Source organism: Pseudogulbenkiania sp. FW507-F1 (assembly GCF_058781125.1).
In genome coordinates, this window is sequence record NZ_JBYSWM010000016.1 from 17,545 (window position 1) to 71,049 (window position 53,505).

Consider the following 53,505-nt stretch of genomic DNA (forward strand, 5'->3'; position numbering starts at 1 on the left):
CTGGAAGGTTTCGGCGCTGTCCACATCGTGCGCCACCAGCGTGCCGCCGGTGGTCTGCGCCGCATCGGTCTCGGTCAGGCTCTTGGTGTCATCGCCGCTGAAGGTGGCCGCGTCGTTGGTGCCCGCGATGTTCACCGTCAGCGTGTGCTCGGTGCCGTCGGCGCTCTTCACCACCAGCGTGTCGCTGTAGGTGGTGCCGGCCGCGAACTCGTTGTGCGCCGAGTCCATGGTGTAGCTCCACGTCCCGTCGCTGCCGATGGTGAAGTAGCCGTAGCCGTTGCTGCCGGCGACATTGGTCTGCGCCTGGAAGGTTTCGGCGCTGTCCACATCGTGCGCCACCAGCGTGCCGCCGGTGGTCTGCGCCGCATCGGTCTCGGTCAGGCTCTTGGTGTCGTCGCCGCTGAAGGTGGCGGCGTCGTTCACCCCGGCAAACTGCACAGTCGCCGTCGCCCAACTAAGCGTCCCGTTGCCAAGCCTGATCGCATAAGTGAAGGTATCTGTCTGATATTCTCCAGCCCCAAGAGCATTCAATGTCGCTTTGAAATCAGCACTCAGAGTGCTCGCGTCGTACCCCACCCGGCCATCCGTCGTGATCCAAATACGCGCTCCATGGGCACTGACATCAGTGCTATAGGCTGTATCCTTGGTCAGCAAATCGGTCGAGCTGGTGATGCCTGCACTATTCGTCCCATCGTCCACGGAATAAAGCGTTTTGGCCGCACCGCCAAGATCGTTGGCCATCACGTTCAGGTAGACGATGCTGGACGAGTCTTCAGTCAACCCGGTGGAGCTGCTGGTAAAAAGATCATCACCCGCCTGCGGCGTGTTGGAAAATGAAGTGATGATGCCGCTGGTAGTGGTGCTGGCCATGATGATTTCCCGATGAGTTAAGCCCAATGCCGTTTCTGATAAGACTCGTAAAAATTCATAATAACTAACTATTTTGGATAATAGTTTTAAACGGGCAGGAAGCTATTGTCCTTCGGTACACCCTGAGTTGTTCGGCAAAACAGATGGTGATGTACTAGACTTTGTGCCCCCATTCGCCTTCGCGAACCACGACACTCAGGGTGGGTTCCGGAAGGGGTCGAAGGCAGCAACGGCAGGCGGCGGGCGCCCCGGCACGGCCCAAAGCACAAAGGTTGGCCGAAGCCCCTTTTTCGAGAGGCTTCGGCCAACCTTTGTACGATCAGCCGGACGGATCGCCGGCGTGTGTCAGCCCTCTAGCTAACGGGTTTCCAGCGGCAGATGGGTCGCCATAGCATTGAGTTCCTTGATAGCGCGGCGGAAGCGGGCGTGGGCGCGTGAAACGGTCGACTCGCTGATGTCGAGCTGCTTGGCCGCGGCGTAGCCGGTCATGCCGTCGATCTCCATCAGCCAGACGGCTTCGCGCGATTGTTTCTTCAGGCCGATCAGGTCGGCGACATGGTTGAACTGTTCGAGTTTCATGTGTCTGTCCTCCTGCGTTGTCGCAAAGCCCCTTGGGTATGGTCACCCACAGGCACATCGTGAAACCAGTATTGCCTTGCCTTCCTTCAGCATAGTTGCTTGCAAAAAAAATGCAGGTAGAAAATGCATGCGGGACCGAGCGTTTCCCCTGTTGACCAGCTCGCCACCAGCCAGCGGCGCACGGCCCGTTGCCCCACGGCCCCCACGGCGGCGGCGCAGGAACTCTCGCGGGACCGGCGCGGTCTATACCGATGTCACATACAGCTCAGCGGACCAAAGACGTCCGTTAGCGCCACACGAGGTTTCACATGAACAAAACCCTGACTCGTTCCATGCTCATCCTGCTCGCCATCGCCACCCTGAGCGGGTGTGCCGGCATGACGCAACGCCAGAAGAACGCCGCCGTCGGCGCCGCCGTCGGTGGCGTGGCCGGTTCGGTGCTGACCGGTGGCGACACCTTCGGTACGCTGGGCGGGGCGGCGGTCGGCGGCATCATCGGCAACGGTGGCCTGAAGTAAACCGCCGCCGGCACCGTCCCCCGACCGGGCCGGACGGTGCCGGATCGTCCCCGCAGGACGTAAAAAAAGGAGGGCCTGAGCCCTCCCGAATGCCTTGAAGTAAAAAAATCGCTTACTTCCAGTTTGCCGGCAGCTTGTAGCCGGCGTACTTCTGCTTGGCCCAGGCCTTGAACTCGTTGGAGTTGTAGGCGGCCACCACATCCTTCACCCAGGCCTTTTTCACGTCGGCGGCGCGCACCACGCCCCAGTTCACGTAGGCGTAGCTCTTTTCCTGATAGACGGCTTCGGTCAGCTTGATGCCCGAGCTGGTGGCGTAGTTGCCGTTGATCACGGCGAAGTCCACGTCGTTGCGCGAGCGCGGCAGCTGGGCAGCCTCCAGCGGCACGATCTTGATGTTCTTCAAGTTCTGGGCGATGTCGTGTTCGGAAGCGGTGAGCGGGTCGATGCCCGGCTTCAGCTTGATCCAGCCCAGGTCGCTCAGCATCACCAGCGCGCGGGCGAAGTTGCTCGGGTCGTTCGGCGCGGCCACGGTGGAGCCCGCCTTGATGTCCTTCAGCGACTTCAGCTTGCCCGGGTAGATGCCCAGCGGCGCCGTCGGTACCTGGAACACTTCCTTCAGCGACAGCTTGTGCTCCTTGGCGAAGTTGTCGAGGTAGGGCTTGTGCTGGAACACGTTGACGTCGAGCGAGCCTTCCTGCAGCGCCAGGTTCGGGCGCACGTAGTCGGTGAACTCGACCAGCTTGACGCTGTAGCCCTGCTTTTCCAGGATCGGCTTGACCGACTGCTTGACCATGTCGCCGAAATCGCCAACGGTGGTTCCGATGACGATTTCCTTCTTGGACGGGTCGGCGGCCAGGGCGGAACCCGCTACGGCCAGACCCAGTACGGAGACGGCCAGTGCCTTGAGAACGAATCTACGCATGATGAACTCCTTGTCGTTTTATTCAGTAAGGGATGGGGTGGATTAACGCTTGTCCAGCCGTGCCGCCAGACGGTTGCCGACGAACTGGATGATCTGCACGATGAGCACCAGGAGCAGCACCATGGCGATCATCACCTCGGTCTGGAAGCGGTAGTAGCCGTAGCGGATGGCTAGGTCGCCGATGCCGCCGCCGCCCACCACGCCGGCCACCGCCGAGTAGGACAGGAAACTGATGGTAAGGATGGTGACGCCGGAGATCAGGCCGGAGCGTGCCTCCACCAGCAACACCTTGGTGATGATCTGCAGCGGGCTGGCGCCCATCGCCTCGGCCGCCTCCACCACGCCGCGCGGCACCTCGCGCAGCGTCTGCTCGACCAGCCGCGCGAAGTACGGGATCGCCGCGAACGACAACGGCACCGCCGCCGCGACCGGGCCGATGGTCGACCCGACCAGGATCCGGGTCAGCGGCACCAGCGACACCATCAGGATGATGAAGGGGAACGAACGCACCAGGTTGACCAGCCAGCCCAGCACGCCGTTGACGATGCGATGGGCGAAGATCTGCCCCGGCTGGGTCAGGTAGAGCAGGAAGCCCAGCGGGCCGCCAAAGCAGAACGCGGCGGCCAGCCCGATGACCAGCATCAGCGCGGTTTCCTTGCACGCCTGCCAGATTTCCGGGGCCATCATGCTCAGGTTGGCGAGCGCATCGGCAAAAGTCAGGGCTTCCATTACGCGGCCTCCAGCAGCGAACGGGCGAGTTCGGACTCCGCCTCGATCCGCCCATCGACGATATCCAGTACCTCGACCACCCGGCCGGCGTCCAGCACCGCGGCGCGCTGGCAGATCGAGCGCACCACGTTCATCTCGTGCGTCACCACCACCACCGTCACGCCGAAGCGGCGGTTGATGTCCTGCAGGCAATCGAGAATGCTCTGGGTGGTCTTGGGGTCGAGCGCCGAGGTGGCCTCGTCGGCCAGGATCACCTTGGGGTTGGGCGCCAGGGCGCGGGCGATGCCGACGCGCTGCTTCTGGCCGCCAGACAGTTGCGCCGGGTAGTGGCCGGCACGGTCGGTCAGGCCCACCACCTCCAGGCACTCGGCGACGCGTTTCTCAATATCGCCCTTGGACCAGCCGGCGATCTCCAGCGGAAACGCCACGTTGCCGGCTACAGTGCGGTTGGCCAGCAGATTGAACTGCTGGAACACCATGCCGATGTTCTGACGGGCGCGGCGCAATTCGCGCGCGGACAGGCCGGTGAGATCCTGGGTGTCGACGATGACGCTGCCCTCGTCCGGGCGCTCGAGCAGGTTGATCAGGCGCATCAGGGTGGATTTGCCGGCACCGGAGTAGCCGATCAGGCCGAAGATTTCGCCGGCACCGATCGACAGCGAGGTCGACGCCACCGCCTCGAACCAGCCACCGTCGGGGCGACGGTAGCGTTTGCGCACATTCTGCAAATGAATCATGGTGAAGCTCCAATGACAAAGCCCGCCGTGGACACGGCGGGCTTTGTGCATGGAAATCTTCGGGATCGAAGATCGTTACAACCCTGTGGGCTGTCCACGCTTTAGCTATTTTACGCCCGCAAGCTGTGTTCAAATCGGCGATAGTTTTCTGTATTGAACATGTTTTTTCCTTTACGGTCAAGACCGAAAGTGCGATTTTCACTACTTACGCGCCAGCCACCAGTCAAAGCCACTAGACCACACCACACTCCAGGGTATTCTCCCTTCACACCGGCAGCAATTCCGCCGACAACGGCAGGTGATCGGACAGCCCGTTCCACGGCGCGCCGTGATGGGCCTTGGCATTGACCGGGCGCAGGCCACGCACGTAGATGCGGTCCAGGGTCAAGAGCGGCAGGCGCGACGGAAAGCTGCGCGCATGTTGGCCGAACAGGTGCTGGAACACCTCGTGCAGGCCGTTCTCGGCCAGCAGCCGGTCGGTCGCCTCGCCGCGCCAGTCGTTGAAGTCGCCGGCCAGGATCAGTGGATAGTGCGGCGGGACGTTGTCGCGGATGTAGCGCGCCAACGTGGCGTACTGCTTGCGCCGGTCGCCGGCGCGCAGGTTGAGATGGGCGCACAGCGCGATCACCGGCGTGCTCCAGCCGGGCGGCTCCAGCACGCAGTGCAGCACGCCGCGGCTCTCGAAACGGTTGACCGAGATATCGAGATTGCACCAGGAGGCGATCGGAAAGCGGGTCAGCACCGCATTGCCATGGTGGCCATGGCCGTAGCTGGCGTTGAGGCCGTAGGCGGCCTTGCGCCCGAGCTGACGCGCTAGGTACTGGTGCTGGGGGATGCGCGGCCACTCGTGGTGGCTCAGCGTGCGCAGCAGGTTCTTACCCTGTACTTCTTGCAGGAACATCACGTCGGACGACAGCGAATCCAGCGCCTTGGCCATGTCTTCCACCCTGACATGGCGGTTGAGCACCGACATGCCCTTGTGGATGTTGTAGGTCGAAACCTTGATTGATTCCATATATTAATCAATTGGTTACGTCGGTTTTTGACGTGAAACGACGATACAAAAAAGCATTTTTCGATCATTCAAAATCAACGACTTACAATACAATTTCGGAACAGGCAAATTGATAGCTGCTAAGTTATTTATAACCCCCCGCCATCATTAGGTAACCCCAGTAGCGACGCTATCGCCTTCATCTATAGGTTGCTGGACGCATAACTCTCTTTGACAAATTATTCCCCCTTCCCATTCGCCCCGTTCTGGCGTATTTTGAATTTGTACATATTCAAAACGCACCACGATGAACACGCCTCCCATCCCCGACGCTGAACCGTTCTGCGACCCCAGCCACTCCATTGAGGCGCTGGTGCGCCAATTCCCCGACCGTATCCTCCGGCTGTCGCTGGAGCCGTCGACTGTCCGCCTTCCCCTGCTCTCACGGCCGGTGCACGCTGGCTTTCCCTCGCCAGCTGCTGACTACGAACAGACTCCGCTCAATTTTCACCATTACCTGGTACAGGACGAGCCCGCCACGTTCCCGATGCGCGTTACCAACGACGCCATGATCGACGCCGGCATCCTCCCCGGTGACGTGCTAGCCGTCGATCGTGGCCGGACGCCGCATCACGGCAATATCGTTGTGGCCGAGCTCGACGGCGGCTTCGTGGTGCGGGAGTTCCGCCAAAGCAAGGATGGCGAACGCATGGCCCTGGTGGCGCGCAACCGCGCACAACGCTACCCGGCCGTGATTTTCGAGGACGGCCAGGAGCTGATTGTGTTCGGCGTGGTGACTGGACTGGCGCGACGTCTAGTGGGGCAGCCATGACAGAGCGCACATTGGCCCTGGTGGACGGCAATTCGTTCTACGCCAGCTGCGAGCGAGTGTTCCGGCCGGATCTGCGCGGGCGCCCTATCGTCGTGCTTTCCAACAACGATGGCTGCGTGGTGGCACGCTCGGCCGAGGCCAAGGCGCTGGGCATTCCAGCTTTCGAGCCCTTCTTCCGTATCAAGCACCTGTGCCGGCGCCACAAGGTGGCGGTGTTCTCCAGCAACTACACACTGTACGGCGACATGTCCCGGCGCATGATGACGGTGCTGGCCGACCACGCGCCGGGACAGGAGGTCTATAGCATCGACGAGTGCTTCCTGGACATGACCGGCGTGCCGGATCTCGACACCCGCGCCCACCGTATGCGACTGGACGTACTTCGCCGGGTGGGCATCCCTACGTGCGTCGGTGTCGGCCCCAGCAAGACCCTGGCCAAGCTCGCCAACCACGTGGCCAAGAAGCGCGCCGAATGGAATGGAGTGTTCGATTGGACCTGGCTCAACGAGCGCGAACGGGAGACGTTGCTGTCGCAACTGGAGGTGGGCGACGTGTGGGGCGTCGGCCGGCGGCTCACGGAGCGGCTCATGCTGATGGGCATCCGCACCGCCCTCGACTTGCAGCGCGCCGACCCTCGCCACATCAAGCGCAAATTCAACGTCACCGTCGAGCGCACCGTTGCCGAGATCAACGGCGTGAGCTGCCTCGAGCTGGAAGACATTACCCCGGCCAAGCAGCAGATCATCAACAGCCGCTCGTTCGGTGGCCTAGTGCGCGACTACGACACCCTCGCCGCCTCGATCGCCCACCACGCCGCCCTTGCTGCCGAGAAATTGCGACTTCAGCACAGCACCACCCGCCTGGTGGGCGTGATGATCCGCACCAACCCGTTCCGCGACCAGGACGCACAATACAGCCGCTCGGTATGCGTGCCGCTGGTTCACGGCAGCGACGACACCCTCGCCATCACCCGCGCCGCGCTGGCCGGTCTGCGCGCGCTGTACCAGCCGGGTTACCTATACAAAAAGGCCGGCGTGTGCCTGATGGAGATTGGCGACCGCGGCGTACAACAGACTGACCTGTTCGCTCCCCTACCCGACCCACGACGCCGGAGACTGATGCAGGCGATCGACGCGATCAACGGAGAATACGGCAGCGGCACGGTGAAACTCGGGGCGGAAGGACTAACGCGGGACTGGGCGATGCGCCAGGATCTGCGATCGCCAAGGTGGACGACTGCGTGGGGGGAATTGCTGAAAGTCGGATAGCAGTTGAAGCCGCCACCCTCTATTGATAAGTTGGCATGCATTAATCAGTATATGCACTTGTCAACACACAATGGAGCAATAAAGCATGGGCGAGTACGAAGACAACAAACTTGAAGCCGCAAAAATCTCATGCCAGCGTGCAATGGCATCACTGGAACGACTGATTCCAACCAGAGAAAATCTTGCCGGACCAGGTCTTCGCCAAGAGTCGCTAGAACAAATGCTGAAAGCCTACACTAACGCGAAGCAAGCGATAGAATTTGCGGTGCTGGATGCAGCAAAGTCCATCTGGTGGCGTGACGGTGGGATTGACGAACTGGGAGCCTTCGAGGATTGGGTGTTAGCGAAGTCATTTGATAAGCAGTGCCCGGAAATCCTAAGGCACCTTGGGATGAAATAACAAAAGGTCTCAACCCTCGGCCAAGGCCGAGGGACTTTTCAAGATACCGCAATCATGCCGGAACCGTAGTTACCATACAACGCAAAGCAAGCCCCACTCAACGTCCGCTTCCTATTTCCGACTCGATCAACACCCACGACGCTACCGTGCCATGCCTGCAAATATGGCGGCCAATATCTCACCAACCACACCACGCTTGACCCTCGTCATCAGTCAATCACCAAGCCCCGTCCGACTGGCCAGCACTCCACCAATGCTGCCACCCGATCACCTGGTCGCGCCAGCGCTGACACTGGACGTAGTTGTCGGCGACGGCTGAGAGCGCTTCACCGGCTGTAACCGGCCCGGCCTCTCCAGCAGGAACGGGCTCGGCCCCGGCCTCGGCTGGCACTGCTGCGGCGAGGTCGTGCCCGCGCACCCAGTCAGCACCCAGCCACACCACAGCGCCACCAGCAGCCGCTTGGGCTTTCTCTCTTTCCACATACCTCACCACCTCCCTTGTTACGGTTTTCGTCTGCGCCTCGCGCGCGACGGCACGGATCTGCTCGCCCTTGGCCAGCACCTGACCGAGCGACGCCGCGCGGCGCTCGATCTGCAGCGCCTCGGCGACGGCCGCGTTCTGGCGCTTTAACTGATCTGCCTCGATCACCAGCCGGGCGTGCTGGCCGCCCAGCCAATACGCCCAGGCCAGCGCCAGGATGAACAGCACCGCCAGCGCGAGACGGCCGTAGTGTTTCACTAGATCCATCAGCTCACCTCCAACACAGCGAGCGCCCGGAACCAATACTCCCGCCGCGCCTCTCGCCCGTTCTGCCCGCCGTTGATGCGTGAGGTGATGACGTCGAACGCCCCCTTGTCAGCCAGCGCATTGAGGCACTTGCTGCTCCAGAACCACGCCGCTGAGCGGCAGGCGTTGACCGGGTTTTCCAGCAGTTCTGGGCGATCCAACAGCGGCAGGCCGAGAGCGACGCCACAGCGGGTGTAGTTGTCGTGGCCGGTGATCTGGATTAGGCCGCGCCCTTTGTAGCGCTGGCCGTCGCCGTCCTTCGCCGGCGTGTTGCCCAGCCGTTTGGCTAAGCTTCCGGTGTCGTAGGCTTCGCCACTGGCAAGCTCGCGCACATAGCGAAACTCACCGGACTCATGGGCGATCTGCGCCAGAAACATCGCAACGCGCTGGGCGCTGTCGGCAATGCCGAATTCCTTCATCGCCAGATTGAGAGGCCCAAGGAAAACGCCCGCTTTGTCGCGGGCGTTGGGCATGATGCGGTTTAACTGTTCGAGTGTCAGCGGCATGGCGCCTCCAAATGAGAACAGCCCGCGCGCAACAGCGCAGGCAATCGAACTGTTCGGGAATTCCGAATAGTTAGGCACAGGCGAACCATCCGGAATTTCCGGATAGTTGATGGCGTCACGCCGCCGCCGGCCAACTTACCCAGTCAGCCGCCTGCGATGCGCCGGTCTGGCCGCCATCGACGTTGACCGGCATCGAGAACGTGATGCCGTGCTCGGGATGGGTGATCCACAGCGCCTGCCGTGCGCGCTCGTAGCCGAAGCCGCAGCGCCAGGCGAATTCGTCGTAGCCCTTCAGCGAGCCGTTGACGATCAGGCGTTGCAGCTGGATGAGCTGGTGGAAATGGCCGACCAGCAGCACGTCATAGCCCTGATCGATCTGGCCGGAGCGGCTGCGCTTGCGGTGGTCGCCGCGCACGATGGGGCCGAGGGCGCCGATCATGCCGTCACCGCCGCGGAACTCGTCGCCGTGGGTGAGCATGTAACGCGTGCCGTAGACCTTCCAGTAGGCGTCTGGTCCGTCAGGGATGAGGAACGTCACGCGAGGGTCATCGGCAAACTGCTGCGCCAGCATCACGTAGACCAGCCAATCGAAGCTGGTGAAATTTCTGCCCTTGGCCCGAATCTTCTTGGTGTTGCGACCGTGGTTGCCGGACACGCACGGCACGAACACCCGACCGAACTCGTCGGCCAGAGTCTGGATGCACCAGCGCAGCACGCCGATCAGGTCGACCACCGTCGGCATGATTTCCAGCTCGTTGGTGGCCTGCAGCTCCTCATGGATATCGCCGCTGACCATGTCGCCGCCGAGCACAAACACGATGCCGGGGTATTTCGCCCCAACGAAGCACTTGCGCAACAGGTGGATGGTTCGCTCGACCATCTTGCGGGCACGCTGATGGGCGATTTCCAGGTTGTACTCGTTCACCCCATTGATCTGGCGCGGGTCGACCACCTCGGCCCAGTGCCAGTCCGAAGCGAACAACGTCGGCACACCCAGCTCGCCCGGGCGAGACGGCGGGCGGATAGTCCACTGCGGAACCTCGATCGTGGACTTGGTGAGCCCGATGATTTTGCGTTTGACGAACTCGGCATCGAGCTGGTCGCGCTGCGCGGCGGCAAGCTGGGCGCGCAAGGCGCGCAGCTCGGCGTCTGGCGGCGGCACCTCGGCCACCACTTCGGACGTATTGGCTTTTCCGCCAATAGACGCCCCAGCAGCGAGTGTGATACCGCGTTTGGATTCGATGTTGCGGCGGCGGCCTAGCACCGCCCTCTCACTGATGCCCAGGTGGCGGGCAAGCGCTGCGGCTCCGCCGTAACGGCGCCACAGGTCGATAAACTGGTCTTCACTGACCGTCGGCTTGGTCATGGGAACCCCTGAAAAGAAAAACCCGCCACGAGGGCGGGCTGAGGATTGTTCGGATTGGTCGCGGGTCTGGTCACTTCAGAGGGGTCAGTTGCCGGTCGATTCGTCTACAACCCCCGTCACGCGCCGAAACAACAGCCGCTTGATCCAGGCGACATCCTTCAGCAGCGCCAGCACGGCCTCGAGCAAGGGCACTATCAAGCAGGCGCACACCGTACCGGCCACCCCCACCCCGCCGGCGCCGAGCTTCGGCCAGACCTCCACCGCCAACTGGCCACCGTAGTAAGCGGCAAGGAACGCCCCCAGCACCAGCACCACCTTGTCCACCAGCGGCCGGCCGCGCAGTTGCACCCACAGCAACAGGCTGCCCGCAAACGCGCCGATGAAGGCCGGGAAGTGCACCCCTGCCGCCTTGCCACCAGCCGCACCCGCCGAGGATGCGAAGGCGCTGGCGCTGAGGCCGGACAGCAGTGCCGCGATCGCCACGCCAGCCAGATTGCGGAATGCAATGAATGCCAGCGCACTGGCCGCCAGCGCCCCCAGGAACAGCCATGCCTTGCGTTTAACGGTTACTGCCATACCACCCCCAAAAGAAAAGCCCCGGCGCGCGGCCGGGGCAGGTTTGCCCTCATCGGGCTCGATTGATTTTTCGCAGTGGCCGGGATCGATCCAGTCCAGCAGACGGCACAGAATGCACCAGTGCCAGCGCCCCGCCATCGCACCCTTGGCCGCGCGGCTGCTGATGGTTTCATCCTCGCTACCACCAATGGCAGCGTTGGCCGCCTGATCCAGCGCCACCGCCACCCGCGCCACCCGCCGGCTGCCCGCCAGGACAGCCAACACGCCCCAGCCAACAGCAAAAAGGCCGGCAACAGCGCCGGCCAGCAGAAGAAACAGCAATTTCAGGCGCGGCGACAGCACGCCCCACGACCACTTGAGCAGCATCATGCCGGCCATTGGATCGCCTCCAACTGCTCGGCCGCATCCGGCGCCGCCAGATCAATCGCCATAAGTTTGGCTTGCAACTCGGCTTTCTTCTGGATCGCCGCGACAATCGCCGCCTTGCCGGCGATGCCGACCTGCTGGATCTGCGTGACGGTGTGTGGACGCATATCCCACACTCCGGCGTCATCCGCGCACCAGAACGGGGTAGTCCAGTCGGCCGGCAGCCCGGGCATGAGCGAATCCAGCACGGACGCTGCCAGATTGGTCTGATCCTTGTCCCCGGCTGGATAGGCATGGAGCGAGCCCAGCGCGGTGCTGGTGAAGCCCGCATAGATGGTCGCCCGGCAGGCGGCGTTCAGCTCGGCCAGTTTGGCCGTCCTGGTATCCCCAAGGAGTTTGGTCGCCACTTCCTCGGCGGTCGCCTCACGGTCGCCCACCTGCATGTCGCCCGCGTAGAATAGGCCGTGCCCATCGACATAAAATTTCATCTCACCTATTCCTCATTAGAAAGCGCGTTCTGCGAGAACTTTCACGTTACCCGTTGTTATCCATGCGCTATTGGCGTCGTTGGTCATCGGGTTGTTGGAGGTGAAAACCCGATTGGTGTTACGCGAGGTGGTGCCGTTCACCTGAATGCCGTAACCGACAGAGGAGATCGCATGGTAGGGCATGCACTGCCGCCATGGCTGATTTGCCCCTTCCCGCACCATTACATTCGTGCGAACCATGTCAGTGCTTACCCCGAGATTGTGGTTGAAGGCGTAGGTCGTTTGGCCAACGACGGGTGTCTCCTGACTGACGTACTTGCCCAGGTACGCGTAGCCGATAGCACTCGTTACCGAGGCAGCCCCAGCGGTCGCCTCACCGACATAGAGCTTGTTGGCGGTGGCAAATGCCGGATTGTTGCCAGCGCCAGTGCTGGCCGCCGACGGCGATTTCATGGTGAACGTCGACAGGTCGAACCAGTCGGAGGCATAGCCTGCGGTGGCGATCGACTTGGCCGCCGTAGGCACAGCGTAGGTGGTGCCGGCCGGGTGATCGCAGTAGGGAAGGAACTCGAACTCGTCGATGTAGCCGTTGAAGTAGTACCCATTCGCCTTGGCACCAATCGACAACAGCGTGAAGGCACAGATTTTGGATGCACTGGAGACAGACGCCTCTTGTACGCCGTTTACGTATAAGCGATATACCCCTGCCACAGCATCGTAAGTTAGTTCAATGTAATACGCCGTACCGACTACAGGCGTCGTAGTGCCAACGAGGTTGGCGGCTAAGTCCCAAGAGGAGCCGGTTGACGAAAGGCTGACAGAGAACTTAGGTGTTCCAGAGTTGCCAAAAATACCCAAGTCTACGCCGTAGTAAGTAGCATTATTGCCCGACACTACCGACATGAAGTTACTGCCAGTCGGGAGCGAGCTTGGCTGCACCTTCGCCCTAAGCGCCCAACCTGCAGTACCAAACGACGTGAAACTCGTAGATTTGATGTAATCCGTCGTACCGTTCAGAGCGTTATTAGTACCACCACCACCTAGCGCCGTACCGCCGAACTGCGCCCAGTTGCTTTGCAGCTTGGCGCCACCCTGCGCCGTCCAAGTGTTGCCGAAGTCATCCAGGAACGAAGTCGAGCCAGCCGCGCCATCGAAATGCAGCAGCGCCTGGGCCGCCTTGTTGTAGGCATAGCCATACTGCACCGGCGCCAGCGTCGAGCCGGCCGACAGGTTGCCGGCGCTGTTTCGGGTGAGGGTCAGGTAGCTCAGGTTGTTGGCGGGGAGTCCCGACCAGTAACCGGCCGCATCCACGGTGATCCGTTCGACGTAATCCACCTGCCCGGCCGGGCCGAACCCCGCCGCGAAGGCCAGCACCAGCGCCACCGCCGTGGCCGACAGGTTGCAGGACAGACCGGCGCCGGCACTGATGAAGTTGGCGCGGCCGTTGGTGTCGGCCACCCCAGACAGCACGGTTTGGCGAACCGGGACTGACATACCCAGAGCCGGCGGCAGCGGATCGAGAATCACGAAGTCCACTCCGTCGTATGTCAAATCCGCGAGCTGGCCCGCCACAATCACGGGCGCAACCTTATTACCTACGCTGTCGTACTGCTTGATGCTCTTCGCCCCGAGCGTCGACACGTTCAGCGTATCCGCCCCTGTTCCGGCCGCGTGGAATTTGACGTGGAAGCGCGGGTTGCCGGCGTAGGTCGTCAACGCCGGTACCGGCGTCAGCGCGTAGCTCGGCGCGGTTCCGGTCGAGTCGAAGGCTGTGGCCGTCTGGTTTTGCAGGGCCGAAGCAGTGCGGCCGACAGTATGAAATTCCATGCCGCTGCAGAAAATCTTGCACGCCTCACCTGGCGCCAACTGGACAGTCGACGCGCCGTCGATAGTCTCGCCGGAGATGGGATCAAGCGTGATCACTCCCGTGCCGTTGTTGCGATATTCGACATACCAACCATCGCCCAGCGTCACCGCAGCATCGAGGCTTTGTGTCCAAGAGCCGGTGGCGATAATGCAGCGGCCATAGTCACCGACCATCAGAGCGGTGTCGGCGACCCGCGGCACTACCATGGTCTCGGCCAGAGATGCGCGCACGATCCATCCAGTATTACCCGCGTCGCGCTGTCTGAGCACACCACTGCCAGTGTCCGCCCACCACATTCCCGGATACGTCACCCCGGGCGCGGCATTGCCGCCATTGTTCGAGGCCAGCGCTTGCAGCGCGGCGGAAACGTCAGCCCTGACGGCCGCACCGTTGGCATTGCTGATCGCCATACTATGCTGCGTCATATCCATACCCCTTTGCGATCACATCGGCAGTGCGCTGCACGCCTTGGCCGGATGCGTTTTTAATGGCAACAAAAAAGCCCGCTTTGGTGCGGGCTGTGATTTCTACGTATTCACCAGGTTGCAATCCCTGTGCGGTAACGCCTACTGCAGGGATCGACCTGAATGGCGGAATGAAATTGACCTGCAGTCCCTCCACAGGAACGACAAGATCGGCGTATTCGACGATACGATCTGGCATATCCACCGTGACGGACAGGGCAAGCACATCCCCCGTAGCCAGAGGGTCGAACGACTCTTGCACCACGCGGAAACGGAATGCGCGCGCCCTGTAATCGCCGATGCGCAGCATCGACCAGGCCGACCAATCACCGAGCGCCGGATCACCGTCTGTGGTCGAGATTTCGATGATGGCTGCCGTGAGCCCGGATGGAGACCCATCCCAACTCTGACGGGAATCGGCATCACCCCAGCTGTCCATGACATCCGTGACGAGGTAACTCTCCGTCTCGATGGCTGCCGTGATGCGGCAGGTATCGATCGACCCCAGATCCACGAGGCGATCAAACACATACTCGCCACGCGGAATGACTCCGCCTGCCGTATCCCAGCTTGGCAGCGAATCCACGTCCGGCCAGTCATCCATGGATAGGACTCCAACCAATTTGAGACGCCCATCGATTCCAATGCAACCACTCCCCTGTCCAGCAAAAACCGGATGCTGAACCAATGCCTCAACAGCGTTGAATTGCATGATGGCGGGGGCGTTGGTCGATACGGATACGGCATCGCCAGACTCACGCCCACCGCTATCTACCGGCTTGGCCAGATAGGTACCCGACAGCAACGGCAACGTCGCCTGCGTCGCCGAGCCCGGAATCGACGGGCCGATGTCCGTCGCGCTATCCCACAAGGCGCCGGACAACAGTGGCGAGTGCCGGATACGGATGACGCCCCCGACCCGCACATCGATGTCGGGTGACTGCGGCCACGACAACAGTGCAAATCCATTGAACGGTGCCATATCCAACCCGGTCAGCGATTCGGGCGATTTCGTCAGCCCAAACAGCTTGGCACTGGCCATCGTCATCACACGGCGACTCAGCACGTCGACGCAGGTAATCCGAACTTCTAAATCACCGGCCCCTGGCCTCAAAATTTCAAACGAGGGCGAATACACAGTGCCCGTCGCCCAGTTGCCACCGTTCACCCTCCAGGCAACCTCGAATCGCGCCGCTGCGCCAGGCATCTGCCACGACACATCCGCCACGTTGATGACGGCCTTGTCGACCTCGCGCAATGACTCGCTGATCAGAACCCCTCGCACCCCCTCCGGCTCGCCAGAGATCAGCGAGGACGGCGGCGGCGCCACGCGAATACCCTGATCGATGCGCTGCCACTTGTTCGGGTCATGCTGCACGCCGCTGATTTCGCGCTCGCCGGGATTGTCCTTGGACTCGGCATTGCGCACGCAGCGCCACAGCGTGGGCTGCACGTTGGTAGCCACCAGCAGCCAGGTGGTTCCCTCGACCGGGGTATCCGGGAACGGCGCGACCAGCACCAGGCTGGACGTCATACTGGCCACATTGGTCACACCGCGCCGCACCAGCGTGCCGTCCGGCATTGGCACCTCCAGGCTGTAGCTCACGCCGACGGACAGCAACACCGGAGCATCGAGCAGGACAGCCACACCATCCACTCCAAGCAGCCGACCGCCGAAACGTCCGCCCGCCACTGTCGGGTCGGCCACGTAAAACAGCTCACCCGGCATCAGATCCATGCCGTAGGTGCCGGTGCCGAACGACACCATCTCGGTCTCGCTCTGCGCGGTCTCCAGGATGTAGCGCCCCAGCTGCTGCGCCTGGGCGCGGTTGGTGCAGCCGACGGCGGCCACTTCGGCCGGCTGGTAGCCGTACAGCGCCAGCCCCTCGGTATGTTCCACGTACTCCGTCGCGCGCTTGTCGCTATCGTCCGGGTCGACAAACGACACCACGGCCACCGTTTGACGATCAGCCATCTCGGTACTGCTGTAGGTGAAACGCCCCTCTTTGGCGTTGGCCGGCATGAAATGCTTGGCCGGCACGTCGCCGGGAATATCGGCCGTCACCCGCACCCCGCCAGCAAACGGTAACACCCTGCCACAGAACACCGAGGCGATGTCCTGCAGCACTTTCCACGCGTCGACGCTCTCGGACTGGATGAAGTTGCAGGTAAAGCGCGGCCGGGTACCGCCCTGGCCATCGCTGACCAGCTGATCGCACCACTGCGCGATACGGTACAAATCCCACTTCCAGGCGCCGGGCGGAATGTTGACGTTGTAGCGGCTGTCTGTGGCGTAGGTCCACAGCCACCAGGCAGGGTTATCGCTCCATGCCGGTTTGAACGTGCCGTCCCACGGCCCGCTGTAGGAGCGCGTCGCTGGATCGTAGTTGCTCGGCACCTGCAGGACGGCGAGCTTCCAGCGCACCTCGATTTTCGGGAAGCTGGAAAACGCCTTGGCGTCGAAGCGCAGTCCAAGCAGCGCGTAGTTCGGATACCGCAGAGGCGCGTCGTTGATGACGGTGTAGCTGTCCCACGTCGTGATGTTCTGCCGGTTTTGCGTGGAGCTGTCCGCCGTGATGCGGCGCACACGCACCTGCCACGGCCCGGCGCCGTCCAGCGGAATGCGCACCGAGCGCTGGTATTTGCTGCGTGTTTTGCCGCTGATGGCGATGCGCTTGGCCTCGACCCAGGCGCCGACAGCCGGTTTCAAGTCGACGGCGAGCTCGACGGATGTCGGGTAGGTATCGCCGTTGCTGGAATTGACCTCCAGCAGCGCCGGAACCGACACAGTAACGCGAACCGCGTCGGCATCCAGATCATCGATCTGGCGCGTTGCCGGCGCGGTCGTTTTGACCTCGACGCCGACGCCGTACTCGGTCTCGATCTCGCTGAATCCGTCAATGCGGTCCTGATCCTGAGTGCCAATCCGCCACTCGACATAACCCCGTTCAAAATTCAACGATCCGTCAGAGTTTGCAGCAGGAACGCCATCGAGAAGAATGGACTGCAGCCCATTCTCAGGACCAACCGTTTGCCCCAACCCCATCAGCATCAGGACTCTCGCGGTCGCCATAGATTGCAGGGTATCCGGCGCCTCGACAGGCGTGTGCGCAGAGCCACGACCCCCTTTGCCGCCGCCGCCGCCGCCAGCACCAAAAATAGGCTCTTTCATCACACATCCTCAACGCTGATGCCGGCACTGACAATGATGCCCGTGTAGCGCCGCACCCCGCAGCCCACCGGGACCGGCACGCCTTGGGCGCCAGGATTCTGCGCGCCCCCAAACAGGTATGACGATTTGCTGTTGCCGCTGTCGGCACTACCCGCGTCGACAGTCGGGATAGGGGTCATCATTCCGACGACACCTCCCATCACCATGCCGACCCCGATAGAGACCATCCAGCCCTGGCTAAAGTAGGCGCCGACCACAATCAACACGGCACCCACCACGGTCTGCACCACACTGCTGGCACCGGCAATCACCGGCATGATCAGGATGTCGCCGGTGGAGACCAGGGTCAGCTCGTTCTCCGACACATCCCGATCGGCCACAGTGACGCGAAACACCATGCCCCGCTCATCCAGAGCGCGGATCGCGTTATTGAAACCCGGGTACAGCGCATTCAGCGCCACCACCGCTTCGCCGACGTGATCGACAGCCAGACGGTGCTCGGCACCAAACTGCTCAGCGAGCGCGCCGCCGAGGCGGATGGTTCTGATCGTCATGGTTGATGCCTCAATCGATGGGTGGTGATGCGCTGCCAGTGGCCGCCGTAGATCGAGTAGTCGGAAGGCCGGTTGCGCAGCTGATGCAGAATGCGGCCGTTGCCGACATACACGGCCGAGTGATCGGGGCCGACGGACGCCGGATCACAGCGCATGAACAGGATGTCGCCCGGCTGCAGATCGCTGGCCACCGGCACCAGGCCGGCAGACGCGATGCACTCCGCCGACCAGTCGTGTTTCGCCCACCAGCCATCGGAGGTGCCCGGCTTGCGCCACAGCTCCACGCCGCGCTCGCGCCGATGCCAGTCACGGACGATTTCCCAGCAGTCGAACAGCCCGTAGCAGTACGGACGGCCGTCGTAGGGCGCCAGCCAGCCGCACGGCTCGATCAGGCGGTAGTCGCCATCCGGCGCGCTGACGATGTGCCAGGGCAGCTTCGTGCGCTCGCACATGGCGCGGTCGATCATCGACGGCTCGGCGCCGCCGTGCGGGTGGCTGTGCCAGATCCCGGCGACCCGCCCGAGGCGTTCGGCCGCGGCGTAGTCCACCGGATCGATCTCGAACTGATCGGCAGGCCGGGCAGCGATGTTGCGGCACGACCAGAGCCGTCCAGAATCCAGCACCACGCCGCAAATCTCGGCATGCGGCGAGGCTTCGGCCAACGCCAGCAGCTGGCCGATCTGTGAAGGGGTGGCGCGCATAGAAGCTCCAGAAACGACGAAGCCCCGCACGAAGGCGGGGCTTGCACAATGAAACGAGGGGATCAGCTATACCGGCGCATGCCGGGGAACCCGGCAAAATGCTCGGAATTGCCCCGGCACTGACACCCGGATAGCCGCTTGCTGCAAATGTCCTTGAGCGGGTCGCCGGTAGGCTGGTCGTTGCTGTCGAACATCGCCGCGCCCATATAGCCGCAGTCGGCACCACGGTAGATCACGTGCGCCGGACAATAACGGGTTGCCAGCACACCCGGGGCGCGACGTCCTGCCATGTCCAGCGCCGAACGCAGCTCGAACTCGATTACCTCGCCGTTGTCGCCGGCGCGGCGGTTGATCAGCCAGATTTCCTCGGGGTGCATCTCCGGCGCGCCGGCCAGCGCCCCGCCCTCGAGGAACTTGGCATAGGTCAGCCGGCGGATCACCGTCCAGCCGACCAGACCCTGGTACTGCATCACCATCGCAGTGAACAGCCCGCGCACCGTCTGGCCGGCGTCGGTGGTGGCGATGTTGCTGACCGACAAGGTCGGCCGCGGCGCCGAGCCCTTGCTGCTGGACTCGAACCCGCTCGCCTTGATCGCCCACGGCTGATAGGTGATGCCCTGGAACGTCAGCGGCTCGCCGTTGCCGCTGGCGGTGAGGCGTAGCGGCTCGACGGCGATGCTGGCCGGCGGGCGGATTTCGTAGAGCTCAACCTGGGCGTCAGGGTTGAGCAGCTGGATTTCAGCGTCGATGATGGCCATGATTAGGTTCCGGGGTTGTAAACACGCTCAAGCGTCAGCGCAAGAGAGGCGGACGTGGTGCTGGTATGCACAGGACGCCAGCTCTTGCACTTGACCTTGACGGGTTCCGACTCCAACGGAGGGCGCCACCAGAACCAGCGCACGCCGGCATGGCGCCGCAGAAAATCGCGCGCGGTAATGATGCGAGCGTGATCACCACTGACCGTGATTCCCCACGATACCTGCAGCGTATTGATGCCGTCCTCGATGCTCTGCTGGTAACCATCCCCAAAGCTGACCTGGCGCGTGCGCGGCGCTTCTTCGCCCCCTGCACCCAGCTCAAATGGAAAATCAAACGTTTCAGCCACTCAGAACACCTCCCGGCCTTAAGTCGGCGGCTTGGCGGCGGCTGTAGACCGAATCCGCCACGCGCTCCATGGTAATAATCAGCTGCGCCGCGCCGTCTTTGTCCACTCCCTGCTGCACGTCCACCTGCGCGCCGGCGTTGTTGTTGATGACCACGTTCAGCTTGGCTCCACCACTCTGCGTCCCCTGATTCTGCCGCGCCAGGTAGCGTTTCAGGTCCTCATTGGTGCGGCTGTCCACCACCCGCTCGCCACGGTCCAGCAACCAGGTGCCTTCACGCGGGATGTTGTCGATACCGTCGTGGGCCATGCCCTGAATTGCCTGCGCAGCCATCACGCCAACCGAGGCATAGCCAAGCCCGCGGATCATCGAAGCGGCAGGTATGCCAAGAATCGGCCCCAGAGTCATGGCCTTGGTCGCCGCCTCTTCGGTGTTGATGACGGCCTGGGCGATCGCCGTCGCCTTGCTCATGGCGAACATCAACTTGTAGGCGGCCGACTGCCTGCCTCCTGCCTGCTCGGCCATGGAAGCAAGCCCATCGAAGACCTGACCTGACATGCTCAGGATCAGGCTGGCCTTCTGATTCTCCAGCGCAGTCATGTCCTGCTGCAGCTTCTGCTGCGCGGCTACTTCCGCCTGTACTCGCTCCTGCGATCCCTCGGCCCACGCCTCGGAGATACGTCGCTGCATCTCTTGATGAGCCTGGACAATCTTATCGGTGTCCGAGAGCATGCCGAGATCGCCGCGAACGCTGTTCTGCACCTGATCGATGGACAGCTGATTGCGCTGATTCTCACGTCCAAGCAGCCGCTGACGCTCCTCCTCGCTCAACTGAGTATTGCCGGTGATATCGCGAACGTTGACACCATGCTCGCGCTGCAGCCGTTCAAGCGGAGTTTCGTACTGCCGCGTCAACTCGGCAGCCTGCTTGATCGCGATACCCTGTTTTTCGATCTCGGCAAGCCGAGCGGCCTTTGTAATCTGCGAGTCCAGCGACTTCAGTTCAAGGTCGCGGTTTTTTCTCTGTTCGGCGGACAAGCTTCGCTCGTTCTCGAGCAGGCTTTTCCGGCGCTCCGTCAGTTCATTGAGCTTCTTCTCACCAGGCGTGAGCTCATTGGCATACGCGACCCCGCTGTATTGATCCTGCAGCCGCTTGACGTACTCCTGCGCACTCAAGATCGCCGCATCGAGACTGGACTCGGCCGACTCGAATTTATTCAGGCCACCCGACGTCGGCCCCTTCCGGGGCTTTGGCTGCTTGGGATCCTTGTATTTATCGGCAATCCTGGCCTCATCGGCCCTCATGCGCTCTGGGGTGTACTCGGCACCACCTCCCGCAGCCTTCAGCTCGGCCACGGCACGACGATACTGCTCAACTTCCTTCTTGCGCTTGTCCGCATTGCTGGCCACGCGCGCCGTCATATCGTCCAGATATTTCAGTGCGGCAATACCCGACTTACGGGTCGCCTCACGCTCGGCATCCCGATTTGCATCGGTTTGCAGCCGCCGCGCATCCGCCTCCAGCCCCGCCAGTTCGTTCGACAGTTGCGCCACCAGCCCAGACGGCTGGGAAAAGTCTCCTGCGTGCGCTTTGGCGCGGGCGAGGGCAACCTTCTTCTCGGCAATCTGCTCCGCCAACGTATCTTTGCGGCCGATATCCAGCAGCGCATCACCCGCCCCCTTCACCGCGTCTTTGATCGCGTTCCATCCGCGTTCGATGGTGCCGAGGTTGCCCTGCATTTCCTTGGTCCGCGCCGCCAGCGTATCGGCATAGGCGTTCTGCGCCACATTGGCGGCCTCGGTGGTGCGTCCCTGTTTCTCCAGCGATTCGATCTGCTCGTAGGTCGAGGCGGTCAGAAAGCGCATGCTTTCATCCAGCTTGAGCGCCGCCTTCAGCGGCTCCTTGGCCAGATCGCTGAATTGCTTGGCTATCTCTTCAACCGCGGTGCCGCTCGCGTCGGACGATTCCAGCGCGACCGCCGCAAAACGCTGCAGATTGACCGACGCCACATTACCCGACCCGGCCAGCGCGGCCAGCGCCTCGGCGGCGGCATGCTGTGTCCCGGTCGTTTCGGCGATACGGGCCGCCATGGTGGCCATGGCGTCGGCCGACGTGCCGGCCGCATTGTTGGTCTGGATCAGCGCCTTGGTGTAGCCGTCAGCCTCCTGGCTGCCCACGTAGTAGGCGTACGCCAGTCCCGCTGCGGCAGCAGCGGCGAGCGTGTAGGGGTTGATCAATCCCACAAGGTAGCCGCCGAGCGCCCTGGCAGCCGGCAGCGCCCCACCAAACATATCCTTGAGCTGCCCACCCTGCTGCAAGAGCACGGTCAGCGGCTGCTGGCCAGACGCAATCGAGACAGCGATATCGGTGAACTGCGCCGGCACCTGCCGCAGAGCCGCCTGCATCTGTGCCGCGCTGACCCCTGTTCTGTGCTGCCTGACCGACACGGCATCCAGTTGATCTAGATAGGGCCTCAGCGCATCGACATCGACACCGCGCTGACCTGCCAACAAGCGAAAATACTCGCTGCTGGATTTGCCACCCGCCTGCATCGCCGCAGTGGTGCGCTGGATATCGCTGATCATGCTGCTGGTCGACTGGTCGATCTTGCCAGCCGCTGCCCCGCCACTGTCGCCCACGGCCTCCAGTGCGTGGGCGGCCTGCCTTGCACCAGCCTCCATCTGCTCCGACCCGGCCGTAACAGCACGGCTGGCCGCCGTAATACCGGCCTGCAGATGGGTAACATCGGCCTCCACACTAATGACCAGCGAGCCACCGTTTACCGCTGCCATGGCTGGACCCCTTTCCTGTGGCATTTACGACTTTTAACCACGCTGTTCGCTCCACACGTCCAGCGTGACCCGCTCCATAACTCTCAAGTCATCCAGCAGCGCCCCACGCTGCCGGCGGGGAATGGACTGCATGTTCATCACTGACTCGACGGCAGCGTAGTCCAGCGCGACGGGCAGGCCCGTCATGCCGGCACGCCGCCACTGGCCGGCCACGCTGACCCACAACCGCACCGCCAGGGCGTTGGCCGAATACAGCTCCACGTCGCCCGGCAGGCCATACGCAAGATGCCGGGCGACGGAGGTCAGTTTTTTTCGCGGCCGTGCAGGTGTACGTCGTGTACCGCCTTCCAGAACGCCAACGCGACGTAGTTGCCACCGGCCCCCGTCAGGGCGGACCGCAGCGCCTCCGGCGAGTACGGCACCGCCTCACCTTGTGGATCGCGTACCGACTCCCAGTCAGCCACGAATTCAGACAGCGCCGCGCTGCCTTGCTCAAGCGCCAGGGATAGCGACTCGGACGATTTGATCTTGGTCAGCGACTCGTACTGCTCCGGCGGCAGGAGGCGGATATGCGCAACCAGCTCGGCCGTCTGCTCGACGCCACCGTCAGCCGGCAGCACCACCTTCACCGGCCACTTGATGATCGGGTTCTGATTGATGACAAACATGGTGTTCTCCAGCCCCGCTAGGGCGGGGCGTTACGGGTTGGATTTAGGCGCGCAGCATGTACAGGTACTGGCTGATACCGTTGCCTGTTTTGCTGGTATCCACCAGCAGGCTGCCAGTCAGCTCGGACTTGGCGAAATCGCTGCCTTCGCTGATCAGGTCCAGGCCGCCCGCACCCAGGCGCACGCGGTGGCACTGCACGACGACCGGGGCGCCACCGTCAGCGGCGTTGAGGCCGATGAAGCGGGCCTCGTACTCCTGTCCCGGCTGAGTCAGCGCATCGATGCGTTCGGCTGCCAGGGCGGTGTAATCGACAGCCAGGTCGTCACCATCAGCGAAGCCCGCGGCACCCGCCAGGAAGCGGATGCCGCCAGCCGTGACGATGTAGTCCCCGGCAGCGATTTCGGCGGCGCCGTTCTTCACGGTCACCGGCTTGGTGGTGTCGACGATCTTGGCCAGGGCAGCGAGCTTGCCGGCATAGCCCTTGATTGGCTCGGCCACCACCGCGCCGCCCGTCACGCTGGAGGTGCTGCCCTTGAGCAGCAGCGCCAGGTTCTCTTTACTGAACTGGCTGATACCCCCCAAGGTGATGCCAACACCCTTGACCTCAGCGTAGATATCGAGATCGCCCCCCGCGATAGAGGTGGTATTGGCGAGCTTCTTTTCATCGATCTCAGGGGAGACCTTGAGCGAAGCCAGGTTGAGCACCGACACATACTGGCCGGTGCCACGAGGAGCAAGGTGCAGTTCGCCCTTGCCGATGAAACTGAGGTTTTGAGGCATGGTGTGTTCCTATGCGATGTAGTCGATGCTGACCACGATCCGCGCGGCAGCGTAGGCGATGGCGAGGTCTTCCAGATCCCAGTCGGTGGCGGTTTCGACGGCATCGACGTAGTAGAGGCTTTCCTTCAGCGCCAGTACGGCGGTGGTGACGGCATCCTCTACTGCATCGAGTACATCGAAACGACTGTCACCATTGCCGTAGAGGTCGATCGCCAGTTCCAGTCGGCGGGTGCGGCTGGCGCTGGTGGCTTCGGACAATCCGCCATCGCTCCGGCGGCGGATATTGAGCGCCGGCAACTGGCTGGAACCGATGTCGGCCGTGCGGTTTTCAAACTGATTGCCGGCGGGGATGCCGGCAGCGGTTCCTGCTGCCATGACGGCGCCGGCCAGGGCGATCAGCAGGGCGCTGCGGTTGCTCATGGTTGCAGCTCCAGAGAGAGGGTGAGAAAGCCGTCGCCGCGCCGCTCTGGCGGTTGCGACACGCGCCAGTGATCGCCGTCCGCCACGACAGCAACCCCCTCGCTGATGACGGCACTGCCGAGGTCGTCCAGCAAGATGGCCAGCGTGGCGGTTTTGAGCGCTTCGCCGCGAACGAAGCCCAGCGCCACACCGTTTCCATCCTCACGGTGGAATACCCCGGTGTAGGGCTGACCGTCCACGCTGACCGACTCACCCATGACGCCATCACTGGCCAGGCGCCCCAGGCTGCGGTTCAGGCGGTCAAAGGCGTTCATCAGGCGGCGACGGTGGTCGAAATGCCGTTGAGACGCACGTCAACGCTGGTGGTGCCGTTGGCCGCTGCGGCGAAAGCGGTGCCGATCAGGTGCTTGCCGGCAGCTTTCTCACCGCAGGTCTTGGCGGCGGGGTCGAACCAGACTTCCTCGCCGAGGGTGAACACGGCTGCGGCGTCTTTCGGCAGCTCGTACACGCCCAGCGTGGTCGAGGTGAGCGGGTCGCCGATCACGGCGGCGTGCTGGGCAACGCTGAACAGATTGCCGTTCAGCACTGGTTCACCCGAAGCCGTCACGACGGTGGCGACTTGGGTCAGGGTGGCGCCGGTGGATTTGTAATTGCGCATGGGTCAATCTCCGATCAGGAAATGAGAACGCCCGCACAAGGGCGGGCGTCATGGGGCGTCAGCGGGCTTACTGGCCCGGATTGGTGGTAATCCAGCGGTAGTCCATCAGGCCGACGCCGACGTCGATGCGGCCCTTGACCTGCACGCCATCCACCTCGAAGCCCTCGCGGCTGGTGGTATACACGCCGCGCTGGCCCTCGAGGTAGGCCAGTTCGATGGTGGGCGCCGATTCCGGACCGGCAGCCAGATACCAGCGGGTGGCGCTGTTTCGGGTCAGGCGCGGCTCGGCGATAACCTGGTACTGGCCTGCCAGCGGGTTGAGCTTGTCCACCTCGGTGGCCGACACGAAGCCGATGGCGCGCTGGGCGGCCAGGCGCAGGGTGCGCGGCACCAGGATGTACTTGCCGTACAGGTTGAGATCGTCGCCAGTACCCGGCTCAGTCTGCGCACCGATCAACTGGTCGAGCGCGTCGATGGCATCGATGCCGACGGTAGCAGCGGCGGCGGCAATGTTGCTGTGGCCGGCGTGGAACAGCGCCTTGCCGTCACCCAGTTTCTGGTTGTTGATGATCATCCCCCACACCAGGTTGGATTCCAGGTTGGCGGCGCTGCGACCGAAACCGAAGGCGGTGTCGGTGAACACGCCCAGGTCGTCGTTGATGATGACCTGACGGCTGATGTTGACGATGCGGCCGTAGGTGCGGAGCTTGTAGCGCTCGCTATCGGCGTCGTTCAGGTTGCCGATCTCGAATTCGCCGGCCTCGGTCACTTCCTTAAGTTCAACCTGATTGCCAACGCGCAACTTCACCACGTCCTTGAAGTCCGGCGCCGAGGTTTCACGCACCAGCGGACGGAAGGTCTGCCCGGCCAGCTCGTAGCCGCGCATCATGGAGCGGTTGGCTTCGTTGGCCAGGATCACCGGGAAGTCCGACGTGGTGTGCATGCCGTAGCCGCGGGTGTTGTTGAGCGCCAGCTCGACAATCTCGGAACGAGCCAGGCCACGTACGTTGGCGCCGGCGGCTTCGGCGCAGGCTCGCGCCATGTCGGTGAGGTTCATGCCGCGATACTGGCGTGCCACCTCGGGAAGATCACCACCGAAGGCGCGATGATGGATGGCCGCCTGCATGGCGCTGCGGCGAACTTCGGTTTCGTCCTGCAGCGTTTCGACATTTGCCGCACTGCGCTCCTGGTTGGCATCGCTGTTCTGGGCAAGCCGTTCCAGAACCAGCTCGCGGGCACGATGGATATCGCAGGCGGGGTCGTCCATCAGGGTGCGGGCGAAGTCAGTACCCAACTGCGGGTACAGCCCAACCAGATTACGGATGTCCTTCTGGCGCTGATTTTCTGCCTGCATGGCGGCGGTGCGTTCCTGCTGACGCAGGGCTTCGATTTCTTCCGGGGTCATGGTCGGTTCCTGATTTCGGGTTTCGGGTTCTTGCGGCTGAATTGGATCGACGTGGTGGTCGTCCTGGTTGGCTTGCAGGTATCGCACCGGATAATTCGGCGCATCGTCCGGGCGCGTGGCGCTGCGGATGCCGGCATCTGCATCGGCCGGCACGGGTACCAGGCTGATTTCGGTCGGCTCCCAGTCCACCGCGAGGTATTCCGGGGTCTGGCCGTCGCGCTCGGTGATCTGGTAGGTGTGGACGATGTAGCCGACGCTGACGTTGCGCACGATCTTGTCGACCACGTCCTGCCAGATGGGCTCGACATCGTCGCGCTTGGAAAAGCGCAGCAGGGCACGGCCTTCGCCGTTGTCCAACCATGCTTTCTCGACGACGCCGATCTGGTCCTTGAGATCCCACTGCTGGTGGGTGTTAAGCATCGGCGCCCCACCATTGAGGCGGTTGAGCCGGCAATGCTCCGGCAGCATCGACAACGACTCGCTGTAGTAGCGCCAGTTGTTCCAGTCGAAGCGGCGCACGGCGGCGCCGGTGGACCAGACCAGCTCGACGGTGCGCTGCTCGACATCGATGGTGCCGCTGTCAACGGACAGCAGCCGCGAGACCAGCGGCAGGCCGTTGCGGGTGATCTGCGCCGGCGGCTGGCTTTGCTGGTTGGGTTGAGGCATAGGCCCTCCAAAACGAGAAAACCCGCCAGATGGCGGGTCGTGGGTCAGCAAGGCGGCTCACAGCCATACGGCGGCGGCTGCGCTTTGTCGCCACAGCAGTAACAGCGGCAGCAAACCCGCCGAGGGGGCGGAGGTGCTGGCAACTTCACTTTTGGCATGGGTGGAGGAGGTTTTTTCGGCATTGGCAGTGGTGGCGCGCTGCTCCTGGACGAATCTCCAGAACCGAACCAGACCAGCAGGATCATCACAATCATGAATCCAACGAAAAGGCTAAGCTTTCCCATCGTTGGCTCCTGATGGTTCATCCGGTGTGGCCAGCAGCGCAATCAGCCCGTCGAGGCTGATCGGAATGCCGGCCTCTCTCAGCCGCTCCCAGTCGGCCGTCAGCTCCGCCAGAACCGTTTCCGGCTGGTTACCAAGGCGGCGCTGCAGCTCGCTGAACGACTGAACGCCGGCCGCTACCTTGAGCAGTTCGCCCTTCATGTCCTTGACGGGGTCAGTCCATTCCAGTTTCGGCACCGACCACTCGGTACCGGTCGGGATGGGGCGCTTTCCGACGAGGTCGGCGGCTTCGTTGTACCAGCCAACAATGCGCTGGCAGACCATCGGCACGAAGCACAGCCACTGCCACGCCTCGATGCTGCGACGGTATGGAAGCATGCCGCCGCGCAGGCTGGAGTAATTCACCTGAGACAAGTCGCCGGATAACTGCTCGTAGGTCTGCCCGGCTCCAGCGGCCAGGGCGCGGTGCCCCGCTCGCACGTAGTCGGCATAGCCGGCGGTCGCGGTAGGTTGGCCGAACGTGACCGACTCGCCAGGTAGCAGCCGCTTGATCATGCCCGGCGCGACGCGCTCGGTAGGCCGCCCCTTGGCATCCTGACCGACATCGCCGACGCCGCTGCTGGCGCCGCCTTCGCTGGTGACGAAAACGCTGAAGCACGCCTCGACCTTCTTGCGCGTCAGTTCGGCGTCCTCGTAGTCGTCCAGGTCGCGGGCGCGCAGGATGACCGGCGCCAACTCCGGCACGCCGTGGATCTGGCCGGGGCGCAAGCGCTTGAAGGCGTAGATCACGTCCTCGGCTGGCACGCGCTTGGACTGCAGGACGCGACCGTAGCGCGTGGCCTCGCCGGGGTGCTGGTCGAACAGCCAATAGGCGACGCGGCGCCCCAGGTTGTCGAACTCGACACCTCCGATGATGTAACCGGTCTTGGTGTCCTCGCTCTTGTCGTGGTCGAGGTAATCCGGCTCCAGCACTTGCAACTGCATCGGCACGGGCAAGCCATCCGACGTGCGACGCCATCGGCGGCGGATGATCACGGCACCGCTTTCCCACATGCAGCGACCGGCCAGCGCCTGCAGGCCGTAGAGGTCGGACAGGCCATCCGCATCACAAGCGGTAGTTTCCGCCCATGCAAGCCAGCCCTTACCGGCCGCATGGTCCTTGCTGATGCCGAGGCGGATGCCGGCGCCGATGGCGTCGCCCACCCAGGTCTCCAGCGCCTTCTTGCACCAGGGGTTGTTCCGCACCAGGTCGTGGCTGCGGTTGCGCAGCGTGGGCAAGGCCATCAGGTTTTCGGCATTGGCGCTGGTACCCGGCGTGTTCCAGCCGGCAGTGCGCCGGCCTTTCTTCGCGCCTTCGTAGGCCCGCACGTGCTCGAGCGCCTGCCGGGCCTGCCAGCGCCGCACGCCAGCCATCGGGCTGAAAAACCCGACCAGGCTATCAATCAGGTTCATGGCTCAGTCCCGGTCGAATTGGGCGAAGGTGGTGACGTGACGGCCACCGCTGCCCGGCAGCAAGCCGGCGGCTGACATCTCCTCGCGCATTACGTTGCGGGCCCGGATCAGGTCGTCCATGCTGCGGTAGGTAACGCGGTCGCCGCCGCGCTCGATAGTCAGCTCGCCGGTGGCGATGGCCTGCTCGACGCCACGCAGGTCGTCCAGGGTGAAAGTGGTCATCAATCGTCTCTCCAGTAGTCATCGGCATCGGGCAGGTAACCGTTCTGATCCGGCTCCGAAAACGACGAAGCCCCGCTAGGGGCGGGGCTTGTGGGTTGGGCTGCAGGCCGCTGCGAGGGAGGCGGCTCAGGGGCCGGTCTATCGGGTACCGGTTCGGCGAACATATCCCGCACCGAGGGCTGGATGATCAGCTCTCGCACATCCCAGTCAGCATCGGTGGCGTTCTGTATCCGCAGCGGCGGCGCGCAGGCGGCGAAGTAAGCGTAGTTCCAGCAGTCCAGCGCCTCGTTGCGCTCCTGCCCCTTGCGCTTTTTCCACTTCTTGTTGACCGGGTCGTAGACCTCGGCGGTGAGTTGCTCGTAGAAGTCATCGTCCAGGTCGTCGCTGAAGTTGATGAACAGCTCGCCGCCGGACTCCATCGCTTGCCGATCAGCCAGCAGGCGGGCAAACAGCGCGCTCTTGGCCTTGTCGGTACCAACCGTCCACAGTTGCAGGCCACCCTTGATCGTGCCGCCGTTGTCGTCGACATCCACCTTGGAAGGCCGACTGACCAGCGGCTTGTTATCGCGGCCGATGATGGCGAACAACCGGGTGCGCCCCTTCCAATTGCGCACAAACCGGTACGCTGACTGGGTGTGGTGACCCGCCGTATCGATGGCAACTGCCTCGATACGCATGTCAACACCAAACAGGTTTCGGTACTGGCCATTGAGGTGGCAGGAAAGCTGGTCCCACACGTTGGGCTGCTCGGGCGTACTCGGCGCCGCGGGGTTTCCGTAGATGATGATACGGTCGATGATGTGGCACCGCTCGCCCCGGCCCCAGCCGTAGACGTACATTTCCAGTCGGTCATCCTGCGTATCGATACCAGCGGTGAGCAGCAGCACACCACCCGGGATCACCCGCAACTTGTACGGCTTGGCACGCTGCGCCAACTCGTGGGCCTTGATGCTGTTCGACTTGTCTTCCCATGTCTCGCCGAGCGCCGTGTTGATGAAGCGCTTGAGCTCGACCGGGTCTTTCTGCGCCAGCAGGAACTGCCGGGCGCGCTCTTTCCACGTCCGACCCAGGCCGATCGGCGAGTAATAGCTGTTGATGTGATAACCACGCACCTGCCGCTCCGGGTAGCTTGGTACCCATTCGCCGTTTTCCAGCATCCACGTCTTGTGGTGCTCGGGAATGTCTTGCTCGCAGGACTCGCAGACGTAAACCACATCGACGAGACCATCCGGATCACCGTCACGACCATCGGCAAAAACGTATTTCATACGCGGGTGCACCAGGCGCTGTTTGTGGCCGCAGTGCGGGCAGGGCACGTGGTAATAGCGCTGGTCGCTGCGCAGAAACTCCTTTTCGATGGTGCTGGCGCCCTTCACCGTGGGGGTGCTGACCAGCAGGATCTTCCGGCGCGGGAAGTTGTTGGTGCGCTCTTCGGCCAACCCGACCGGGTCGCCCTCGCCGTCGAGGTCGTCGGGGTAGGCGTCGACTTCGTCCAGGAACAGGTTTTTCACCGGCATCGAGCGCAGCGATTTGGCCGAGTTGGCGCCACCAATGCGCAGCACGCCGCCAGGATACTCTTTCAGTAGCGTGGTATTGCCGCCGTCCCGGCTGCGCGCGGGCGGAATCTTGGCCATCAGCACAGGGCTGGCGCTGATCATGTTGGCCAGGCGCTGCTTGGACCACAGTTCGGCCACCTCGATGGACGGCTCCACCACCAGCATCGGAGAGGGGCTCTGGTCGACCACGTAGCCGGTCCAGTTGATCCCGGACTCGGTTCCTGCTACCTGCGTCGATTTCATGAACACGACGCGCTGCACCGGCGAGCTTGAACTGAGGCAGTCCTGAATCTCGCGGATGAACGGCACGCGACCGGTTTTCCATGGCCCTGGCTCGGAGGTTTCGGCGCTGGTGAGCTGGCGGTTTGCATCGGCCCACTCAGAAACGGTGAGACGGGGCCGTGGCGCAAATGCCGCAGACCATGCCGCCACCACGGACTCATAGGCCCGCTGCGTGAATTCGGAAAGGTCCATGGCAATCAACCCTAGATTTTGTCGAGCAGTTCCCCTGCCTGTTTGCTGAGCGTGGCGCAGATGCTGTCGATCTCGTCTTGCAGCATGGTGTAGACGGCGTGCGGGTCAGTCTCAGCGGCCAGCACGGTGGCGATACGATCAGGCATGCGCTCGAAAGCGGAGCGAGTGGCCGAAGCCAGGTCGGTCACGGCCTTGATGGTGCCATCCTGCGAAATCAACTCGCGGCGGGACTTGGCAAGCTCAATATCCATCTGCTCGCCGCGCTTCTGTTCGTTCTGCGCCCGGGCAACGTTGTAGGCGACCATCGGATCGGACAGCAGAAGCCTGGCCGGATCAGGCAGGCCAGCAGCCGGCGGCGGGGTGGCATCCGACCCTACGGCCGCACGGATAGTCTCTGCCACCGGGGCCGCACTGCCGCCCTTGGCTAAACGCTCCAGGGCATGGCGGGCGGCGACGGCCGACTTGTCGGCGCTGCCGGTTTTGGCAATGCGCTCAAGCGATTCGCGGACACGGATGCGATCGCCATCACTCGATAGAACCAGCCTATCAGCCTTGGCAAGCTGGCTGATGTAAGCACGCGAAACGCCGAGGAAGTCGGCGAACTCGCTTTTTCGCATTTCCTCGGTCATCGTTCATTTGTAACCAGTTAATTGAAGGTTCATGGCTTAACTGACTTAACAGTTAAGTAAGGCCACAGCCCCTATGACTAGCGAACCCTTGGGCCCCGCCTACCCGTATATGCCCGGGGGCCGGGGAAGGACCCATTACCGCGCACCATCTTGGTGCTAAACGACGGCGCGACCACAACCCGTAGCCAGAGCTACGCCGACTACCCCAACAGCTGGCGGTAGACTGGCAGCACCACCCGGCGAGTGAGGTCGTCGACATCGAGGCGCTTGGGCATGTTCACCCTGGGCACCAGCACGGCAACCGGCAACTCGGCAACGCGCCGCCGCTTTCCATCTGCACCGGTCTTGGTCTTGCCGAAGCGGCGCAGTTCATCGGCATTGTCGCGAATGTTCTCGGCAAACAGATAGACCTTGCCGTCGTCACCCTTTCGCCAGTCATAGTTTCCGGACCGCATCAGCCCGGCGATCACATCGCGGAACTGCTGGTTCGAGAGTCGACGCTGGCCGCGCACGTTGAACGGGATCAGCAAGCCTTTGCCATTGCGAGGCAACACGGTGCCGCCCGTGCCATGGATTCCAATCCACGGCACTTTCATTTCAGAAAACTTGAACACGGCAACCGGAGGTCTGGCCGGGTTCTTGTACGCGACGTACCCTCTGAACGTTTTGGGAAACGACTTCTTCCTGACGTTGAACTTGGCGCGGATTTCGTCTTGTAGCCTGGCTTCCACCAGAGGCTTGGCATCGAAGTGCAAACGCCTCAGCGCCTTGTTGGCTTTATCCTTGATCAGCTTTTCTAAATCGATCGTTACGCCAGCCATAGAGCCACCACAAAAGGAAACGCCCCGAGCTAGAGCCCGAGGCGTCAAACACCCAACGAAGGAGACAGGAAGTGCAAGGAGAAACAACCGCGACCAACAATGCAAAAAGCCCGAGGGGATTAACCTCGGGCTTCTCTGGACGCAATATGGGTAACTGCAGAACGAACTTTAATGACAGATTTTTACCCTGTCAAGCGGCCTCGCGATAATTCCCATACTGCTCGGCAACCACCCGCTCCATCGCCCCCTTCGCCGCAATAAACCAACCATCCAGGCAAAGCTTGACCTGCTCGCGGTAGAAACGCTGGTGCGTATCATACGACCGCCCATACAGCTGGGCCGCCTCGCGGCTCGACCCATCGCCCCGCGCCCAGTGCCGCACCCAGTAGCGCAACCCCTCACGACCAAACCGGTTTCCGTCCCGAATGTGATGCGCCACAAAGCACGTCAGGTCGTTCAGAACCGCATCGCCCATTCTCGGGTTGTCCCGCAGTACACGCCACATCAACGCCAGGTTCTGTTCGGCAGGCAGCAACAGCACCTGCTCCCACACCGCCATCGCCGCCAAACCATCGTTGCCCGTCAGATCAGACCAACCGCCACCATCAGCAGCATAGTCGATCGCCTTTGCGCCACCAGACGACAGCACCTCCATCGACTTGGCCACCACACGAACAAGTTCGGAATCCGACAGGCCATAAAACACGACATCTTGAATCACTTACACTCCCAATCACCCCTGATCAGGAAAATTCCCCAGCGGCCAACCTCTAACGGGCACGGCTCGCATGCGCAGGATTCTACCACGCCAGCGTCATTTTCCGGCAGCTACGCCACTCGCTTGCGGTAATCCTCCCACGGACACGCAAGCACCAGCGCATCCTCGAACATCCGGCTCACCGCCCGCTGCCCGAGAATCTCGCCCAGCCTGCCCGGCGTCTGGTTGGTTACGAACACCGTCGGCACCCCCTCGTTGTAGCGATGATTGATCACCATGTTCAGGTGCCGCATCGCCGGATTAGGATTATCGAACACATCCACCTCATCCAGCACCAATAGCCCGTACTGGCCGAAGCGCAGCAGTTCCCCCGACTCCGAGCGCCCCGGCACGCCCCATGACGACGCAATCTCATCGACCATCTCGCATGTCGTCGCATAGCGGGCAAACAACCCGCAACGCTGAATGAGGTTCAGCATCGCCGAGCACGCCATATGCGTTTTGCCCGTGCCCGGGCCGCCATGGATCACCAGGTTCTCGACCCGCTCGCCGCGCCCCAATCGCCCCACCCAGCCCTTCACCGCCGACAGCACCGCCCCCTGCTCTTCGCACACCGTCAGCAGATCGCGGAACCGCGCCTCGCGGTATTTGCGCGGAATGCCCGAGCGCCGCAGCATATGTTCACGCCGCTCCGCCTCGCCGGCAGACCGCTCCTCGGCCATCCAGCAGGCCGGGCAGCGGGCCGTCGAGCTCGGCACGCCCAGCGCCGTAAACGGGCCATGCTGATCACAACAGCCCGCCAGCTCGACCAACCCGCGTTCCGCAGCCATCGTCGGCAGGTAACGCTGCAGACTACTCAATCCAGTCATGATCCACCTCCCCGTTTGCCACGCGCGCCGGTGGCTGACCTGTCGCAGCACGATGCGCCTCAGCATCCGGCATCGACATCCAGGGCGGCACCTGCCGACCACCCACGGCGGCTAGCCGGGGCCGCTTGGCCGGCTTCTGCCCCGAAACGACACCGGACTGCTCGCGCACCAGATCGCGTAGCACATTGGTCAGATACCTGGCCGGCAGAGCCCGACCATCCGTGATGTAGCCCCGCGCCTTCGCCACCCCCTGCGCCAACAGCGGCAAAGACACACCCAGCGACACCCACTCCTGCACCTCCGGGTTGGCCGAATGCGCCACGTTGACCCCCAACTGGCGAGCCGCCACCAACAGCTGCACTGCCAGACTCGGGGTTCCCGTCGAATTTTCCTCGCGCACGGTATCTCTATCTGTATTTATCTGACTATGTGATATGTCGCGTTCGTCACGCTCGCTCATGTCACGTTCATTGCTACCGGGCGCACCCGGAAACCCTTTATCAACAAGGATTTCAGCACTCACGTTCATGTCACGCTCATCTGTCACGTTCATGTCACGCTCCTCACGAGGGCGCACCTGTTCAGGCGTATCCGCAGCAGGGAAAAACACCACCAGCTTTTTCACCTCCTGAGGGGTGGCACAGCGCCTCACCAGCCCAATGCGCTCCAGCTCATCGATCAGCACATCGATCTGGCGCAGCGTTGGCTTCCACGGCGCGTTATGACTGCCACGCGGGGGCACATACTGACAGTGGATCGCCAGCACGGCGCGGCTCATCTTGCCCGCGCCACGGCCAGCAATCCGCGTTCGCAGGTCCATACTGCCCCGCATCTGCCGGAACAGCCGCTCGGCATGAGGGCTCGCCTCATCCAGCATCCTCTGCTCCTCCTCGCTCAACAAAATCCGCATTACCGCCCTTCCCAATTCCTCCGCATCGGCCGCACAAACGGCACCAGGTCAAACCCGTGCGCCTTCAGCGCCAGCCCCACGGCCTTCATATACTCATCACCATGGCACCGCCTCAGCCGTGCCTCCTCGCGCTCTTTCCATGCCAACCAGCCACGCCGGGCCAACTGCGCCAGATACAGCGCATCACTCGGCACGTGGCCGCTCACCTCCTGCCACGTCACCATCGTCCAACCCCTTTCGGCCGATCTTGCTATCCAACAACTGCTTCAGCAGATTGATATGCCGACGCCGCAGCCTCGGCTTGTCATCCGGATGCGCCCGCCCAACCTTCCAGCACAGCCGGTAAAGCTCGCGGGAGGCATCATCAGTCACAGCGACCACCCTTGCGGCGCGCAGCGCGCACCGCGTTCTGAAGAGCATGTAGGCGCTGGATATTGGCCGCGATGGCATCCTCGATCTTGTCCTGCTCCAACGCAGAAATCCGCCCATCGGACAGCGCCTCGTGCACCACCTCGCCCACATCGCCGTGCGCCGCCATCAACTGGCTCACAGCCATCAACGGCGACACCTCCAGCTCGATGCCATCCGCCGGCATGCACACATAGCCGCACTCGCTGGCGAAGGCGAACAGGATGCGCGGATCGCCCGTCAGCTGAGAGGCGCGAACGGCCGATTTCAGGCCGAACACGTGCGTCGACGTATTCGGGTTCACCTGGCTGCGAAGCGTCGACGCCGCCATCTCCAGCCGGACAGCCAGGGCCTCCGCGCCGCCCGGATAATCGTGAACAACAGAATGCGCGGCATCGAGAACGGTAGACATGGTCAGCTCCCAAAAAAACGACCGTAGAAATAACGCCACGCAGCATCTATCGTTGGCAGCGCAGCACGATAAAAAACGCTCCGGGCAGCACCGGAGCCAAAACCACAGCCGCTCAGGGGAGTGCGGCTGAAGGGGAAGCAGATGACCCGCCAGCATCAGGGGTGAGGCTGGCGGGTTGATTCATGTACGAAATCTGGAAATAGGCAGCGAGCGCTTCAACGGTCTTGACGCCCGGGTCAGTAACTACGCGCTGAGCAATCTTGCGAACAGTGGATACCGGGACGCAGCTACCCTTCGCCACGTCTGGCCAATGGCCGCGCGACGAATCAAGTCGCTCAAGAACAGCAGAGAGAAGAGGATATGCCATGATTGCCATTGCTGAACCGAATATGGATAGGTTAACCCATCCGCAAACGGTTGGCAACTCAGGCAATAATCCGTATATGGATAAGCCCATCAGAAAAGTGCTTGCCGAAAACCTATCGGCGCTCATGGCAAGCAGCTCGCGCTACAAATCGAACCAAAAACTAGCAGCCGCCACCGGCCTTGGCTTGGGCACTATTGCACGCGTGCTCAACCAGGACTCAGCGGCCAGCATAGAGACCGTGGAAGCCATTGCGGATCGCTTTGGACTCACCGTGAGCCAAATACTCAGCGAAGATTTGTTCGGACCAAAGAATGCATGTGACGTCAACGAGAAGCCGGCAGCCTATACTCCGTCGGCAGATTTGGCCGAGTTTGAACACATGATCCAGAGTGCCAGTGACGCCTTCCACCGCGGCAGTCTTCCACCAGCAACCATCAGCAGCTTCGAACAACTCTTCCGCAGCCTGCAGATCGGCCCACCGAAAGATGTAGAAGCGCAAGACACCACCCCGGACGAACAAGCTGCCAGCCTTATGGCCGCCCACGGCAAAGGCAGCCACACCGCCAAATAACATCCCGCTGGCTTACGCCAGATGCATCAAATCAAACGCCATGACCTGCCGATGACCTCATTTGACATCGCAGCACATTCCCACGCCAACGCGGCGCGGACAGAATCAGGCCATGGACGTGCACCTAGTTCGCCAACGCAACCTGCAGCAACTCACCACCCGCTACGGCGGCGTGGTGGCGTTGGCACACGCCATCGAACGCGACCCGTCACAAATCAGCCGCTATCTCGCCTTCCCCCATGGCACCCGTCTGGGCGAGAAAATGACACGGCACATCGAGAACACCCTCGGGCTGCCCAGCGGCTGGCTATCCACCCACCACACCGACAACCTGCCAGACCATCCCCTGATTACCGCAGCATGCAGCTATCTCAGCACCTCGCCAGACCCCCGCGTGGCGGATATACTCGCGGCACTGTTAACCGCACTCACGCCTCCCCGACCGTGATCTCACTGCTGGCACCCGGCCACCTGCTCAACCCACTGCCCGCACCCCCAACCCGCACAGCCAGCTACCAAAGAGCATGTTTGATACTCGACGAACATGACAATGAAGTTCACGCACACATCAAAGCATTCCCCTCCACCAGCAAGGCGCTCGCCAACGAGGTAGCTGGCCACCTTATCCACCACGCCGCCGGCATCGACACCGCGCCACGCGCCTGGATCATCATCCTCACCGTGGCCGAGTTGAACGCCCTCTTCCCTGCCGCCAACTGGGGTGACGACCCGGAGCGGCTACGCCCCTGCTGGGCCACCGAACACATCCACGGCACTCCAATATCGGCCGCCCACGCCTGGAGCTGGCAGCAGGATCTGTCTGCCTGGCACGGCACCGCGGCCGCGATCGCCCTGCACGAGTGGCTGTGGGCCATCGATGGCAATGCCGGCAACCTCATCGCCACCGACATCGCCTCTTTCGCCGCCATCGACCATGCCGACATCCTCGGCGGCGATCGCTGGACGGCCAAAGACCTGCTCGCTAACATTCACACCCGCTTTTACAACAAGGCACTACATATTGCCTGGAGCGGATTGCCCACACCGCAACAACGCCAGGCTGCACACGAATCAGCCGGACGTCACGGCAACATCCTCGCCGCGGCATGGCCGCATATTCAGCATTGGTGGCAACATCTGATCAAGAAGAAAGACATCGAGGCCGCGCTGCGCTTCCTGCAGGAACGCGCCGGGCCAGACTGGATGACGACACGGATATGAAAAACCATCGCATAGCCACCAAGCTGCTGGAGGCGCTGCACACCGGACCAGCCCGCCGCCCCGCACTCACCGGCACCGGGCAATGGCTGCACTGGACAGCCCCCACTGGCGAATCGATCAACATCGGCATCAGCATGACCGTGTCCGGCATCACCTACCGGCAGCTGATCACCGACACCGAACTCGCCGTCGCCGCCGAGCTATGGGGGAAAGCGGTGGCGCACCACCTCGGCCGCCTCATCGACGCCACCAGCGCCGCGCTGGCCGCCGGCGCCGACCTGCCGGCCGGCATCCACGCCGAACCGATCCCTATCGTCAACGGCAACACCCAGGCCGAAATGCTCGATCGGCTGTGGCGTCACGGACCGGCGCGCGGGCTGCTGCTCAAAAAAAAACCGCCCAGCGCAGTCGCTGAACGGTCGTCTATCGAGGGCGTGAACACCCCCGAGGCGGGGCCGATCTCACCGGCCCCGAGCAGCCGCGAGCGGAAGGCCGCCCGGGCACAGGCACCGGCACAAACCGGCGCAGAAGATCAGAAGGAGCAGTAGAAACCATCCACGCATTATGCCAAAAGAATGCCATTTTGGGCATGCGTAAAACTACGTTATTAAGATTGCCTTAATGTAAGCCGGCCCAAACGGCAGGATTTGGAATCAGATTCGGCCTCACGCAATCTCGTGACATACAAAAACACTGCCGGCCACATTACGCGCCCCGCAGCACCTCTAGCTTCAGCCGAATAAATTCCCCCTCGGTGATTGCACCGGAGTCTCGGAGCCTCACCAGCTTCTCCAGCTCATCAGCCACTGACACCGCAGGGTTTTTCCCTTCCAATGACTCCTGCCCACCCCTCTGCGACTGCCCAGCCGCCATGATAGCGCGGATGGTTTCCTCGTGCGCCTCCTGCGCCGTCAAGCGCTCAGACTGCTCCTTCTCGCGCAACTCAGCCTCTTTCCTCTTGTCGGCAATAACCAGCACCACGATCAGACCAAGTAGCGGCGACGTAATCAGCGACAGCAAAAAAAACCCAAACACGCTTCGACCACGACTTCCCGCCAACAACCCCACGCCGACAGAGAACGCCACCCAAAACACGAGCATCATCACACCACTCATACCCACCTCGCATAGTTATTACGGGCGAATCATATCGCACCATCCGAACCATTTCTGCAACACAATCAATCCGAAAACGGATTGACAATCTTGACTAACGATCCATATTCGGTAATTATGCAATCCATAAACGGTTCATTGCTCCTTAACAACCCACGAAAGCGTCACCCGGTCCGCACCGACCGGGTCACCACCACACCATGTCGGCGCCCATGCGCGGCACGGAAGTAGCCGCAGGACTGTAAGAGCGAACCCGTGTCGATGGCCATTAGCCAAACGCGCGACGACGACGCTAGGCGTCCGTGCAAGCAGCAAGCACGGCCTCGTAGGCATGGAAGAACCGCCGCCGCTGGCGGATATACCAGCGGCCGACTGGTAGCCGGTTGGCAACAGCCCGCTACCGGACGCAGGTCATGGCGTCGCGTCGAGCCTGTTCCGAAAGGAATCCCAGAAGGCAGCCGGATGGCGTTACCGGTAGGCGGCGCGGGAAACCGCGTCGCCACCTCCCTCAACCCAGGAGCGCCCCATGAAAACCCTATTCGACACACTCGCCGCCATCGGCCGGCTGCTTGCCAGCATGACCACCGCCGCCATCAAGATCGCGAAGTAGCCATAGGCGCCCTGGCATCAGGACGCAGGCGAGTGACAAACCGGCCACCGGGCCGCAACCACAGGAGCAAACATGCCCGACCAACAAGACCCCAAGCAGTGGGCAAAGATTTTCGAGAGCGAGCGCTTCGGCCAAATTCTGGCAACCAAGCGCACGGAGGAAGAGAGCGAAGCGCCGTCCATCCAGTTCGAAGCAAACATCAATCACCTGGACAATCGATTTGGCTTCGCGTCAGCCGAAATGATCTTCAAATTTGGCGCCGATGAGCAGCGCGATATTGCCTTTGACGGGCTCAACGCCGCCACTGCAGAAGATGCAATTTCTGCTGGCGTGGATTCATTCATCACATCGTGACAACAGCTCTCAGCACATTGCATCACCCCGCGGCACGGCAACCCCGTGCCGCTTTTCTTGGCATGCCTCGCTAATTAGCAGTGCATTAGCAAGGCATTAGCAAACGATTAGCAGCACATAACAAAGCGAGGACAACATGCAAATGACCAGGCTCCAGTGCGGCGACCGTGTAGTCATCAACGGAAAGCAAGAAGAAGTCGATTACACCTACTTTGACGGCGCCGGCCACAAAGCTCGCCTCAAAAGCCGCACCGACGATATACCCGCATGGCAACCGGCCAGCAACGTAAATCACTTCCTTGGCACCAATCAATACGGCGTCCGTTTCTTCGAAAACGCACTCTAGAGAAAACACCATGCCCCACAGCAACGCGGCCCAGCAGCAGGCCAAAACCGCGCTGCTGGCGCTGGCCGCCCCGACCAAACCCACCACCAAGATCGAACAGTTTCGCGCCCTGCTGCCCGACATCGAACAGCGCATCAGGGACGGCGTGCGGCACGGCCAGATCATCGACGCGCTGGCCAGTGCCGGCCTGCAGATGACCGAAAGCGAGTTCCGCAACGCACTCTGCCGCGAGCGCAAGCGCCAGAAAGGCCCAGCCCGTGAAGCAAGCCAAACCCCCGCACCGCCCGCCGCCACGCCGGCACCGGCAGCACCCAAACCAACAGCACCGCGCGGCGACTTCCGCCAGCAGCGAGACAAACCCCTCAACTGGTAACCAGGAGAACACCATGCAACGAACCGCTCACATCACCCTGCAAGGCAAAGGCGGCTGCTTCAAGAGCGGCATCACTGCGCTGGTCGCCCAGCATCTCGCCGCCAACGCCCCGCGCCCAGTGCAATGCATCGACACCGACCCGGTCAACCGCACCTTCTCGCGCATCACCGCGCTGGGCGTGCAGGGGCTGGAGCTGCTCAACGATCACCAGCAGATCGACAGCCGCCAGTTCGACACCATGATCGGCCACATCCTCGACCACGACGGCGATACCGTCATCGACACCGGCGCCGCCGTGTTCGTGCCGCTGAAAGCCTACCTGGTGGAAAGCGACGCGCTTGGCCTGCTCACCGCCGAAGGCATTCGCACCGTGATCCATGTGCCACTGATCGGCGGGCTGGATTTCGTGGAAACCGCCAACGGCCTCGCCGCCATCCTCGACGATCTGCCGGACGCCGACGTGGTCGCCTGGTGCAACCCGTTCTTCGGCCCGGTGGAATACCAGGGGCGCGGCATCGAGGACAGCGCCCTCTACCGCGACAACCGCCACCGCTTCGCCGGCATCGTGGACATGATGCGCACCGACCCGAACACCTTCGGCCAGGACATCAGCGAAATGCGCCGCGACGGCCTGACCTATCAACAGGCCATCCAGCACCCCGACTACACCGCCGTCGCCCGCCACCGCCTCAAGCGCGTGTGGACGTACTACAGCATGCAGCTGGCCGCGCTGAATCTGACTGTGCAACGCGAGAGCGTCGCCGCATAGCCGAGGAGAAAACCATGCAACTCTTTGACATGAACACGGCAGAAGGCCGGGCAGCAGTCGAGCAATACGAGCGGGAACGCGAGGCCATGACCACCAAAGGCCAACAGCTCTACGCCAAGATCAAACGCTGCAGCAAGTATTACGGCCAGACCGAGCCGAACCAGCTTTTCCCCGTCTACGTCATCGGCGGACCCGGCCATGGCGAGTACATCGTCCAGGGCGGGCCCGGCGGGCAGTACCGCCTTGCCGACGTGAATCTCTTCATCGTCTACGACGGCCACGAACAGCGCATCAGCCGCTAACCACCACCAGATCACGCGGCCACACGGCCACAGAAACGGAGCCCGTCATGCCCCAGGCAACAAAACTGCTACAGCCCACCCAACCCTGCCGCGACAACGACGGCTTCTGGACCCACCCCGACTTGCCCGTGTTCTTCGAAGAGGGCGGCCACGAAGCATGGGGGGCATACAGACGGCAACAGCAGATCGTAACAATCGCAGTCTCGCTGGATAGCGAGGACGTAGAACATCCGGCCTATCAGCGCTACTTCGAACAGGGCGACCCCAACGTAAGCGACTGGAACCCCAAAGCGCCAGATGGCGATTGGTTCCTGATTGCCATCAACGATACCGACGACGGCCCCTTCGCTTGGTTCGCCAAGCGCACAGCCTAACCCGTCCGCGACCACTGAAACGGAGCCCATCATGCGCACCGCGAACCTGATCGACCTCATCAAACAGCGCGCCGCCATGCGCCGTGCCGCACAGACAGGCAGCCTGGTGATTTTCCCCAGCAGCATGGAGACCGCGGCGGACTTCCACCGCCTGGGCATCGCCCACCTGCACAACCCGAAGTTCACCAACAGCCACCTGCTGGCCACCCCGGTGATGTACCCGGAGCGCACCGTCTGATGGCCCGTTTCTACCCCCAGCGCGACTACATCGCGATGCGCGCCGAGCTGCGCGCCAACGAGCTGGGCGGCAAACCCTTGCCGCGATCCAGCCCCCAAGACAAACGCAAAGCCGCCGCTCGACGCGAGATCGAGAACCGGCGCATCGAGAAGGAGGCAAGAGCATGAGCACACAGGCACTACAGCAGCTACTAGAAGTAGCAAACAGCATTCTTGCACCGGACATGATCGACCTACTGCCGAGCGAGTATGTGGCAAAAGTCCGCACCGCCATCACCGCAGCCCATGCAGCGCAGGCACTGCAGCCTAAACAGCTGACCGACGGGGAGCTGTGCGAACTGTTCGAGAACGCCTTCAAGAAGACGAAGCCCTACAACTTCACGCGGCAGGAAATTGTGATAAACGGCGCGTTTTCGCACTACGCGGACAGCTATACAGACAGTGCTTTTGCTGGCTTCCGCGCTGGCTATCGTGCCGCTGCCAGAAAAGCGAAGGCGCAGCAGTGGGCGAATGAGGTGACGCTGGCTGCTTGGCACGATGTACTGGCAGAGCGCCTCCGCCAGGTAGAGGCCGAGGGGTGGACGCCGGAGCATGACGACCAGTACGGCCAGTACACCCTAGCTGCTGCTGCAGGCAGCTATGCCATGCACACGTTGGCATACCCAATTGGCAACCCACCGCCAACTTGGCCGTGGAACGCATCGTGGTGGAAGCCGAGCGCAGACCCGCGGCGCAATTGGATTAAAGCCACAGCCTTGATGCTGGCCGAGATTGAGCGCGAGGACCGCGCCGCCCTTGCCACCCAAGAGAAGGAGGCAAGAGCATGAGCCAGCAAACCATCACCTTGCCAGTGGAAATCAGCGAAGACGCGGCATACCAGTTCGCCCAGTTCTGCAAGCGCATCTGCTACCGGGACGCCTACGACCTGACCGAGCCCCACTTGCCGCCGGACATTCGCAAAGAACGCGCCTACCAGATGCTGCACGGCATCGAGCGCGTACAGGCAGCCCTCGCCGATGCCGGCTACGCCCCGCGCTAGGAGATAGCATGAAAACTCGCCAGATCGTCATCGACAATGAAACCCTGGACACCACGCCCAGCGCCGTACTGCTCACCATTGGCGCCGTGGCAGTGGAGATTGAAAACGGCAAGGCAACCGTGCTGTCACGCTGGTATCGTCGCATCGACTACAGAGCGGAAGCCCAGCCAGACCGCACGGAATCAGACGCAACGTTTGCGTGGTGGATGAGCAACAACACCTCGGCAGGAGCCGTCATCCACGCATTCAGCGGCATAGGGAAACGCCTCAACCCGCGCCTATCCCTCGGGCTCGCCATGCACTCCCTGCAAGCATGGCTACAGCTCAACCCGTATCCAATCTGGGGCAACGGCAGCGACTTCGACAACGCCCAGCTACAGCACGCCTTCACCCAGTACGGCCTGCGCTGGCCGTACTGGCGAAATCGCTGCCTGCGTAGTCTCCGAGGCCTGGTGCTGGATCTGCACCCCGACACCCAGCTACCCAGCTTCCCGCTGGACAAGATCAAACACCACGCCCTGCACGATGCAGAGCACGAGGCAGACGTGCTAGCGGCCTTGCTGCATCGGATGACAAGACAACGCCACGCCGCCCATGCCAGCGATTCAACAATCCCTGCGTAGAGCTGGAGCAACCATGAAACACCTGGACATCACCGGGCAGACATTCGGCAGCGTTACTGCCATCAGCCTGGAGCACATCGCCACCGACCCCAGCGGCGACAAGCGCGAATACTGGAAAGCCCGATGCATCTGCGGCGCCATCTTTACCCGGCGCAAAGACGGCATCACCGGCTGCAAATCCACCAGCTGCCGCTGCAAGCGCGCCAAGGGCGCCGAGGCCACCAACAAGGTTTTGGCCGAACTGGTCGACAACGCAGCGCGAGCCGCCGCACTGGAGCACAAGCAATCAGCCGCCACCCTGCAGCAAGAGCAACGCGCCAACCGAGCCGGCGTGCCCGCGACGCTGCAACGACTGCCGGGCCGCATCATCCCCGCACGACACCCCAAGGGCAGCAGCTTCGGCGGCAACTACCTGCCCGGCGGCCACAGCTCGGCATTCGCCACCATGGAGGGCGCGCCGTGAGCTATCAGGACTACGGCGAAGACTTCCACATCACACCACGGCGCCAACCAGCGCCACAAGATCAACAGGCCACCCACGCGGTGGCCTGACCATTTCCATTATCAGGAGAACCAAATGAACAGCATCACCTGCAACCAACTTCCAGCCACCGGCGCCGCACTTGGTGGCGGCTTCTACGCCGGCCGCATCCTGGTCGACGGCCAGCAATACGCCCTGATCGTCGCCCCGAAACTCGCCGGCACCCTCACCGGCCAGTGGGGCGAGTACGGCAAGGACATTCCCGGCGCCCGCAGCTACAACGACGGCCGCGCCAACACCCTCGCCATGGCCGAGGCAGGTAGCGAGCTCGCCCAGCTGGCGCTGGGACTGCACATTGGTGGTTTTGACGACTGGTACATCCCCAGCCGCGACGAACTGGAGCTGTGCTACCGCCACCTCAAACCGACCGATGACGAGAACGACTGCAGCTTCCGCGATGGCGATAACGCCAGCAGCGTACCGGTGGGTTATCCGTACACCGAGGACAGCCCAACACAGACTGCGGCGGAGAACTTCCGCGAGGGCGGCGCCGAAGCCTTTGATGCTCGCTGGCACTGGTCGTCGACGCAGTGCTCGCCCTACGGCGCCTGGTACCAGGACTTCGACGTTGGCTGCCAGTACGGCGCCCGCAAGGACAGCCAGCTCCGTGCGCGAGCCGTCCGCAGAGCCTTAGTCATTTAACCCTTCACCCATTTACCGGGCGCGTAGCGCCCGGTCGCGCCAAAATTTCGGAGAGCACCATGGAAGAAATCGTTCTGCAGCATGCCGGCATCACCCTCACCGCCCCTCGCCAAACCGTGGTCGACGCCCTGCTCGACCGCCTCTCAGCACCGGCCCCCATCGCTCTGACTGCGGAGCTGATCTCCACCTCGCAGCCGCCCGCCATCGGCAAGTTCTGGCCCGGCGAAGGCGGCATCTACGCCGGCATTATGCGCGGCGAGGATGGCCAGCCGGACTGGCACCTGATCGTTCCGACCGACCCGGCCGCCTACGTCGAGGAAATCGCCTGGGGCGGCTACGAGCAGGACGAGCCGGACGCCACCCACGAGCGTGACGGCCTCGCGAATACCCGGGCACTGGTGGAATCGGACGTCGAGCACCCCGCCGCCGAATGGGCGGCCGGCCTGGTCATCGACGGCCACAACGACTTCTACCTGCCGGCGCGCCGGGAACTGCGCCTGTGCTGGGTCAACGTGCCGGAGCTGTTTGCCGATGGCTATTACTGGTCGTCGACGCAGTACTCGCCCGACCTCGCCTGGGGCCAGCCCTTCGGCGGTGGCACCCAGGGCTACGGCCACAAGGGCTACCAGGGCCGTGCGCGAGCCGTCCGCAGAGTCTTAGCCCTTTAGTCCTTTAACCATTCAGTGCGGGCGCAGCCCGCACTCGCGCGATTTTTTCCAGCATGGCCCTACACACAACCCTGCCGATCTACAAAGTCACCTACGACCTGCTGACCCTGGTCACCGAAATGACTCGCAACATGTCGCGGGATTTCAAAGGCACTTTGGGCAACGAGCTCCGCAAGGAATGCGTTGACCTGGTGCTGCTGATCTACCGCGCCAACTGCGAGACCAACAAGGTGCCGCATCTGACCGCTCTGCTCGAGCGCCTGCAAGTGGTGGAACTCACCCTTCGCGTATGTACCGACATGCGGCTGATCAGCCGCGGCCAGTACGCCAAGGCCATCGCGCTGACGGATCAGATCGGGAAGCAAGCCAACGGGTGGCGCAAGAAATCCGCAGCCGCGCCTGCTGCCTGACCGTCACGGCGGTCAGGCCCGTGCGATTTGAATCTGGTCGTGCCGCTGGCCCACCAGGCCACCGCCATGCGCTCTAGGGATACCGCCGGCAGCGATTCGCCGGGCAGGTCTGGCGCAGTTTCCCCGCTGATCGGCATGCCTTCGGCGGGGCGACGTGTAAAGCACGAACCGACGCAGTACTCGCCCAACAACGCCTGGAACCAGAACTTCGACGATGGCAACCAGAACAACGACCACAAGGACAACCAGAACCGTGCGCGAGCCGTCCGCAGATTCAACCGGCGAGGGTCATGCTGGCTTTTCTTTTGAGGAACTGGTGGCAGCCTACTTTGACTGCCGCCAGTCAAAACGCAACAGTCACAACGCCCTGCAGTTCGAGCAGAACCTGGAACGCAACCTCTGCCAGCTCTACGACGAGCTGGCCAGCGGCAGCTACCAGCCCGGGCGCAGCATCTGCTTTGTGGTGACGCGGCCCAAGCCGCGGGAAGTGTGGGCGGCAGACTTCCGCGACCGGATCGTGCACCACCTTCTGTACAACCACATCGCCCCGCGCTTCCACGCCGCCTTCATCGCCGACAGTTGCGCCTGCATCCCGGGGCGCGGAACGCTGTACGCGGCCGAGCGGCTGGAAGCGAAGGTGCGCAGCGTGACGCGGAACTGGAGCCGGCCGGCGCACTACCTCAAGTGCGACCTGGCCAACTTCTTCGTCAGCATCGACAAGCGCGTGCTGCGCGAGCAGCTGGCCGCCAAGATCGGCGAGCCGTGGTGGCTGGAGCTGGCCGAGCAGATTCTGTTCCACGACCCGCGCAGCAACTTTGAACTGCGCAGCCCGCCTGCGCTGGTCGCCCGCGTGCCGCCGCATAAACGCCTGGCCGAACAGCCGGCACACCTCGGCCTGCCGATCGGCAACCTGTCGAGCCAGTTTTTTGCCAACGTCTACCTCAACGCGCTCGACCAGTACGCTAAGCACCAGCTGCGCGCGCGGCACTACATCCGCTACGTCGACGATTTCCTGCTGCTGCACGAATCGCCGCAGTGGCTGACGGCCGCACACGACCTGATCGAGGCCTTCCTGCCCGCCCGGCTGCATGTCCGGCTCAACCCGAGCAAGACCATCCTGCAGCCCGTGGCACGTGGCATCGACTTCGTCGGCCAGGCCATCAAGCCATGGCACCGCACCACCCGCCGGAAAACCTACCGCCAGGCGCTGCGCCGGGCGGCACACATCGACCCGACCGGCCTGTTCGAAACGGCCAACAGCTACTTCGGCCTGCTCACCCAAGCCACCCACAGCCACCACGACCGGGCTCGGCTCGCCAACGTACTGCGACGGCGCGGGATGACCGTGAACGGGAACTTCACCAAAACATACCGGAGGCGCAAATGATCCGCGACCAATTCTCCCTGCTCACCACCGACGAGATCATCGTCGACAACTTCGCGGGCGGCGGCGGCGCCAGCACCGGGCTCGAGCTTGGCCTTGGCCGACACGTTGACATCGCCATCAACCACGACCCGGAAGCGATCGCCCTGCACGCGGCGAACCACCCTCAGACCGAGCACTACATCGAAGACGTGTTCGCCATCGACCCGCGCGCGGCCACACGCGGCCGTCCCGTTGGGCTGGGCTGGCTGTCGCCGGACTGCAAGCACCACAGCAAGGCCAAGGGCGGCAAGCCCCGCGAGAAGAAGATTCGCGGGCTGGCATGGGTGGGCGTGAAGTGGGCCGGCACCACCAAGATGCGCGGGCTCATGCTCGAAAATGTCGAGGAGTTCCAGGACTGGGGCCCGTTGATTGCCAAGCGCTGCAAGAACACCGGGCGCGTCGTGAAGCTGGACGGCACCGTGGCGGCGCTAGGTGAGCGCGTGCCCGTGCAGGAGCAGCACCTGGTGCCGTGCCCGCGACGTAAGGGCAAACACTTCCGCCAGTTCATCGCCTCACTGCGCCGAATGGGCTACGACGCCGAATGGCGAGAGCTGCGCGCTTGCGACTACGGCGCCCCGACTACCCGCAAGCGGCTGTTCCTGATCGCCCGCAACGACCGCCGTCCTATCGTATGGACGGCGCCGACCCACGGCGACCCGTCATCGGAACTGGTCAAGAAGCGCAAGCTGAAGCCGTACCGTACCGCGGCGGAGTGCATCGACTTCTCCATTCCGTGCACCAGCATCTTCGGTCGCACTAGGCCGCTGGCCGATGCCACCCTGCGGCGCATCGCGCGCGGCATCGTGCGCTACGTGCTGGAAGCCGAGAAACCGTTCATCGCACCGGCCGGAACGACCATCGTCGCCCCGTTCATCACCGAGCACGCCAATGCTTCGCACCAGCGCAACTTCAGTGCCGACGAGCCGTTGCGCACCCTGTGCGCCGAGGTCAAAGGAGGTCACTTCGCGCTGGTAGCGGCCTTATTGGTGAAACACTACGACGGGAACGGAGCAGGGGCAGGCATCGGTATGGACGAGCCACTGCACACCATCACTGCGACAGACCACCACGCTCTGGTGACATCGCACTTGGTGAAACTGCGCCACCACTCGGACGGACAGCCGCTCGACGCACCGATCGACACCATCGCAGCCGGCGGCCAGCACTTCGGCGAGGTGCGGGCGTTTCTGGTGAAGTATTACGGCAATGAGATGGGCGGCGTCAGCTTGCAGGAGCCCATGCACACGATCACCGCCACCGATCGCATGGGCCTCGTTACCGTCCGAATTGACGGCGAGACCTACGCCATCGCCGACATTGGCATGCGCATGCTCGAGCCACACGAGCTCTACGCCGCGCAAGGCTTCCCGCCCAGCTACCGCACCGCCATCAACTACCGCGGCAAACGCCTGGCGAAATCCGCCCAGGTGCGCATGTGCGGCAACAGCGTCAGCCCGGTGATCCCGGCCGCGCTGGCCCGGGCGAACTTTCCCGAGCTGTGCGCGTGGAACATGAATGAGATCAAGACGAGGAGGGTGGCGGCGTGAGCAACCAGATCGAGCTTTGCCTTACCGCCACCGGGCAGCAAGCAGCTGCACTGCTGTCGCCAGACGTGAAGCACCGGCTTGTGTCCAATCATCTGCGTGGCATGCGACAGGTGTTCTACGTCATGGGTAGCAGCCAGGACGATGTGATGGTTTGGGCCGGACGTGGACAGCGCCCAGGCCGGGTACAGGAGTGGCTGGCCAAGGGCGGCACACTGGAGCAGTTGGCCACACGCATGGATCTACTGGAGAAAGCATGATGACCACAAAGAAGACGAAGCCGAAATGCCGCACCTGCGGCGGCTACTGCGGCCGACGCAAGGGCCAGGGCTGCCAGTACGCAGCGAACGAGGCGAAGCGGCAGGCAAATAAGCTGTACCAGTACGCAACTGCCGGGCTGCGCGACAAGAAAGGCGGTGCCGCATGAAAGAGAGTCCGATTCCATTTAATGCACCGATGGTGCGCGCCATCCTCGCCGGCCAGAAAACGCAGACGCGGCGGGTTGTGAAGCCGCAGCCATTCGCCGACGACTACTACCAGGGCGATATCTGTTTTGATGGATTCCGCATTCCACGCGATGGAAGTCCCGCACCAGCAAAGTTCAGCGCTGAAGCTGTTGGCGGCGGCGCGTACCTGGACATGGAGGTTTACTGCCCCTACGGCCAGCCAAGCGACCGTCTGTGGGTGCGGGAGGCCTGGCAGACCGATGACAGCCTGGACGGCCAGCCCTCTGGCGAGTTTTCGGCGTGGCCGGTGCGCTACGAGGCGGACGGCGCGGTGCGACGGTGCGGCGCCTTCCACGGCAACGTCAAAGGCGAGATGCGCGCACCGCGTGACATGCCGCGCTGGGCCAGCCGCATCCTGCTGGAAATCGTCAGCGTGCGCGTGGAGCGCCTGCAAGACATCAGCGATGCCGATGCGATCGCCGAAGGGATTGGCCTCAACGAATCGGCGGCTGGCGTGCCGTCGACCAACCCGCCCGGGGAGACGCTGCCCGTTGCGACGTTCCGCCGCGGTGTGTGGGAGCCGATCTATGGCGCCGAGGGGTGGGAGGCGAATCCCTGGGTGTGGGTGGTCGAGTTTCGGAGGATTGAGGCATGAAGCTTTCACTAGACGAATGGGCCGCCAACCAGTACGGCAAGCACATCCCTTGCATGGCAACGCTGCGCCGCTGGGCTCGGGACGGCCACATCTTCCCCGCCCCGCAAAAGATCGGCCGCAAGTGGCTGGTTGACGAAACCGCGAGATATGTTGAAATCGGCCTCCTCGAACCCACCCGGCCAACCCCGGACCAGCTGGCGCGCGCGCCGCTGATCCGCCGCATCATGGAGAACAATAATGGGCCGACGTCGCACCGCCATAAACAGAGGGCTACCCCCTAACCTCTACCAACGCAAAGGCTACTACGCCTGGCGCGACCCGCGCGACGGCAAGGAATACGGGCTAGGCACCGATAAGAAAAACGCCATCGCCCAAGCGATCGAGGCCAACCTGCTGGTGAGCGGTCAATACAGCCCTCACCGGCTGGTCGACCGCCTCACCGGCGCCGCCGACCGCACCTGCCTGGACTGGTACGAACGCTATATGCTCATCCTGGACAAGCGCGGCATCAAGCCAAAGAGCATCACCGCCGCCAAGGATCAACTGCGCGCAGCCATGAAGAAATGGGGCATCCGCCCGCTTGAACAGATCACCGTGCTGGACGTAGCCGACCTGCTCAAGACGTGGACCGACGCCTGCAAAGAACGCATGGCCAGCATGGTACGCAGCCGCCTCACCGACTACTTCCGCGAAGCCATGGCCGCCGGCTGGACCAACGCCAACCCGGCCGACGCCACCAAGGTGCACGGCCTCAAAACCAAGCGCGAGCGGCTGCGCCTTGACGGATTCAACGCCATTCTGGCGGAAGCCGAAAAGGACGAGCGCCGCAAGTGGGCTCACAGCGCCTTCAAGCTGGCGCTGCTCACTGGCCAGCGCCGCGAAGACTTGGCCAACATGACTCCCGCCGATATTCAGGACGGCTACCTGTGCATCATCCAGGAGAAAACCGGCATGCGCCTACGCTTACCTCTCGACCTGAAACTCGCAGCCCTGCCGCAGTCTCTGGGCGAGGTCATCGCCGAATGCCTGGACAGCGGCGTCAAGAACCCCGACACACTCCTCCATGCCCGGCAGTTTGCCCACCGCGTTCGCCCCGGCCAGCGACTACGCCCCGAGCTGCTGACCCGCGCCTTTGCCGACGCGCGCGACGCCGCCCAGGTAGGCGGCCAGGAGAACCCACCCACCTTCCACGAAATCCGGTCGCTGTCCGGACGGCTGTACGAGGAAGCCTACGGAGAGAAATTCGCCCAGCAGCTGCTCGGCCATAGGAACGCCAACACGACGGCCCTCTACCTGGACAAGCGTGGCTCAGAATGGGTTACCGTTGCCCTGCCGGCACGGCCTCAAGAGGAACGCGAAGAAGCCCGGCAAACCGCCTGAAACACCCCCTCGACCAACCCCGCCACGGCGGGGTTTTTGCGTTTCTGGCTTCATGAAAATCCGCCAGGACACACCGTAGCGACAGGCATTTTTCGGGAAAATATCGGGATTAATTCGGGAAGAAATCCGCAAAGCCGCACCGGGTAAGGCTCTCAGGCTGATGCGGGTATACGGATGTTGTAGGTCGAAACCTTGAGCGGTTCCATTATGTCAGCCAGCCCTTCCGCATCGCGCCTTGGCGTTGCCGGGTTGCCACGGCGGCACCCGGCAGGCACTGCCCGCCCGGCCTGACGAGACAAAAAAACGCCAATCGGATAAACCCACTATAGACAGCCGGCACACCCCGCGCCTTGCCGCATCGGCAAAAACAACAGCCCCGCGTGGCGGGGCTGTTGGGGTCAGGCGCCGGGCCGCGGCCAGGCTACGGCTTACTTCTTGGTGGTGGCACTCTTGGCGGCACGCGGAGCCTTCGGGGCCTTCGGGCTCTTAAGCTCAACCACCTCCTTCACCTCGGCCGCCACCACCGGCTCGGCGGCCACCACGACAGGAGCCTCCGCCACCACCGCCTCGGCAGGCACCTCCACCTTGGCCTCGGGAGCAGTCTCAACCAGCAGACGCTCAAGCAGCTTGCTGCGGGAGGAAATGCGGCGGTCGAAACGCCAGTCGTTCAGCAATTCGATCGCCGCCTCGAAATAGCGCATGTCGATCTCGTACAAGGCCTTCAGGTCGAACGACTGGCCCAGCTCCAACGCTGCGGCCAGATCTTTCAGCACCTGTACCTGTTCTGCGTTCTCGCCCGACTCAATGTACTTCCTGATTTTCTTGGCAGCGTTCATCGTCAATCCTTGCTTTTATAAAGAATAAAATTACATGTCATGCAATTTTAACATGGGGTAAGCCGGAACAATTTTAAGGTTTTCTTACAACCCCCAACACGACTTGCAGCAAGCCCGCCGGTGCCGGCAATCCATTAAAGCAAACGCGGCCGGCACGCGCCACCCGGAACGAGCCGGCAGGCGGGAGAGAGGGCGAGATCAGGACGGCAGGTAGCGCGGCAACAGGCGCAGCGCCTCGGCGTTGGAAGGGGAAAAAACCTTGTCGGCGGCCTCGGCCCAGGGCAGCCACTGGTAGCGGCTATGTTCGTCCGGGGCCAGCGTCACCGGCCGCGGCGCCGGCAGCAGCAGACCGAACACATGCTCTTCGTTCTCGGTCACGCCGGGCGGGTAGCGATGGCGCCAGTGCGGATAGATTTCGTAACGATTGGTGATGTGCCAGTCGCTCAACGCATAGGCATCGGCGTCGAGCCCGGTCTCTTCGCGCACCTCGCGTCGCGCCGTGTCGATCAGCGCCTCCTGCCCTTCCCGGCTGCCCGTCACCGACTGCCAGAAACCGGCGCGGTCGGCGCGTTCGATCAGCAAGACCTGACCGTCGGCAGAATGGATCACCACCAGCACCGATACCGGCTGCTTATTGCCCATCAGCCCTTGCTCCCGGCGTCCGGCTTGTCGAGTACCGCCATCAGCCCGGCCAGCTCGACCGCCGACTTGA

At 62.8% G+C, this 53,505-nt stretch carries 69 protein-coding genes and 1 pseudogene (1 of these 70 only partly in view); 30 read left to right on the forward strand and 40 right to left on the reverse strand.

Features of this window, described 5'->3' with window-relative positions:
• On the reverse strand, window positions 1-870 hold an 870-nt coding region (locus AC3WG5_RS11755; RefSeq protein ID WP_492568811.1), incomplete at its 3' end, for a VCBS domain-containing protein.
• Window positions 871-1,227: 357 nt separating this feature from the next.
• Window positions 1,228-1,455: pseudogene (locus AC3WG5_RS11760) on the reverse strand (sigma factor-like helix-turn-helix DNA-binding protein); the annotation flags it as partial.
• A 302-nt stretch (window positions 1,456-1,757) separates the two neighbouring features.
• On the opposite strand from AC3WG5_RS11760, the gene AC3WG5_RS11765 reads away from it, so the two are divergent.
• The gene (locus tag AC3WG5_RS11765; protein ID WP_008955786.1) at window positions 1,758-1,967 is read left to right on the forward strand and encodes a YMGG-like glycine zipper-containing protein; all 210 of its coding nucleotides are present in this window, start codon (window positions 1,758-1,760) and stop codon (window positions 1,965-1,967) included.
• Between the two features lie 112 nt (window positions 1,968-2,079).
• Here the strand turns inward: AC3WG5_RS11765 and AC3WG5_RS11770 are convergent, their stop codons facing one another.
• The 4 genes from AC3WG5_RS11770 to AC3WG5_RS11785 form a co-directional block, all read right to left on the reverse strand.
• Window positions 2,080-2,889 carry a MetQ/NlpA family ABC transporter substrate-binding protein gene (locus AC3WG5_RS11770; protein WP_014088018.1) on the reverse strand — a complete coding sequence of 270 codons (810 nt, stop codon included), beginning with the start codon at window positions 2,887-2,889 and terminating at the stop codon, window positions 2,080-2,082.
• A 42-nt stretch (window positions 2,890-2,931) separates the two neighbouring features.
• Window positions 2,932-3,618 carry a methionine ABC transporter permease gene (locus AC3WG5_RS11775; protein WP_492568812.1) on the reverse strand — a complete coding sequence of 229 codons (687 nt, stop codon included), beginning with the start codon at window positions 3,616-3,618 and terminating at the stop codon, window positions 2,932-2,934.
• Entirely contained in the window at window positions 3,618-4,355 is a 738-nt protein-coding gene (locus AC3WG5_RS11780) for a methionine ABC transporter ATP-binding protein (protein ID WP_008955783.1), read from the reverse strand. The genes AC3WG5_RS11775 and AC3WG5_RS11780 overlap by 1 nt, the downstream gene beginning before the upstream one ends.
• 265 nt (window positions 4,356-4,620) lie before the next feature.
• A complete protein-coding gene (locus tag AC3WG5_RS11785; RefSeq protein WP_492568813.1) occupies window positions 4,621-5,370 on the reverse strand; it encodes an endonuclease/exonuclease/phosphatase family protein in 750 nt (249 codons plus the stop codon).
• A gap of 286 nt (window positions 5,371-5,656) precedes the next feature.
• On the opposite strand from AC3WG5_RS11785, the gene AC3WG5_RS11790 reads away from it, so the two are divergent.
• The 3 genes from AC3WG5_RS11790 to AC3WG5_RS11800 all read left to right on the forward strand — a co-directional run bounded on the left by AC3WG5_RS11790 (window position 5,657) and on the right by AC3WG5_RS11800 (window position 7,849).
• A complete protein-coding gene (locus AC3WG5_RS11790; protein ID WP_492568814.1) occupies window positions 5,657-6,181 on the forward strand; it encodes a LexA family protein in 525 nt (174 codons plus the stop codon).
• Window positions 6,178-7,449, forward strand: coding sequence for a Y-family DNA polymerase (locus AC3WG5_RS11795; protein WP_492568815.1), 1,272 nt, complete (start codon window positions 6,178-6,180; stop codon window positions 7,447-7,449). Before AC3WG5_RS11790 ends, AC3WG5_RS11795 begins: the two co-directional genes overlap by 4 nt.
• Before the next feature lie 85 nt (window positions 7,450-7,534).
• Window positions 7,535-7,849: a hypothetical protein gene (locus AC3WG5_RS11800; protein ID WP_492568816.1), complete on the forward strand. Its 315-nt coding sequence runs from the start codon at window positions 7,535-7,537 to the stop codon at window positions 7,847-7,849.
• A 217-nt stretch (window positions 7,850-8,066) separates the two neighbouring features.
• On the opposite strand, the gene AC3WG5_RS11805 is transcribed toward AC3WG5_RS11800, so the two are convergent.
• From AC3WG5_RS11805 to AC3WG5_RS11945, 29 genes are all read right to left on the reverse strand, one after another.
• Entirely contained in the window at window positions 8,067-8,597 is a 531-nt protein-coding gene (locus AC3WG5_RS11805) for a hypothetical protein (RefSeq protein WP_492568817.1), read from the reverse strand.
• A complete protein-coding gene (locus AC3WG5_RS11810) occupies window positions 8,597-9,142 on the reverse strand; it encodes a glycoside hydrolase family 19 protein (protein ID WP_492568818.1) in 546 nt (181 codons plus the stop codon). The genes AC3WG5_RS11805 and AC3WG5_RS11810 overlap by 1 nt, the downstream gene beginning before the upstream one ends.
• Before the next feature lie 115 nt (window positions 9,143-9,257).
• Window positions 9,258-10,508, reverse strand: a complete 1,251-nt coding sequence (locus AC3WG5_RS11815) for a hypothetical protein (protein ID WP_492568819.1) — start codon at window positions 10,506-10,508, stop codon at window positions 9,258-9,260.
• Between the two features lie 84 nt (window positions 10,509-10,592).
• Window positions 10,593-11,462, reverse strand: a complete 870-nt coding sequence (locus AC3WG5_RS11820) for a hypothetical protein (RefSeq protein WP_492568820.1) — start codon at window positions 11,460-11,462, stop codon at window positions 10,593-10,595.
• The gene (locus tag AC3WG5_RS11825) at window positions 11,450-11,938 is read right to left on the reverse strand and encodes a DUF4376 domain-containing protein (protein WP_492568821.1); all 489 of its coding nucleotides are present in this window, start codon (window positions 11,936-11,938) and stop codon (window positions 11,450-11,452) included. Before AC3WG5_RS11825 ends, AC3WG5_RS11820 begins: the two co-directional genes overlap by 13 nt.
• A gap of 15 nt (window positions 11,939-11,953) precedes the next feature.
• Entirely contained in the window at window positions 11,954-14,236 is a 2,283-nt protein-coding gene (locus tag AC3WG5_RS11830; protein ID WP_492568822.1) for a hypothetical protein, read from the reverse strand.
• Complete coding sequence (locus tag AC3WG5_RS11835; RefSeq protein ID WP_492568823.1) at window positions 14,217-17,441, reverse strand: TipJ family phage tail tip protein; 3,225 nt, start codon at window positions 17,439-17,441, stop codon at window positions 14,217-14,219. The genes AC3WG5_RS11830 and AC3WG5_RS11835 overlap by 20 nt, the downstream gene beginning before the upstream one ends.
• Window positions 17,441-17,995 carry a tail assembly protein gene (locus tag AC3WG5_RS11840; protein ID WP_492568824.1) on the reverse strand — a complete coding sequence of 185 codons (555 nt, stop codon included), beginning with the start codon at window positions 17,993-17,995 and terminating at the stop codon, window positions 17,441-17,443. Before AC3WG5_RS11840 ends, AC3WG5_RS11835 begins: the two co-directional genes overlap by 1 nt.
• The gene (locus tag AC3WG5_RS11845; RefSeq protein WP_492568825.1) at window positions 17,992-18,696 is read right to left on the reverse strand and encodes a C40 family peptidase; all 705 of its coding nucleotides are present in this window, start codon (window positions 18,694-18,696) and stop codon (window positions 17,992-17,994) included. The genes AC3WG5_RS11840 and AC3WG5_RS11845 overlap by 4 nt, the downstream gene beginning before the upstream one ends.
• Window positions 18,697-18,758: 62 nt before the next feature.
• Complete coding sequence (locus tag AC3WG5_RS11850; protein ID WP_492568826.1) at window positions 18,759-19,454, reverse strand: phage minor tail protein L; 696 nt, start codon at window positions 19,452-19,454, stop codon at window positions 18,759-18,761.
• A gap of 2 nt (window positions 19,455-19,456) precedes the next feature.
• Window positions 19,457-19,801 carry a phage tail protein gene (locus tag AC3WG5_RS11855; RefSeq protein WP_492568827.1) on the reverse strand — a complete coding sequence of 115 codons (345 nt, stop codon included), beginning with the start codon at window positions 19,799-19,801 and terminating at the stop codon, window positions 19,457-19,459.
• Complete coding sequence (locus tag AC3WG5_RS11860; RefSeq protein ID WP_492568828.1) at window positions 19,794-22,592, reverse strand: phage tail length tape measure family protein; 2,799 nt, start codon at window positions 22,590-22,592, stop codon at window positions 19,794-19,796. The genes AC3WG5_RS11855 and AC3WG5_RS11860 overlap by 8 nt, the downstream gene beginning before the upstream one ends.
• A 33-nt stretch (window positions 22,593-22,625) precedes the next feature.
• The gene (locus AC3WG5_RS11865) at window positions 22,626-22,853 is read right to left on the reverse strand and encodes a DUF1799 domain-containing protein (RefSeq protein ID WP_492568829.1); all 228 of its coding nucleotides are present in this window, start codon (window positions 22,851-22,853) and stop codon (window positions 22,626-22,628) included.
• A gap of 41 nt (window positions 22,854-22,894) precedes the next feature.
• Window positions 22,895-23,260, reverse strand: a complete 366-nt coding sequence (locus tag AC3WG5_RS11870) for a hypothetical protein (RefSeq protein WP_492568830.1) — start codon at window positions 23,258-23,260, stop codon at window positions 22,895-22,897.
• Between the two features lie 43 nt (window positions 23,261-23,303).
• Complete coding sequence (locus tag AC3WG5_RS11875; RefSeq protein ID WP_492568831.1) at window positions 23,304-24,041, reverse strand: phage tail tube protein; 738 nt, start codon at window positions 24,039-24,041, stop codon at window positions 23,304-23,306.
• A 9-nt stretch (window positions 24,042-24,050) separates the two neighbouring features.
• Entirely contained in the window at window positions 24,051-24,461 is a 411-nt protein-coding gene (locus tag AC3WG5_RS11880) for a hypothetical protein (RefSeq protein WP_492568832.1), read from the reverse strand.
• Window positions 24,458-24,775 carry a head-tail joining protein gene (locus tag AC3WG5_RS11885; RefSeq protein ID WP_492568833.1) on the reverse strand — a complete coding sequence of 106 codons (318 nt, stop codon included), beginning with the start codon at window positions 24,773-24,775 and terminating at the stop codon, window positions 24,458-24,460. The genes AC3WG5_RS11880 and AC3WG5_RS11885 overlap by 4 nt, the downstream gene beginning before the upstream one ends.
• Window positions 24,775-25,119, reverse strand: a complete 345-nt coding sequence (locus tag AC3WG5_RS11890; RefSeq protein ID WP_492568834.1) for a DUF2190 family protein — start codon at window positions 25,117-25,119, stop codon at window positions 24,775-24,777. Before AC3WG5_RS11890 ends, AC3WG5_RS11885 begins: the two co-directional genes overlap by 1 nt.
• Window positions 25,120-25,186: 67 nt before the next feature.
• A complete protein-coding gene (locus AC3WG5_RS11895) occupies window positions 25,187-27,190 on the reverse strand; it encodes a prohead protease/major capsid protein fusion protein (RefSeq protein ID WP_492568835.1) in 2,004 nt (667 codons plus the stop codon).
• A 270-nt stretch (window positions 27,191-27,460) separates the two neighbouring features.
• Window positions 27,461-28,924, reverse strand: coding sequence for a phage portal protein (locus AC3WG5_RS11900; RefSeq protein ID WP_492568836.1), 1,464 nt, complete (start codon window positions 28,922-28,924; stop codon window positions 27,461-27,463).
• Window positions 28,925-28,927: 3 nt separating this feature from the next.
• Window positions 28,928-29,146 (reverse strand): phage head-tail joining protein, encoded by a 219-nt coding sequence (locus tag AC3WG5_RS11905; RefSeq protein ID WP_014086257.1) that lies wholly within the window; start codon window positions 29,144-29,146, stop codon window positions 28,928-28,930.
• Window positions 29,146-31,176 (reverse strand): phage terminase large subunit family protein, encoded by a 2,031-nt coding sequence (locus AC3WG5_RS11910; RefSeq protein WP_492568837.1) that lies wholly within the window; start codon window positions 31,174-31,176, stop codon window positions 29,146-29,148. Before AC3WG5_RS11910 ends, AC3WG5_RS11905 begins: the two co-directional genes overlap by 1 nt.
• Before the next feature lie 11 nt (window positions 31,177-31,187).
• On the reverse strand, window positions 31,188-31,805 hold the full coding sequence (locus AC3WG5_RS11915) for a hypothetical protein (RefSeq protein WP_492568838.1): 618 nt from the start codon (window positions 31,803-31,805) through the stop codon (window positions 31,188-31,190).
• Window positions 31,806-32,005: 200 nt separating this feature from the next.
• Window positions 32,006-32,626: a DUF6441 family protein gene (locus tag AC3WG5_RS11920; protein ID WP_492568839.1), complete on the reverse strand. Its 621-nt coding sequence runs from the start codon at window positions 32,624-32,626 to the stop codon at window positions 32,006-32,008.
• A 190-nt stretch (window positions 32,627-32,816) separates the two neighbouring features.
• Window positions 32,817-33,347, reverse strand: coding sequence for a hypothetical protein (locus AC3WG5_RS11925; RefSeq protein WP_492568840.1), 531 nt, complete (start codon window positions 33,345-33,347; stop codon window positions 32,817-32,819).
• Window positions 33,348-33,454: 107 nt separating this feature from the next.
• Window positions 33,455-34,213, reverse strand: coding sequence for an ATP-binding protein (locus tag AC3WG5_RS11930; protein WP_492568841.1), 759 nt, complete (start codon window positions 34,211-34,213; stop codon window positions 33,455-33,457).
• Window positions 34,197-35,123, reverse strand: coding sequence for a hypothetical protein (locus AC3WG5_RS11935; RefSeq protein ID WP_492568842.1), 927 nt, complete (start codon window positions 35,121-35,123; stop codon window positions 34,197-34,199). Before AC3WG5_RS11935 ends, AC3WG5_RS11930 begins: the two co-directional genes overlap by 17 nt.
• Window positions 35,123-35,347: a hypothetical protein gene (locus AC3WG5_RS11940; protein WP_014086250.1), complete on the reverse strand. Its 225-nt coding sequence runs from the start codon at window positions 35,345-35,347 to the stop codon at window positions 35,123-35,125. The genes AC3WG5_RS11935 and AC3WG5_RS11940 overlap by 1 nt, the downstream gene beginning before the upstream one ends.
• Window positions 35,348-35,487: 140 nt before the next feature.
• Entirely contained in the window at window positions 35,488-35,943 is a 456-nt protein-coding gene (locus AC3WG5_RS11945; RefSeq protein WP_492568843.1) for a phage regulatory CII family protein, read from the reverse strand.
• Window positions 35,944-36,308: 365 nt separating this feature from the next.
• On the opposite strand from AC3WG5_RS11945, the gene AC3WG5_RS11950 reads away from it, so the two are divergent.
• From AC3WG5_RS11950 to AC3WG5_RS11965, 4 genes are all read left to right on the forward strand, one after another.
• Window positions 36,309-36,881 carry a helix-turn-helix domain-containing protein gene (locus AC3WG5_RS11950; RefSeq protein WP_492568844.1) on the forward strand — a complete coding sequence of 191 codons (573 nt, stop codon included), beginning with the start codon at window positions 36,309-36,311 and terminating at the stop codon, window positions 36,879-36,881.
• A gap of 112 nt (window positions 36,882-36,993) precedes the next feature.
• Complete coding sequence (locus AC3WG5_RS11955) at window positions 36,994-37,329, forward strand: hypothetical protein (RefSeq protein WP_492568845.1); 336 nt, start codon at window positions 36,994-36,996, stop codon at window positions 37,327-37,329.
• Between the two features lie 80 nt (window positions 37,330-37,409).
• On the forward strand, window positions 37,410-38,102 hold the full coding sequence (locus AC3WG5_RS11960) for a hypothetical protein (protein WP_492568846.1): 693 nt from the start codon (window positions 37,410-37,412) through the stop codon (window positions 38,100-38,102).
• Window positions 38,099-38,650, forward strand: a complete 552-nt coding sequence (locus AC3WG5_RS11965; protein WP_492568847.1) for a hypothetical protein — start codon at window positions 38,099-38,101, stop codon at window positions 38,648-38,650. Before AC3WG5_RS11960 ends, AC3WG5_RS11965 begins: the two co-directional genes overlap by 4 nt.
• 157 nt (window positions 38,651-38,807) lie before the next feature.
• Here AC3WG5_RS11965 and AC3WG5_RS11970 read toward each other — a convergent pair whose 3' ends face one another.
• A complete protein-coding gene (locus AC3WG5_RS11970) occupies window positions 38,808-39,206 on the reverse strand; it encodes a hypothetical protein (protein WP_492568848.1) in 399 nt (132 codons plus the stop codon).
• A 694-nt stretch (window positions 39,207-39,900) separates the two neighbouring features.
• On the opposite strand from AC3WG5_RS11970, the gene AC3WG5_RS11975 reads away from it, so the two are divergent.
• Entirely contained in the window at window positions 39,901-40,182 is a 282-nt protein-coding gene (locus AC3WG5_RS11975; protein WP_492568849.1) for a hypothetical protein, read from the forward strand.
• 85 nt (window positions 40,183-40,267) lie between these two features.
• Here AC3WG5_RS11975 and AC3WG5_RS11980 read toward each other — a convergent pair whose 3' ends face one another.
• Window positions 40,268-40,540 (reverse strand): hypothetical protein, encoded by a 273-nt coding sequence (locus tag AC3WG5_RS11980; protein WP_492568850.1) that lies wholly within the window; start codon window positions 40,538-40,540, stop codon window positions 40,268-40,270.
• On the opposite strand from AC3WG5_RS11980, the gene AC3WG5_RS11985 reads away from it, so the two are divergent.
• The 21 genes from AC3WG5_RS11985 (at window position 40,539) to AC3WG5_RS12085 (ending at window position 51,957) form a co-directional block, all read left to right on the forward strand.
• A complete protein-coding gene (locus AC3WG5_RS11985; RefSeq protein WP_492568851.1) occupies window positions 40,539-40,901 on the forward strand; it encodes a hypothetical protein in 363 nt (120 codons plus the stop codon). The genes AC3WG5_RS11980 and AC3WG5_RS11985 overlap by 2 nt on opposite strands.
• Before the next feature lie 13 nt (window positions 40,902-40,914).
• Window positions 40,915-41,670: a P-loop NTPase family protein gene (locus AC3WG5_RS11990; RefSeq protein WP_492568852.1), complete on the forward strand. Its 756-nt coding sequence runs from the start codon at window positions 40,915-40,917 to the stop codon at window positions 41,668-41,670.
• Between the two features lie 14 nt (window positions 41,671-41,684).
• Entirely contained in the window at window positions 41,685-41,972 is a 288-nt protein-coding gene (locus AC3WG5_RS11995) for a hypothetical protein (RefSeq protein WP_492568853.1), read from the forward strand.
• Window positions 41,973-42,019: 47 nt separating this feature from the next.
• A complete protein-coding gene (locus AC3WG5_RS12000) occupies window positions 42,020-42,346 on the forward strand; it encodes a hypothetical protein (protein WP_492568854.1) in 327 nt (108 codons plus the stop codon).
• 31 nt (window positions 42,347-42,377) lie between these two features.
• Window positions 42,378-42,584: a hypothetical protein gene (locus AC3WG5_RS12005; RefSeq protein ID WP_492568855.1), complete on the forward strand. Its 207-nt coding sequence runs from the start codon at window positions 42,378-42,380 to the stop codon at window positions 42,582-42,584.
• Window positions 42,584-42,751 carry a hypothetical protein gene (locus AC3WG5_RS12010; protein ID WP_492568856.1) on the forward strand — a complete coding sequence of 56 codons (168 nt, stop codon included), beginning with the start codon at window positions 42,584-42,586 and terminating at the stop codon, window positions 42,749-42,751. Before AC3WG5_RS12005 ends, AC3WG5_RS12010 begins: the two co-directional genes overlap by 1 nt.
• The gene (locus tag AC3WG5_RS12015) at window positions 42,748-43,410 is read left to right on the forward strand and encodes a hypothetical protein (RefSeq protein ID WP_492568857.1); all 663 of its coding nucleotides are present in this window, start codon (window positions 42,748-42,750) and stop codon (window positions 43,408-43,410) included. The genes AC3WG5_RS12010 and AC3WG5_RS12015 overlap by 4 nt, the downstream gene beginning before the upstream one ends.
• Complete coding sequence (locus tag AC3WG5_RS12020; protein ID WP_008952275.1) at window positions 43,407-43,622, forward strand: DUF7706 family protein; 216 nt, start codon at window positions 43,407-43,409, stop codon at window positions 43,620-43,622. Before AC3WG5_RS12015 ends, AC3WG5_RS12020 begins: the two co-directional genes overlap by 4 nt.
• 8 nt (window positions 43,623-43,630) lie before the next feature.
• A complete protein-coding gene (locus AC3WG5_RS12025; protein WP_492568858.1) occupies window positions 43,631-44,245 on the forward strand; it encodes a 3'-5' exonuclease in 615 nt (204 codons plus the stop codon).
• A gap of 13 nt (window positions 44,246-44,258) precedes the next feature.
• On the forward strand, window positions 44,259-44,708 hold the full coding sequence (locus AC3WG5_RS12030; RefSeq protein WP_492568859.1) for a hypothetical protein: 450 nt from the start codon (window positions 44,259-44,261) through the stop codon (window positions 44,706-44,708).
• A gap of 114 nt (window positions 44,709-44,822) precedes the next feature.
• Entirely contained in the window at window positions 44,823-45,428 is a 606-nt protein-coding gene (locus AC3WG5_RS12035; protein WP_492568860.1) for an Lcl C-terminal domain-containing protein, read from the forward strand.
• Window positions 45,429-45,487: 59 nt separating this feature from the next.
• Complete coding sequence (locus AC3WG5_RS12040; RefSeq protein WP_492568861.1) at window positions 45,488-46,096, forward strand: Lcl C-terminal domain-containing protein; 609 nt, start codon at window positions 45,488-45,490, stop codon at window positions 46,094-46,096.
• A gap of 53 nt (window positions 46,097-46,149) precedes the next feature.
• A complete protein-coding gene (locus AC3WG5_RS12045; protein ID WP_492568862.1) occupies window positions 46,150-46,506 on the forward strand; it encodes a four helix bundle protein in 357 nt (118 codons plus the stop codon).
• Between the two features lie 27 nt (window positions 46,507-46,533).
• Window positions 46,534-46,815: a hypothetical protein gene (locus AC3WG5_RS12050; protein WP_492568863.1), complete on the forward strand. Its 282-nt coding sequence runs from the start codon at window positions 46,534-46,536 to the stop codon at window positions 46,813-46,815.
• A 7-nt stretch (window positions 46,816-46,822) separates the two neighbouring features.
• The gene (locus AC3WG5_RS12055) at window positions 46,823-47,893 is read left to right on the forward strand and encodes an RNA-directed DNA polymerase (RefSeq protein ID WP_492568864.1); all 1,071 of its coding nucleotides are present in this window, start codon (window positions 46,823-46,825) and stop codon (window positions 47,891-47,893) included.
• Window positions 47,890-49,479, forward strand: a complete 1,590-nt coding sequence (locus tag AC3WG5_RS12060; protein WP_492568865.1) for a DNA cytosine methyltransferase — start codon at window positions 47,890-47,892, stop codon at window positions 49,477-49,479. The genes AC3WG5_RS12055 and AC3WG5_RS12060 overlap by 4 nt, the downstream gene beginning before the upstream one ends.
• Complete coding sequence (locus AC3WG5_RS12065; protein ID WP_492568866.1) at window positions 49,476-49,736, forward strand: hypothetical protein; 261 nt, start codon at window positions 49,476-49,478, stop codon at window positions 49,734-49,736. The genes AC3WG5_RS12060 and AC3WG5_RS12065 overlap by 4 nt, the downstream gene beginning before the upstream one ends.
• A complete protein-coding gene (locus AC3WG5_RS12070; protein ID WP_492568867.1) occupies window positions 49,733-49,903 on the forward strand; it encodes a hypothetical protein in 171 nt (56 codons plus the stop codon). Before AC3WG5_RS12065 ends, AC3WG5_RS12070 begins: the two co-directional genes overlap by 4 nt.
• Window positions 49,900-50,577, forward strand: a complete 678-nt coding sequence (locus tag AC3WG5_RS12075) for a hypothetical protein (RefSeq protein WP_492568868.1) — start codon at window positions 49,900-49,902, stop codon at window positions 50,575-50,577. The genes AC3WG5_RS12070 and AC3WG5_RS12075 overlap by 4 nt, the downstream gene beginning before the upstream one ends.
• Window positions 50,574-50,858 carry an excisionase gene (locus tag AC3WG5_RS12080; RefSeq protein ID WP_492568869.1) on the forward strand — a complete coding sequence of 95 codons (285 nt, stop codon included), beginning with the start codon at window positions 50,574-50,576 and terminating at the stop codon, window positions 50,856-50,858. Before AC3WG5_RS12075 ends, AC3WG5_RS12080 begins: the two co-directional genes overlap by 4 nt.
• Window positions 50,815-51,957 (forward strand): tyrosine-type recombinase/integrase, encoded by a 1,143-nt coding sequence (locus AC3WG5_RS12085; RefSeq protein WP_492568870.1) that lies wholly within the window; start codon window positions 50,815-50,817, stop codon window positions 51,955-51,957. The genes AC3WG5_RS12080 and AC3WG5_RS12085 overlap by 44 nt, the downstream gene beginning before the upstream one ends.
• Before the next feature lie 428 nt (window positions 51,958-52,385).
• On the opposite strand, the gene AC3WG5_RS12090 is transcribed toward AC3WG5_RS12085, so the two are convergent.
• From AC3WG5_RS12090 to AC3WG5_RS12100, 3 genes are all read right to left on the reverse strand, one after another.
• Window positions 52,386-52,793: a hypothetical protein gene (locus AC3WG5_RS12090; protein ID WP_492568871.1), complete on the reverse strand. Its 408-nt coding sequence runs from the start codon at window positions 52,791-52,793 to the stop codon at window positions 52,386-52,388.
• Between the two features lie 198 nt (window positions 52,794-52,991).
• Complete coding sequence (nudB, locus tag AC3WG5_RS12095; RefSeq protein ID WP_492568872.1) at window positions 52,992-53,435, reverse strand: dihydroneopterin triphosphate diphosphatase; 444 nt, start codon at window positions 53,433-53,435, stop codon at window positions 52,992-52,994.
• Window positions 53,435-53,505: the final stretch of a response regulator transcription factor gene (locus AC3WG5_RS12100; RefSeq protein ID WP_008955779.1), read on the reverse strand. The gene runs 556 nt beyond the window's last position; 71 of the gene's 627 nt are visible here — the last part of the coding sequence; its start codon lies beyond the right edge, outside the window — the gene reads right to left on this strand; its stop codon occupies window positions 53,435-53,437. The genes nudB and AC3WG5_RS12100 overlap by 1 nt, the downstream gene beginning before the upstream one ends.

Bases quoted from the DNA above. Each gene is read 5' to 3' on its own strand.
- AC3WG5_RS11765 (WP_008955786.1), top strand. From the start codon at position 1,758: ATGAACAAAACCCTGACTCGTTCCATGCTCATCCTGCTCGCCATCGCC.
- AC3WG5_RS11770 (WP_014088018.1), bottom strand. From the start codon at position 2,889: ATGCGTAGATTCGTTCTCAAGGCACTGGCCGTCTCCGTACTGGGTCTG.
- AC3WG5_RS11775 (WP_492568812.1), bottom strand. From the start codon at position 3,618: ATGGAAGCCCTGACTTTTGCCGATGCGCTCGCCAACCTGAGCATGATG.
- AC3WG5_RS11780 (WP_008955783.1), bottom strand. From the start codon at position 4,355: ATGATTCATTTGCAGAATGTGCGCAAACGCTACCGTCGCCCCGACGGT.
- AC3WG5_RS11785 (WP_492568813.1), bottom strand. From the start codon at position 5,370: ATGGAATCAATCAAGGTTTCGACCTACAACATCCACAAGGGCATGTCG.
- AC3WG5_RS11790 (WP_492568814.1), top strand. From the start codon at position 5,657: ATGAACACGCCTCCCATCCCCGACGCTGAACCGTTCTGCGACCCCAGC.
- AC3WG5_RS11795 (WP_492568815.1), top strand. From the start codon at position 6,178: ATGACAGAGCGCACATTGGCCCTGGTGGACGGCAATTCGTTCTACGCC.
- AC3WG5_RS11800 (WP_492568816.1), top strand. From the start codon at position 7,535: ATGGGCGAGTACGAAGACAACAAACTTGAAGCCGCAAAAATCTCATGC.
- AC3WG5_RS11805 (WP_492568817.1), bottom strand. From the start codon at position 8,597: ATGGATCTAGTGAAACACTACGGCCGTCTCGCGCTGGCGGTGCTGTTC.
- AC3WG5_RS11810 (WP_492568818.1), bottom strand. From the start codon at position 9,142: ATGCCGCTGACACTCGAACAGTTAAACCGCATCATGCCCAACGCCCGC.
- AC3WG5_RS11815 (WP_492568819.1), bottom strand. From the start codon at position 10,508: ATGACCAAGCCGACGGTCAGTGAAGACCAGTTTATCGACCTGTGGCGC.
- AC3WG5_RS11820 (WP_492568820.1), bottom strand. From the start codon at position 11,462: ATGGCCGGCATGATGCTGCTCAAGTGGTCGTGGGGCGTGCTGTCGCCG.
- AC3WG5_RS11825 (WP_492568821.1), bottom strand. From the start codon at position 11,938: ATGAAATTTTATGTCGATGGGCACGGCCTATTCTACGCGGGCGACATG.
- AC3WG5_RS11830 (WP_492568822.1), bottom strand. From the start codon at position 14,236: ATGGATATGACGCAGCATAGTATGGCGATCAGCAATGCCAACGGTGCG.
- AC3WG5_RS11835 (WP_492568823.1), bottom strand. From the start codon at position 17,441: ATGAAAGAGCCTATTTTTGGTGCTGGCGGCGGCGGCGGCGGCAAAGGG.
- AC3WG5_RS11840 (WP_492568824.1), bottom strand. From the start codon at position 17,995: ATGACGATCAGAACCATCCGCCTCGGCGGCGCGCTCGCTGAGCAGTTT.
- AC3WG5_RS11845 (WP_492568825.1), bottom strand. From the start codon at position 18,696: ATGCGCGCCACCCCTTCACAGATCGGCCAGCTGCTGGCGTTGGCCGAA.
- AC3WG5_RS11850 (WP_492568826.1), bottom strand. From the start codon at position 19,454: ATGGCCATCATCGACGCTGAAATCCAGCTGCTCAACCCTGACGCCCAG.
- AC3WG5_RS11860 (WP_492568828.1), bottom strand. From the start codon at position 22,592: ATGGCAGCGGTAAACGGTGGCTCGCTGGTCATTAGTGTGGAGGCCGAT.
- AC3WG5_RS11870 (WP_492568830.1), bottom strand. From the start codon at position 23,260: ATGTTTGTCATCAATCAGAACCCGATCATCAAGTGGCCGGTGAAGGTG.
- AC3WG5_RS11875 (WP_492568831.1), bottom strand. From the start codon at position 24,041: ATGCCTCAAAACCTCAGTTTCATCGGCAAGGGCGAACTGCACCTTGCT.
- AC3WG5_RS11880 (WP_492568832.1), bottom strand. From the start codon at position 24,461: ATGAGCAACCGCAGCGCCCTGCTGATCGCCCTGGCCGGCGCCGTCATG.
- AC3WG5_RS11885 (WP_492568833.1), bottom strand. From the start codon at position 24,775: ATGAACGCCTTTGACCGCCTGAACCGCAGCCTGGGGCGCCTGGCCAGT.
- AC3WG5_RS11890 (WP_492568834.1), bottom strand. From the start codon at position 25,119: ATGCGCAATTACAAATCCACCGGCGCCACCCTGACCCAAGTCGCCACC.
- AC3WG5_RS11895 (WP_492568835.1), bottom strand. From the start codon at position 27,190: ATGCCTCAACCCAACCAGCAAAGCCAGCCGCCGGCGCAGATCACCCGC.
- AC3WG5_RS11900 (WP_492568836.1), bottom strand. From the start codon at position 28,924: ATGAACCTGATTGATAGCCTGGTCGGGTTTTTCAGCCCGATGGCTGGC.
- AC3WG5_RS11905 (WP_014086257.1), bottom strand. From the start codon at position 29,146: ATGACCACTTTCACCCTGGACGACCTGCGTGGCGTCGAGCAGGCCATC.
- AC3WG5_RS11910 (WP_492568837.1), bottom strand. From the start codon at position 31,176: ATGGACCTTTCCGAATTCACGCAGCGGGCCTATGAGTCCGTGGTGGCG.
- AC3WG5_RS11915 (WP_492568838.1), bottom strand. From the start codon at position 31,805: ATGACCGAGGAAATGCGAAAAAGCGAGTTCGCCGACTTCCTCGGCGTT.
- AC3WG5_RS11920 (WP_492568839.1), bottom strand. From the start codon at position 32,626: ATGGCTGGCGTAACGATCGATTTAGAAAAGCTGATCAAGGATAAAGCC.
- AC3WG5_RS11930 (WP_492568841.1), bottom strand. From the start codon at position 34,213: ATGACTGGATTGAGTAGTCTGCAGCGTTACCTGCCGACGATGGCTGCG.
- AC3WG5_RS11935 (WP_492568842.1), bottom strand. From the start codon at position 35,123: ATGCGGATTTTGTTGAGCGAGGAGGAGCAGAGGATGCTGGATGAGGCG.
- AC3WG5_RS11940 (WP_014086250.1), bottom strand. From the start codon at position 35,347: ATGGTGACGTGGCAGGAGGTGAGCGGCCACGTGCCGAGTGATGCGCTG.
- AC3WG5_RS11945 (WP_492568843.1), bottom strand. From the start codon at position 35,943: ATGTCTACCGTTCTCGATGCCGCGCATTCTGTTGTTCACGATTATCCG.
- AC3WG5_RS11950 (WP_492568844.1), top strand. From the start codon at position 36,309: ATGATTGCCATTGCTGAACCGAATATGGATAGGTTAACCCATCCGCAA.
- AC3WG5_RS11955 (WP_492568845.1), top strand. From the start codon at position 36,994: ATGGACGTGCACCTAGTTCGCCAACGCAACCTGCAGCAACTCACCACC.
- AC3WG5_RS11965 (WP_492568847.1), top strand. From the start codon at position 38,099: ATGAAAAACCATCGCATAGCCACCAAGCTGCTGGAGGCGCTGCACACC.
- AC3WG5_RS11970 (WP_492568848.1), bottom strand. From the start codon at position 39,206: ATGATGCTCGTGTTTTGGGTGGCGTTCTCTGTCGGCGTGGGGTTGTTG.
- AC3WG5_RS11975 (WP_492568849.1), top strand. From the start codon at position 39,901: ATGCCCGACCAACAAGACCCCAAGCAGTGGGCAAAGATTTTCGAGAGC.
- AC3WG5_RS11985 (WP_492568851.1), top strand. From the start codon at position 40,539: ATGCCCCACAGCAACGCGGCCCAGCAGCAGGCCAAAACCGCGCTGCTG.
- AC3WG5_RS11980 (WP_492568850.1), bottom strand. From the start codon at position 40,540: ATGGTGTTTTCTCTAGAGTGCGTTTTCGAAGAAACGGACGCCGTATTG.
- AC3WG5_RS11990 (WP_492568852.1), top strand. From the start codon at position 40,915: ATGCAACGAACCGCTCACATCACCCTGCAAGGCAAAGGCGGCTGCTTC.
- AC3WG5_RS11995 (WP_492568853.1), top strand. From the start codon at position 41,685: ATGCAACTCTTTGACATGAACACGGCAGAAGGCCGGGCAGCAGTCGAG.
- AC3WG5_RS12000 (WP_492568854.1), top strand. From the start codon at position 42,020: ATGCCCCAGGCAACAAAACTGCTACAGCCCACCCAACCCTGCCGCGAC.
- AC3WG5_RS12005 (WP_492568855.1), top strand. From the start codon at position 42,378: ATGCGCACCGCGAACCTGATCGACCTCATCAAACAGCGCGCCGCCATG.
- AC3WG5_RS12010 (WP_492568856.1), top strand. From the start codon at position 42,584: ATGGCCCGTTTCTACCCCCAGCGCGACTACATCGCGATGCGCGCCGAG.
- AC3WG5_RS12015 (WP_492568857.1), top strand. From the start codon at position 42,748: ATGAGCACACAGGCACTACAGCAGCTACTAGAAGTAGCAAACAGCATT.
- AC3WG5_RS12020 (WP_008952275.1), top strand. From the start codon at position 43,407: ATGAGCCAGCAAACCATCACCTTGCCAGTGGAAATCAGCGAAGACGCG.
- AC3WG5_RS12025 (WP_492568858.1), top strand. From the start codon at position 43,631: ATGAAAACTCGCCAGATCGTCATCGACAATGAAACCCTGGACACCACG.
- AC3WG5_RS12030 (WP_492568859.1), top strand. From the start codon at position 44,259: ATGAAACACCTGGACATCACCGGGCAGACATTCGGCAGCGTTACTGCC.
- AC3WG5_RS12035 (WP_492568860.1), top strand. From the start codon at position 44,823: ATGAACAGCATCACCTGCAACCAACTTCCAGCCACCGGCGCCGCACTT.
- AC3WG5_RS12040 (WP_492568861.1), top strand. From the start codon at position 45,488: ATGGAAGAAATCGTTCTGCAGCATGCCGGCATCACCCTCACCGCCCCT.
- AC3WG5_RS12045 (WP_492568862.1), top strand. From the start codon at position 46,150: ATGGCCCTACACACAACCCTGCCGATCTACAAAGTCACCTACGACCTG.
- AC3WG5_RS12060 (WP_492568865.1), top strand. From the start codon at position 47,890: ATGATCCGCGACCAATTCTCCCTGCTCACCACCGACGAGATCATCGTC.
- AC3WG5_RS12070 (WP_492568867.1), top strand. From the start codon at position 49,733: ATGATGACCACAAAGAAGACGAAGCCGAAATGCCGCACCTGCGGCGGC.
- AC3WG5_RS12075 (WP_492568868.1), top strand. From the start codon at position 49,900: ATGAAAGAGAGTCCGATTCCATTTAATGCACCGATGGTGCGCGCCATC.
- AC3WG5_RS12080 (WP_492568869.1), top strand. From the start codon at position 50,574: ATGAAGCTTTCACTAGACGAATGGGCCGCCAACCAGTACGGCAAGCAC.
- AC3WG5_RS12085 (WP_492568870.1), top strand. From the start codon at position 50,815: ATGGGCCGACGTCGCACCGCCATAAACAGAGGGCTACCCCCTAACCTC.
- AC3WG5_RS12090 (WP_492568871.1), bottom strand. From the start codon at position 52,793: ATGAACGCTGCCAAGAAAATCAGGAAGTACATTGAGTCGGGCGAGAAC.
- nudB (WP_492568872.1), bottom strand. From the start codon at position 53,435: ATGGGCAATAAGCAGCCGGTATCGGTGCTGGTGGTGATCCATTCTGCC.